Here is a 50,922-nt window from a genome sequence, read left to right on the forward strand (position 1 = left end):
TAGACTGAGCTATCAAAACGAAAAAGATTATCGTGTTGGTTTTAGAAATAATATCATTGGTATCATTGACTGGTGTTATTCTAAAAACATTCAACCATTCCTTATTACAACTCAAGCAACAGTTGAACCAGGAGTACAAACTAATTATGTAGGGACTTATCCATTAAGAACAAGCGAGCATATTAACTCTATAGCAAATGAAGTGAAACGAGAACTCGCGAAGGAATATAAACTCGAGATAATCGATTTAAACAAATTCACTGAAATGTTTTTAATCTATTCATCAGTCCCTACAAAAACAATTATCTCAGATAGATTACATTTTGGTAATGTTGGTCACAGATACGAAGCGGATGTCTTATTCTCACAACTGTCACCAAGAGTAATCTATGCTGATAGTTATACAAAAATTGATTATTCCAGTCAGAGGGTTAAGGACAGCGTCCCTGAAGATTGGTTAACTTTCCCTACATCACCATCTGATAACTTCAAGGTATATGTTAATTATACAAAATCTGATTCTGCTGATATGAAGATTATGACTGTGTGGGTATTTAATAACACGAAGAAAAAGTTAACATTAAAGGCTTACCGTAATGATTCGTCATCCACATACGTAAAAGTAAATGGAGTAACTACAGTTTTATCTACTCCGGAAGTGGTAATAGGCGATTTAGATTTAGGTTTATATAAATTAGAAGTATTTACTGGTGAATCAACTAATGTAGACTTTAAAGGGTTTATATTAAGTTAGTAAGATATCAAAAGAGAACTCAATAAAATACGGCTTTTACAACAAAACAAAGCGTGCTTATAGCATGCTTTTTTATTTTTAGAAAAGGAGTGAAAAAATGGCTGAATTAAAACATGATGATATGAAAGAACTACTTGTTGGGCTAACAAGGGTAGAAACCAAACTCGATACTTTAGGAAATGTAAAAGAAGTTGCCATTGAAGCCCAGCAATCAGCAAAAAGCGCACATATGCGTGTAGATCGATTAGATAAATTGGTGTTTTGGATTGGTACTACAGTAGTAGGGGCTATTATCACAGGCGGGATAATGGCTCTTTTTAAATTCGCAGGAAAGTAGGGAAAAGAATGAATAAAGAAAATATCAAAAAACGATTCCGCAACTGGCGTACCTGGGTTGCGGTTTTTTCTTTGCTTGGATTTTTGTTTACGAAATTCGGAGTTCCAGAGGCTAAAAGCTTCTTAGATGAATTGGCACCTTATTTATTATCCGTGGGTATCGCTCTAGGAATTTGGTCAGATCATGACGATAATCAAAAAGGGGATGTTGAGTAATGGAGATTAGAAAAAACTTAGTTGATCCAAGCAAATACGGTACAAAGTGTCCTTATACAATGAATCCAGAATTCATCACAGTTCACAATACTTATAATGATGCTACAGCAGAAAATGAAGTGGCTTATATGATACGAAATAATAATGAAGTTTCGTTCCATGTTGCGATAGATGATAAAGAAGCTGTACAAGGTCTTCCTTTAGAACGCAATGCATGGGCTTGTGGTGATGGTAACGGAAATGGTAATCGCAAATCCATTAGTGTAGAAATATGTTATTCCCTAAGTGGTGGGGATAGATATTATAAAGCTGAAAACAATGCAGCTATCGTTGTAGCTCAATTAATGAAACAATATAACATTCCAATCAGCAAGGTTCGCACGCACCAATCCTGGAATGGAAAATACTGTCCTCATCGTATGTTAGCCGAAGGACGCTGGAATAATTTTATTGAAAGAGTACAAAGTGCATATAATGGTGGTGTAAGTAACGTGAGTGTCGATAACGGAGTTCGCGTTAAAACAGGAGGTTTCAGCGACCAAGAAGCAGCTAAGGAAATCCTCGAATATGCATTAGCTCGCAAATGGTGGGTTGAGCCATTCGTTAATAATGGCGAGTTTTACTACATTACTGGAGGATTATATGAGCCACAGCTTTCTGAATTCGAAAAATGGATGAAAGATAACGGCTGGTGGTGTACTAGAGTATAGAATAAGAGCCGTCCTGTTGGGCGGCTTTTTTTAGTGTATATTAATTAATTCATCGAATTTGAATTCTGTATTCAATCCAAATGCGTCTGTACAATACACGATTTTCAGCATTGGTTCAATGTGCAATACATTTATGTACATCTCATGTACCATTCCATCACGATAGTATGAAATTAATATTTCTTCTTTATTTTGCAGTGATTGTATAAGTCCAATTTGCAGCTGTTCTTTCATATCTTCCGTTACAATTGGTTTAGGTACTTTATTCAAATCCTCAAGTATTCCGCGAATTCCTTCATACTGCTCTGGCATACTGGCGAAAGGCTGCCATTTAACCATACCTCTCCCGCGTAATTTCGGTGTTCCCCAGTTCTGATGTTCCATGATGATCCCCCGATTCGTGTAATTTATGTTTATTATACACGAACAAACGTTCTTTTATAAAGGGTTATTTTATGCAAAATTTAAAAGGTAACTACATAAAGTTAGATACATTTTAAATAGTTATTTTATGTACATGCAACAAAAGTATATCCCTGGCATATAGCTAATAGCGTACAGCGCGCTTATAGCTAACAAACAAGTCCACTGCAAAAGTAGGGCTATTTTTTATGCCTATTTTGGTAATATCGGTATTATCGTTTTACATTGTCCAGAAGTCATCAAAGTCGATATTTTTACCTGTTAGTTTTTTCAAGGATCTAATAATTTTTTGACCGTTCTTCATAGAAGGAGAAAAAGCATCTCCTTGGCATATTCTGCTGACTGTCCCTCTATTCACACCACTTTCTCTTACTAAATCTTGTTGTGAAATCCCGTTCTTATCCAAGAATTTTCCGAATTTAGATCGTCGTTTACCCAAACCGAACATTGGAGAGCGCTCCTTTTATTTTTTTGTAACCATCCTGTCCAAAAATCAAACTTTCTAAACTTCAAAAAAGATTGAATATTGTTCAAGCAGCATGAAATACCTTTTAATAAAGCGATATTACCGCTACTACCAAAAGGGAGTGTTGCAGATGGCTAAATTCAGCAAACCGGTGGCTTTTAATGAGAAGAACGAGAAAGACAGATTAATGTTAAAACACGTTAAACGCCGTAATTTTAGCGGATACGTGAAGAAATTAATTTGGGAAGCTATGAGTCTCGAAATAGTAGAAAAAGAGCATACAAAGCAATCTGAACAGCCAAAAGTGGAAGGATTTGAAATTAAAACAGAAAAAGTAATAACACCTGCTCCATCTTCAAAACCAAAACCGCAACCAACTGCATCCGAACGCATTCAACAACTTAAATCACAAACAAAGAAGCAGCAGACCTCACCGAGTCCACTGCCATTTATGCCCACTAGCCCACAAAGATATTAACAAGTGATCCAATGATTGCTCCTATTACTACACCGATAGCTACATGCATTCGTAACCCCTCCGTTTTTAAGGATTTATCCGTTAGTATGTCCAGTTAAAAAAATAACATGTGAGAGGTGTACATCATGGCGAAAACACAAGTGATTCCGTTTCGTGATTTTATGGATGGAAGCTACAAAAACAAGAAGAAAAGCGATATTACCGCTGTAAAAAAGGTTATTACCGGTACTACCGGTTCACTTATCATGATCCTACCTAAAGCAGCACTTGCGGCTGGTGTTAATAGCACCTTCGGAAATGTTCATGGAGCAATCATGAATGCGTTCGATGCAGGAGTAGTACTTGTAATCATATTCAGTGGTGCTAGTTGGGCTTTAGGTCATCGTACGAAGGCGTTAGAAATTCTAATAGGTGTGTCATGTGGATATATACTCGCTCGTCATGCTGTTGATATCAGAGATTTTCTACATGGAATATAAGGGGGATAACACCATGAAATTCATCTTAGAAGGCGGTCAAATGATTTTAGCTAATGCAGGTGGTTATATTGGCGAAAAAGCAAAAGAAGGCTCATTTATGGATGCTTTAAACAGTTTTAGCGATAGCATTGTTCATACGGAAGTTGAGTTCATTTTAAAGCCAATCGGTTATTTCATTAAAGAATGCGGCGCATCACTATGGGATTGGTTTATTGTGAGTCTTCCCGACATCATGGGGTACACGACAATTGCAGCAGGAGCATTCATCATTATTTCATCCATGTTAGGTAAAGGAAGTATGATGAAAACGATAAGTTGGTACACAGCACTGTTAATTCTTGCTCTTACTATCCTTGGAGGTGTGTGAAGTGGATGAGAAGAAAGAAGAAAATTTACCGGATCAGGAGCAGAAGTTTTACTATCCTGCGCTTTATCTTGGTGGTGTGCCGGCCGTAATACCTAAGAAGAAAAAGAAGTGGTGGAAGCGAACGGAAACAATATCATGGTCCGATTTCTTTCAAACAGAGCAAAACAAAATGGTCGTGTATCGTATTATTCCTCACAGTAATGTTACAAATAACACGCGCCGGTTATGGAAAGCTATTTATAAGATGTATGAAATGTATGAGTCACCAGGTACACGCTTAGAACGTGATGGACTGCGCTTTATGTATCGTGAAAAGGATTTGTTTTGGTTTGATGTAATATTTAAACAAGAGAACGGCCAGAAGAAAATTGAGTTTTATGTTTCTACATCAGAGTACCAAGCAATTAAGTTAAAACGAAAATTAGAAAATAAGATGAGTGTCACAATTAAAGAAGCTTCTCTTGAGCAAATACAAGTCCCGGAAGAAAATACGATTATCCAGGAGTTAAAGTATCTAAAACACGATATATTTAGCTTGAACACAAATGCAAACGAGCAAAAGACACCTATCGCAGCAGTCATGAACACAATAGACGAATTGCAATTTGATGGTGATTTTGCAAGATTGAGCGTATGCAATGAAGCAGAGAATCGTCAGAAGTGGATAAAGAATGCATCTTGGGCTTATGAAAAGCTTTCTAAAGGAAAAGTACCTCAAAGAGCCACAATAAACTCCAAGATGGTACTAGGGGCTTCAAAACAGGCGCTTGGCGGTTTCGTGAATGAAGTGAATTTCTTAATCACGGATTTGTTTAATGCGTTGGCCAATACATTTTTTAAAAGCAATAAGTCGTATGAGAAAGGTAAAGTGATTGATAAACCGTTTAGTTTGGAAGACGAAATAAACTCACGTCATGTTAGTACCGCTAGTCGTGAAAAGTTAAATAACCCTGTCTTCAAAAGTCACATACGTATTGCAGCACACTCACAAGACCGCCTAACCCGTGAAACGATTAGTGAAACCTTATCCCTCTCATTCAGTGAAATCGCTGATAATAACGAATTACATGGCGTTAAAATTAACATAAAGAGCAGGAAAAAAGAAGTTCTCCAAGAGTTAAATACATTACACCTATCCAAACGCACGAAAATGAATGGTAACGTGAATTTAATCTCAACTGATGAAATGGCTAAGTTAGCAATGCAAATGCCTACAGCTGAATTGCAAAGGCGGTATGAGGAAGCGTTAAGCGTAAAAAAGAGAACGGAAACAGATATTCCGAGTGTGTTATGTGATTCGAATGGGATTCATTTGGGTGAGAGTGAATTGAAAGATAAGAGAATACCAATCTATTTTCCTGTAAACAATCCGGATGAATTGTATAGAGGGTACACATTCATTGGAGGACAGGGAAATGGGAAAGATACTGCCATTAAAAACTGGGTGGTAGATGGCTGTCTAAATCATGGTATTAGCGCAATTATCCCGGAGGTCATTGTTGAAGAAGGAGAGCGCGGCATGGCAGACGGCATAAGGGATGCGCTTCCTCCGGATAAAATAATTGATATTGATTTGAGCGATGAAAACTATATTGTTCCGATGGATTTGACTGAAGTTATTACAAAGCTAGGACGTAAAGGTGCGAGTCGTTTTGCGGATGAAGTGACGGATTTCTTTGGTGATATGGAGAAAATGGCTCGTTCTAAACGATACCTAAAAGCAGCAGCAAAGGCAGCAGGGGGATCTTTATTTAATATCAAGAGAATTATAGAGGACGAAGGATTTCGTATAAGCGTAATTGAACAGCTGCTCCAGGAAGGAAATAAAAGATTAGCAGAAGAGTTGCTTTCATGGGGAACTAATGAAGAGTTAGGAAGCAAAGCAGATGCAGTATTGAATCGTTTAGATGATTTCTTTGGTAACGATACCTTATTTGACATCTTTTCGCAGAATCCAAAGCAAGAGGTGGATTTTGCAAAGTGGATGCAGGAGGGGAAAGTTGTTATTATTCGCATTCCGAACCGCAAATTAGGAGAATTAGCATCTAAAACGTTAGTGCATTGGATTACATTAAAAACATTTATGACACGAATGCTTATGAGCAAAGAAGAACAGAAGAATGGCTGCTTCATGGTATTTAACGAGCCGGAGCAGTACGCAACTGAAGGATTAACTAAACTAATGGGGCGTATCGGTACAGAGGGACGCAAGGAGCGCTTTGGAGCTTTATATGCATTCCATCATTGGAATAAGTTACCGACTTCCCTACAAGAGAATTTGCAAGGCGGTGGAGTGCAACAAATCCTTTTCTCGAATGATCATATTAAAACATTTGAGTTGTCCCAACATCGACTAGAGCCAACTATTTCAATCGATGATGCAGCGAGATTACCACGATTCCATGCAATTATTTCTGTTAGAGCCGGTGGTGATTTGCAACATGCATTTATTTGTAAAATGAAACCTCCAGTTGAACAAAAATATAGTAACTCTTCCCTAACTAAACGGCACACCCAATTGTACGGTCGAAGCTGGGAAGAGTTACAAGGATAACAGGCAATATATATGTTATGAACAGAAGGCGCATTATAGAATAACAAGCCCTAATTGGGGCTTTTTTATTTGCAGGAATTTATTAAACATCATGGAATACTGTCACTAGGAGGTGTTGTGACGCTATGACGGACGAAATTGTTTATTCTGCTAGTGAAGTATACAAACGACTAGAGATAAGTGATAGCACCCTTAGAAAGTACATGGAAGTATTGCAGCGCGAAAACTACGTTGTGAAGAAGGATAACCGTGGCAGACGCCAATACACGGAGCATGACGTTATGGTGATTGAAAAACTGATTGAACTCAGCAAGCATGACGGTATGACGCTAGAGAAGGCAGCGAAGATGATTGCGCAGCGCTTAGAAATCGCCAATCCAAATGCGGAGACAGAGGAATCCCAAGACACCGATCTAATCCCATTCCATATTCAACAGCAACTCCAACAACAGTACAGCGTTATGGCGCAAGAAATGAATCAAAGTATGTTAGCGATGGAGAAGCGATTAAGCGAGCGGGCTAAGCAAAACAACGAGGAAATCAAAGTGAGTATAGATCAACATAATGAACGAGTAGAAAAACGATTGGAAGCACGAGATGAGACGTTGATGAAGACACTCCGTGAGATGCAGGAAACGAAGAGATTAATGCAGGAATACCGTGAAGAGGTTGCCGCTGCAAAAGAGAAGAAAAAGCCGTGGTGGAAGTTTTGGTGAGGGGTTGTACCAAGAGGGAAAAGCGGGAGTATAAGTTTTTCCTGCTTAGGATAAAAAGATACATTTATCTTAAGATACAAAGATAAAAGGATAAAAAGATACAAAGATACATAAAGAAAAGCTATAAGGACGGGATTTCCTCATAGCTACTGTATATTAGACGTTATGTTTTTTAGTATACGTTGCTCACGTTCTGTCAAATTGTTTGCAATGTAAAACTCTAAAATTTCATCAATAAATTCGTAATTTTTCAAGCTCTTCATTGTACAAATTGTTTTGATTTTACTAAATGATTCAGGTGTTACTTTTATATTTTTTCTATCTTGAGACGTTAAAGCTTTCTTTTTTTGAGTGTTATTATTAGTGCTTGGAACATTTCTTTCTGTATTAGCAGATTGTGCTATCTTCGGTTCTTGCGGTGTTTCCCTTTTGATTAAAGCCACTTATATCAATCCCCTTTCCTAACTTCGTCAGTTTATTATCTACTAAATACTGTGGAGTATATCTATATCCAGATTCTATATCTCCCTCAGTTTCGAAAAGGTGGATTCTGTCTTCTAATTCACAGAAAATGTCACAGAATAAAGCTAGCATTCTCTTATCATGATGATCTTCAAATTGCAGTCCGATTCGTGGATACCATTCTAAACGAGCATGATTATTTATTATCGTATTAAATACGTTTTCTTCACCAAAAGTAGCAATTGTACTTTTAACGATTTCTTTGTGTAAAGCGCGTTTTTGTTGAAGTAATACTGGGAGCACTCCAGCAACTTGCATTTTCACAAGTGATCCAAAATCATCAACTAACGTTTGAATGTATTCAAAGATTAAGCGCTGACTTCCTTCATATGAAAATTGCTGTGTTTCTTGAACTACAATAATATAGTCACTTGCTACCATCGCATTATCCACTTTTAAATCTGTTGAAGGTGGAATATCGATGAATATGTAGTCGTAGTTGTATTTGATTTTTTCTAGCAATCTAGAAAGGTAAAAAGTTCTGTCCTCAATCGTATTGAAATTTTCGATTAAGAAGTCAGTATATTTCCTCATATCATATCCGCATGGAATCATATCTAGATTTGCATGTAGCTGCACAATACCTTCTGATAAGTCTCCATCCTCAAGACACTTCATTAATGTTTTTTGCATTTCGGTAATATTAAATGATTTTGCTAAGAATGTTGTACCGTTCCCTTGAAGGTCAGTATCAATAAATAAAACTTTCTTATTAAAGATTAAAGAAGCCACAAGAGATTCCATACACGAATCAGTTGTTTTTCCAACTCCACCTTTTTGTTGGGCGTTGATTATTACGTATCCTTTTTTCACAGGAATCGCTCCTTTTAAATTTGTAATATAATTGTAACAAAGGATAAATGTATCTTTTTATCTTTTTATTCTTGAACCGATAATAACATGAGCTTGTACAAAAAGTAAAAGGATAAATGTATCTTTTTTTGTGTTTAATAATTTAAGAGGATATTACTTGTACATTAAATAGTATAAAAACCTTATAAAATCAACGTTAATTAATGTATCTTTTTATCTTTGTATCTTTTTATCTTTGTATCTAAAGATACACAACTCCCGAAAATGTATCTTTGTATCTAAAGATAAATGTATCTTTTTATCTTTGTATCTTTTTATCCTGCGTTTAAGTTTAGTAGATGACATAAACCCGCTTATATAGGCATTTACAAAGAAAAAAACTTGTTGTAACGTAATAAACAACAAGCGTCATTCTACAAAACAAAACATATTTTGATAAATCAAATCTACATAAATAGATCGAGAAAAACAATTGAATATGAACAGAAAACAAAAAAGCCACTCCCATATGCTATTGGCGCCAACCATTAGCGGGAATGACTTTCCTCTAGCTAGTGTACCATCACTTGGCTAGATATAATCTGTACCCATACAGAATTTCGGTTTAAGTAGTGTACCACCACTATCTTAAACAATTATGCCTTTTCACGAGGCTTCTTTGATATACCCATTTTATCTATGATTTGGATAAATATCAACTAGTAAATACTAGTTTTGATTATTTTGTAGTCAAAAGATATATAACGGGCATCTCTAAACCTAGAAGTCTTGTAATGTACAGGTCATATAGGAATTGGAGATGCCTTTTTTGTTTTTTGTTCGCGTGGAATTGCCTGAAACCACGTTAATAAAAACTGATAAGCCGTAATTACGTGCTTCTATTATAGAGGGAACGTGTTGCGGCGTGGCTAGCTGTTGGTCGTGCAGGGGGTACAGAGTATACGCCTACAAAAACAGCACCCCTCATTGGAATCCTGTTCTTTTGGTGAGGGTGGGCGAGAACTTGCCCAGGGACGATTCTCTAAAAGGTTCGGGTGGTTATCGTTAGCATTACGGTGCTAGGGAGTACATTCAGTTTGTCGTGTAGGGACGATAATACAAGGACAAGCCATAGAAAAAGGATGTATGCGGTGAAGATCGCTGAGTGAGCAGGGTCTATACATACGGATACCTTATAAGTGACCGCATGGCGAAAACAAAGACACTTATCCATCTATTTTGACTGATTACTTCTTTGTGATCGTTCAAAGTAGGGGATAAATCTGCCTTCCAGCCGTGTTCCATAATTGTTCCCACATGATAAAAACCCTCAAAACCTTCAGTCAAGCTTAATTGCGAAGAAAAGATGAAAAAATCGAGATTGTTAAAGACCTGGGGGAACTACTGGCTAAGATAGAGGAATAAATAAGGGAATTACTATTTACTTGGTTAGAGGAAAAGGGAACAGGCAGTTAGAATATACTTTGTTGTGAAATTTGGTTTTGTCAATTAGATATAGTACGTGAAATTTTATGAAAAGGAGTGGATTATTAATGGATGCTTTCAAATCTGTTGTTCATCGATATGGTGTATATTTAGCTGTTTTATTTTTGGGTGGTCCTTTGCTATTATTATTATTATTTGTTTATGCTGCTGATATTTTTGTTTCTTATATGAGTTACGGATTGGATAAACTTCATATAGAAGGCTTTATGATAATTGTTTATTTAATGTTTCCTTTAATCTTTTTTGGGGGATCGTTAATTGTGGTTTGTAAAACTATAGAATATCTTTTAAGTAAAAATAAGAAAAAAGAAAAGACACCATTATGAGTGTCTTTTTATTATTAGAGTGCTATTACAAAAAGAACATTGCATCTCTTTTTGTTTAAACGCAAGGTGTTGCCTATTACAAGTTGGACAAATAATACCAATAGGTGTCCAACTTAATCGATAGCTTATAAACCCGATTATCGCGAATGCTATTGCAGTTAAAATTTGCAAGAATGCCACGGAAGTAATAAATGCGATTAACATAATAATAGATAGTGGTTTTGCTACTTTTCGTGTATTAATAGTAGCTTGACTGTCTCTTATTGTTATAGCATCTACCTCCACTGTTTGAGGAGTGTATATTGGTTTTTGATACTCTAACGCTTCTATATTAGTTGATTTATTGCTGATCTGTTTTTGATAAGAAATACCTGTTCCTGGAATAGAAGTTGTAACTCTTGTTCCAGATGGACCGAAACTAACACGAGCACCTTTTACACCAATACTAATTCCTATGCCCTTTTTACTTGCGTTTAACCTAATACCAGGAGCTATTTTTTTACTCTTATGAAATCTAAATCCCATATTAATAAGTCCTTTCTGTTTATAAGTGCACTATTTAAAATATCATAACAAAATGTTAGAGCTGATATTGTTGTATTTTGTAAATCGCATAAAGAAAAGACACCCTAAGGTGCCTTCCTCCGACTTGAACCACTTTAATTTTAATAATATGTATTGGACTCCCATCCAAATATTATTTTACCATGTTAAAAAGTTTCTTCAATGAGTTTACGGACGTTCAGGCGTTTATTGGGTTTACCGTCACGTTTAAAATTTATAGCAACGCTTCCCTTTTTATTGTCTGATAGGTTAAGCATTTTACCTTCACGAATACAATTTGCTGCGTCAATAAATGCAAGACGGTAGACACGCCCCCATGATGAAATTTCCAAAGGTAAACTTGGATGTTTACGCCAAAGTTCTGGTTCTTGAGTAGATATAAAATATTGCTTCTGTGATTCATCAATTTCACGTTCATTTTCTGGAATATTAAGAAATGGAATTAATAAGTTTATGACTTTATAAGCTTCATCTTTTGTAAGGTGTTGCATATGTTTTCTCCTTTAACGGTCATATTACTTCACTACCTTATCCATAACCTCTTTATACTTATTAAACTCTTCATCCTTCATATCGCCATTCATTTGTAAAAGGAAATTCCCTTTTGCATATGTATGCGAGAATAACATCGGTGCCGAGTTTCCTAACTCATCATAGTACTTCTTAGCTTTCTCTAAATCTTCTTTCTTACTAAATTCAAACACACGGCCGCCTTTATCCTCACCTAACTTTGGTGTCAGGATGCGCTTTCCATCTTTACGCATGTTACCGAATTCTTTTTGTGGTAGATCCGTAGCATTTTCAGCTTCTATGCCAGCCTTCTTGAATTCGTTAATTAATGATGTTGTAGTAACCGGTTCTGGCTTTTTAGCTTCTTGCTTAGGCTTAGATTCAGTTGCAGTTTTCTCGTTTGAACCACAAGCAGCCAATCCCATAAGCAATGCGCTGCACGTTAATGCTGTAAGTAGTTTTCTTTTCATGATGAATTCCTCCAGTATGTATTACTTATTTCAATTTATTTCGAATCGCTTTTAACACTCCATCAACATTGTAGTCAGGAATATTGCGGATTGTACGTTTCTTTGTTCCGAACATTTTCTTCATTTCAAGATAAATAATCCCTGTATTCATAAGAGAAATCCCAAATGGGCCCTGTATTATATCGAAATCAACCGTTTTAATATCTTTATACTTCACTACTTCAGCTTCAGCGCCACCAAATAAGCCGCCTTTCATCATTACCATGTATAAATTGTGTTCTCCAACAACAATGAAACCAGTTTTTGTTAGTTTAGGATCAGCGACCTCAAAGTAGTGGATAGCTTCTTTTGTTTTCATAACCTTCTTTAAAGCATCAAAAGCATATTGATAATATTTGCGTTCTGTTTTAGGTAGTTCTTTTGATATTTCAACCATTTCTTCTAGTGTAACCGGGTATTCAATGATGCCAAAGCGCTCATCGATTTTAGTATATTTTTGATTAGCCATTGTTTGTCCCCTTTTAAAATGTAAGATTTCCATCCAAGCATAACAAATTCAGTTACAACTATTTTGTCGCATTTTGTCGAATGAAAATAAAAAAAGAGAGCCTAAGCTCTCTTTGGGTAAATTGGTCAAATTATGTCAAATTTTACCACTAGATATTGGAAATGTTTTCTTCTACAATCAAATCAAATACAACATTCCAAATTCGGAATACAAAGCACTGCAATGCCACGTATTCTGTTTCTGATTCATTTAAGTAGTTTCAGATTACAATCTAATTTAAAACGCTTGTACGTCAAAATAAGGAGCGTGACGTCTACATGAAATACTTTTTAATCAAGTAAGTGTATTCTACTAAAAGATTCAATGCCTTCTTTTGTGGTTCCGTGTCTAAATCGGATATCTGATCTAAAATCACTTCAAATTGTGGTGGCATACGATATGTCCTGCCAACTAAATTATCGATTGATATATTGTACAGATCGCTAATTTTTATTAGCATAGAGATATCAGGTTCAGAACGTCCAGCTTCCCAGTTTGTATATGTAGACCGAACTACATTCAAATGGTAAGCAACGTCATTTTGAGTTAATTTGTTTTTCTTCCGAAAGTATACTAATCGTTCCCCAAGCAATGATTATCCACCGCCTTTTCAATCTTTGACAATTATAATCGAATAAGGGAAACAAATGGTATATATTCGGATGAAACGATTAATTATGTAACTTTTTAAGATAATAATGATTTATTTTAAATCACGATAAAAATAATAAGAACAAAAGTTCGTTTTTATGGTAATATATGTACATGAGTTCTAAATGCACAATTGCATATTTAATTCCGTAAAACCTGATAAACGTTGATATATAGCGTTTATCAAACTTTCTCAATAAAAATCAGATAACTCCATGACTGAATGTTGGGAAATTTGTGGTATTATGAAAATAACTAAAAACGGACGTAAAAAAGACTCACAGCGCGTACTAAGGTGCAGCGAACACCATAGTACCGCTTTCCCTAATCCGTCTAGGGAAAACACTTACTGCAAGTCTTACATAAATTATAACACATCTTTTGAATGTAGTGACGCGTTTTCCTTAAATGTAACAAATTGGGTATAACGTGTCTTTTGTTCCGGCAAGGAGGAGCAAAACAGTGCAGAAACTATTAATTAAAATGAAAGATGATTTATTTGCAGCTGGTATTACTAATAAGGAACTAGCAGGACGTCTTGGAATTAACGAAAAAAAGGTTTCTTACTATCTCAATGGTAATACACAATTTAGCTTTCAATGTTTTTCAGACACATTGATTCATCTGTACAAACATAATCCGGAATTAAGAAGAACTTGTTTATTTGAGTATTGCGAGAAAATAAAAGGTAATAAAAATTTAAAAATAGGTATGGAATTTGCCCATGCTAGAGGTGAATTCGACTTACTGGAAACATTAATTAAAAAAGCTGAGTTATCAAAGAATGAAGTTACAAAAGAATGGGCTGAAGTTTATCGTATTTTATACAGCAGAAGTAAAGAGGGTCTTGTTGGAAAGTCGTTATTGACAGAGGTTGAAAAAAAGAGAAAAACCATAAAAAGCACTGAAATGAATTTGCTTCTAGATATTATTTATTGTTATGGGGTATACGATTTAAGTGATTATCGTTTTCTATACAGATATGCTTGTGATGTTAAGGAAAAGATTGAAAACGAAATATCTCAAAAGGAAAAATTTTTAACACAAAGTTTCACTATTAAAATTAATGAGAGTATACATGCTACCAGCCTTACTCTTTGTAAAATAAAAGAAGCAAGGGAATACGCTCATTACTTAATGGATTACCTTGGGGAGCCTGGTAAATATCCTATTCCACAAGCGAGCGCGTTATATGTTCTCGGAGAATCTTATATTTTTGAAGATTATAATAAGGCTAAAGTTCATCTGGAACAAGCGTTATACGCTCTTGGGGATACCTTTAATGACAAGATGAAAAATAAAAAGAAATGCATTATGAACACACTTAATTTCCTCAAAGTATATCACAGTAAAGATTTAGACGATTTGTATCTTACTGATCCTGCAGAAATAGCTTTTCTAGAAATCAAAAAAGGTAATAAGGAGAAGGCTATTGAAATATTAAATGGATTAGAAAAACAGAATGGTAAGCTATCTGCTTTTCAACTATGCTACATGGGAATCGCTAAAGAGGATAGAAAATTGATAGAAAAGTCGCTAAAGAAATTCGAAGAAATCGGCAACATATTTTATGCGCAATTGCCTAAATTATACTTGGGTATCCTTTGAAAAAATGGTATAATTGTCTTATAGGTAGGTGAGAGCATATTGAAAAAAATACTATCAATTTTATCGGTATTAGCAGTTCTTGGAGTGTTTGTATTAAACTCTTCTAATGTTGTTAAAGAACAACCAAAGCAATCGGGTGTTACTGAAACAACTCAATACAAAATGATGGTTGATCCAGGCGGCGGCGGAGCTGGCTGATTTTAATAATATATATTTAAATGGCATTACCTCAATAAGGGGTAATGCCATTTGTGCTTTTTGGGGGAATCCTATTTTTGAAGAAAATATACAAAAAGGTAATCATTGTGAAAAATTCACAAACTACTATAAAGATATCGGAGGATGTTGGGGATGACAAAAGAGCAATTAGTGAGAATGGCAGCAAAGTTAGGGTTAAAACAGGGGAATATAAAGGCGGAGGATATTTTAAAAATCGTTCTTGATGAATCGTACAAAGAGAAACCAAATACATAAAAAAGAAGACTGCCGCATATGGTAGTCTTCTTTTTTTAGTCATTCTTTTTATTTTGCATATAAGTCACATACATCTCTAATTGCTCCCAAGCTTTCTTTCTCTCATCCTCTGGAAGACTTTCGATTAATGCCATTATATTTTTACCTTCTTCAGTAACGGTCTTATTTTCTTCCTCATTAAGCTCTGGATCTTCTGATCTTCCTAATAAGTAATCAGTAGTTACATTGAAATGGTCAGCTATCTTTTCTAATGATTCTCGCCCAGGTGACTTTTTACCCTTTTCAAAATAAGAAATAGCCATTTTAGATACTCCAATAGCATTACCCAGTTGCTCTTGTGTTATCTTACTATTTTTCCTGAGTTCTTTAATTTTTTCCCCGATCAATATTAACGTCCCCTTTTACTAAAGTGTTTATGATACATAAAGTATAAAGTAAACATAGTGTTTACCACAAGTTAAAATTTATTTGAGTTTTTTTAAAAAAAGTACTTGTAATAAACTTCAGGTTTACTTATAATGAAATCACAGGCAACGAAGGGAGGAAATAACTTGAAGCAGTTAAAACAAAAACGACTAGAAAAAGGGATGTCTTGCCAAGACGTTGCCGATAAAGTCGGAATCACTAAAATGCACTACTGGTACATTGAAAATGAAAAAAGAACCTTGAAAATAGACTTAGCAGAAAAAATTGCAATTGCTCTTGAGGAAAATCCGAAAGACCTTTTTTTTAACAATTAAAGTAAACCTTAGATTTACAAGATGAAAGGAGTAAACCAAATGAATGAAATGAAAATTATTCAACATCCAGTAAGTAAATTGGTGTTTATGAAGGAAAAAGAGGTTATAACTGACAGTTTGACACTGGCAGTTGTCTTAGGTAAACGCCATTCAGATGTTTTAAGAGATATCAGAAAACATGTAGAAAAACTTAATGAAGCTGGTGAAGTTGAATTTAACCAACGCAACATTGCGCCGGTTGGATACTACGACGCTAAGAAAGAATGGAGATCGAAATACGATTTAACAGAAGACGGATTTGTAATGGTAATGATGGCTTACACAACAATCGAAGCAATGAAAATGAAAGTAAAGTTCATCGAAGAATTCAAACGCATGAAAGAATACATTCAAAAACAGCAGCAACCTACAGTTGAAGATTCAATCATCTACAGTATGACTGAATTGAAACGAGTTAAGGAACGCCAACAACAAGTTGAAGAAGACATGAACAAAATGAAGTTCCTTGTCGATAATGAAGTTTGGCTCACTGAACAAAACAAAGAAGCTGTACAACGAAAAGTAAAACGTCGTGTATTTGAACTTAAAGAAGAAGGATACGACAACGCATCATACCAAGCAGTATACGGAGCGCTGAAGAAACACTTCGGAGTCGCTAAATACGATAAGATTCCACGTAAATATTATCAGAACGCTATGAAGTTTGTGTCTGGATGGTATCCGCCAGAAAGACCGATGGAAGGAGCGATGTAAACGATGGAAGAAAGCACATTATCACATCTAATGGTACTAGTTTCAGTCATCGGATTTGCAGGATTCATATATCTGATGGAACGCATAAACAAACGGATTATGAAGGATGAACAGTGATGGATAAACAGCAGCGCGATGAATACGAGCAAAAGAAAATCTTGTGGATCATAAAGGATTTAAGAGCTAGAGAGGTACATAACAGCGCAGATAAGGTTGAGGAAACATACAAGTATATAACTCTAGCTAAATAGAGAGGGGAAATAAGAGTTGAATGAAAAAGATAGATTCGAAAATGCAGTTAGATTTGAAGAAGCGATGTATGGAGCTGTAGGAACTTCAGAGTGTCATCAAATAGGAATTTCAGGAGGATGCGGTTTAGAGTGTTCGGTTTATTTAGATGGTCGTTGTGAAGAACATGAAGAGATGTTATCCCGTATAGAAATGGAAGAAGATAAACGAGAATACAAGGAATTGTATGGAAATGATAAATCGAAATAGGACAAGCCTTCGCTTGTCGGAATATTCAGGAATCTAATGGTATCCCCCACCTAAAACGGGTTCCTGGATATTCCGATGCGTGAAAGCATCAAAACAAAATAAAAAACCGCCTTACGCCTAAGACGGTTTTGAGAAACTCAGAAAAACATGTACCTATATTATATCAAAGAGTTTCTCCACATAACAAGGAGGAAAAATAATGAAAATCAACTTTAAAAAACTAAGTATCGTGAATTTCAAGAATCACGAAAATCTTAAAGTAACATTCGGTGAAGTAACAACAATTAGTGGCCCGAATGGAGCAGGTAAATCATCTATAGGTGAAGCAATTACATGGGTTTTATACGGTATTGATCCATACGGAACGAAAAACGAACCGAAACCTATTGGTAATGAAGAAGCAGAAACGAAAGTTGAACTTCTTATCCAAGTAGATGATAAAGACATTTTAATTGGTAAAGCTCAAAAGAAAACAGCGAAGTACTTCATTAATGAAGTTCCTAAGAAAGCAAAGGAATTCGAATCATTTGTAGATGAGTTGTTTGATAAGCAAGCGTTTCTATCATTATTCAATCCTGGATACTTTAGTTCACAACACTGGCAGACGCAGCGTGAACAACTTCTATCATATGTAGGCGAGCCATTAAAGAAAGAAGTATTCGCAGAGTTATCAAAAATACAAGTTGAGTTATTAGAAGAAAACTTAAAGAAACTTTCAATAGAAGACTTACAGAAAGTTCATATAGAGCGTAAGAAAACACATGAGAAATCATACGAGCGTGCAAGCGAACGCGTTATTACATTAAAAGAACAGTACGAGAAGCAAAAAGCAGAAAGTACAGAGGTTAATAAAGAAGAAATCGAATCGCAACTATCCGAATTACAAACAAAACGTTCAGAAATTGATAAAACAATCAAAGATTCACAGAAAAAACAGCAACAATATAACCAAGTACAATACCAAATTGAAGGCGTGAAGCAACAAGTTTTAAAACAAAAAGAAGTTGTTCTTGGTATACGTGATGAGGAATTACAAGATACTTGCCATACATGCGGACAAGCCTTGCAAGATGAAGCAGTTGAACAGGTTAAACAAAACAAAATTAACCGCTTTGAAGAAGCGAAACAGCTTGGTTCAAACATGGTTAAGAAGCTAAAAGAACTAGAAGCATCTATAAAAGAAATGTCTGTTGCAGAAGTAGAACCAACTCAAACAAGAGACATCGATGAAAAGATTTACGAGTTAAACGGATTACTTCGACAATCACAACAATTAGAGCTATTACAGAAAGAAATTGATGATGCAGCCGACTCACAAGCGAAGATCCGCAAAGAAAAGAACGAATCAATCGCAATCATCGATGCAATTAAAGACTTCCGTACAAAGCGTTCTGAACTGATGGTAAGCAAGATTCAAAGTTTATTTACCAACATTGATGTACAGCTCTATGAAACTCTTAAAAACGGTGAAGAAAGAGCGACATTTGAAATCTTAATGGATGGTAAACCATACAGCAGACTTTCAACAGCAGAGAAGATTAAAGCAGGATTAGAACTTATTGAAGTATTAAGCAAACAATCACAATTAGTTGTTCCGACGTTCGTTGATAACGCTGAGAGCATCCTATATTTCACAAAGCCAGCAGGACAGTTAATTATTGCAAAGGTTGAAGATACAGAGTTCACGATTAAAGCAGAAGGAATCCAAAAGGAGGAAGTAACTAATGCATAAATACGTTGTAACACTTTGGACAGATATTATCACCGATAATGAGCAACTTTCTTACACGAAAGAAATTGAAGTGGCGGACAAACGAAATCTAAGATCTAGTATCAGAACAATGTTACAACAAGATTTTATTGAAATCGAAAGCAAAACACACGAATTAATCTTGCTTGCATCTAAAAACATTACAGAAGTTACGGTGAAGAACAAGGAGGTAGTAAACAATGGCTAATCAAGTAGCAGCAACACCAAATACAGAAAAGGTAATCGGTAACTTTACGAAAATGGAGCTAGACACAATCAAAAGTACTATTGCAACTGGAACAAGCAACGAGCAATTCGCTTTATTCGTACAAACTTGCGTTAACTCAGAGCTTAATCCTTTCCTAAATCACATTTATTGCATCGTATACGGTGGGAAAATGAGCATTCAAGTATCAGTAGAAGGCGTGTTACACCTTGCAAGACAAAAGAACGGATATAAAGGTATCGATGTTCAAACGGTTCATGAAAATGATGAGTTCGAAGCTGATCGTTCTCAAGAAGGTGAATGGATTATCAGGAAGCACCAAGTTAAATTCCCTCGTGGAAAAGTAATTGGTTGCTATGCAGTGGCCCAACGTGAAGGGTTCAAAGATGTTGTGGTCATGATGGAAACAGACGAAGTAATTCACATGAAGAACGGCACAAATAAGCATATGTGGAACAACTGGTTCAACGATATGTTCAAGAAACACGCAATGAAACGTGCGGCTAAATTGCAGTACGGCATTGAAATTAACGAAGATGAAGCAGTTTCATCTAGTCCGATAGATAGCGTTCCGTCCTATGATCCTGAAAAACGTGTAGATATCACACCGGATAAACCAAAACAGATTCAGGTTGAAGATGGTGAAACGGTTGATCCAGAAGCTGAGTTAAAGAAAAAGCAAAGCGAAGTAATGGCGAAACTAAGCGAGTACAACATGACAAATGATGATTTGCATGAAATTGCAGTTAAACATTTCAAAGTACCAGCAGCAGAGTTAAATCTCCAACAACTTACAGGACTTGTTAAGTTCTTAGGTTTAGAACATAAGAAGCGTCTAAAAGAGCAGGAAAAAGTGCAAGAAGAACCAGCACAAGAAGAAATCGACTTTGAAAACATGGAAATGGATATAGCATGATCAATAAACAAAGTAAGGTACTCCTGCCGCAATGGGTGTGGCAGGAGGCAAATTCAACAGACGAAGTTAAGAAAAACGTACTGAAATATATAAATCCAAAACGCTACCCAGGTTATAGGGTCCTGAAAGTATCGCAAGGATTTGCTATATGTGAACGGGAGTGAAAGAAATGAGTAATAACATATTTCAACTAGAGACTTTTGCAAGAAGCGGCTATATGGTGCGACTCGCTTATGTAGATATCACTGGAGATTTAATTGCAGGCATCTTATTAGGACAAATCGTTTATTGGTACATGCCTAACGAACAAGGTAAAAGCAAGTTGCGGGTTAAAAAGGACGGAGAATTTTGGTTAGCTAAAAGCCGTGAAGATTGGAAAGACGAGATTCGAATTACACCTAAACAGTACGATCGAGCTATCAAAATACTCATCGAAAAAGGATTTGTGGAAGTGAAGAAGTTCAAATTTAACGGAGCTCCTACAAATCACATTAAGTTAATCATTTCCGAAGTTACCGAAAGGGTGAAATGGATTTTAACCTTTGGGGAAATTCCAAATTCCCCTTTGGGTGAAATGGAACTTACCGAAAGGGTAAATTCTTTAACAGAGATTACTACAGAGACTACAACAGAGATTACTACATTAAAAGATAATATGCCTTCTGACCAAAAAGAGCGGTCAAAAGACTGCATACCTTACGAGGATATTATTTCTTATCTTAATGAAAAAGCTGGTAAATCCTTTAAACACAAAACAGCCAAAACAAGAACCTTAATCAAGGCTAGGTTTAAGGACGGCTTTACTATAGAAGATTTTAAACAAGTTATTGATATCAAAACAGCACAATGGCTTACTGATTCGAATATGAACCAGTACTTACGACCAGAAACGCTATTCGGTACTAAATTCGAAGGTTACTTAAATGAAAAAGGAGCGAAAAACCATGACAGCAACAGCAATGCAAAGGGTAGCCAAATCCCTGGATTTAAAGGTAAACTTCCATTCTGATAAATGCATGAACCATTCTTACGAAATAGGTGGCCAAAAATTTGTTAAGCCTGTTCAGATGATCGAATTTAAAGGACAAGTTGTCTGCCCACGATGTGTTGTTGAAGAAAACGACAAAGTATTAAAAGAACAGGCGAACAATCATTACAAGAAAATCAAAAGAACTAAGAAGTTCAACATGCTTACAAAGCGCAGCGTCATTAGTAACGAGGAAATACTCGAAGCTACGCTATCTAATTATAGAACCGAATGTAATGAGACTAGAACGAACAAAAAGCTCGTAGAGGGCATTATAGAGAGCCTAAAAGCAGAAGAGGTTAAAAACGTATTTATTGTAGGCGTACAGGGTGCAGGTAAGAGTCATTTAGCTTATTCAATCCTAAGAGAATTAAGAAGCCATTTCTATGAAATTTCAGATGGCGAGAAGGATAATGACGAACTAACCTATTCGAAAATGAAAAGCTGCTTGTATGTAGAGATTGAGCAACTTATGAGACTTATCAAGGATTCCTTTAATAACAAAGATTCTAAGTATACGGAAGAATATTGTGTGGAGCTATTAACAAGCGTTGACTTCCTGGTACTGGATGATTTAGGAGCAGAAAGCGGATCTATGAACAGAATGGACGAAGCAAGCAATTTCATTCAACGTGTCTTATATGCAGTAACGAACGGAAGACAAGGGAAGGTCACTATTACAACAACTAATCTATCAAGTGGAGACATATTTAAAAAATATGATAAGAAGCTTGGAAGTCGGATTTTAAATAAAGCTGAAGCGATTGTATTTAAGGAAACGTCAGATAAACGTATTGAACATTTAGGATTCTAAGGGGGAATTAAGATGTGTGCATGTGGAGGAACGGGAGTAATTAGAAACGATATTGGAATGGGTATGTATCAAATCGGGCCATGTATTTGCGCGGCAGGGAATCGCAGTAGCGAAGAATTGGATAGAAGACGTGATGAAATTATTGAGAGATTGAAAGAAATGTATCGCCTACAACAGTTAGAGAAAGCTGGAGAAGTAGCATGAAGCAATTAACACTGGAAGATGTTGTTGGGAGTTTTGATTATTCAGCAAAGAGCACGTCAGAGAAGTTTTTACAGCGTGCTACAAGCGTCATAACGTACTCAGTAGAGTTTTATGACAAAGATGATAAATGGAAGCTTAGGTGGTTTGAAGCGAAGTCAGAGAGCGAAGCAGAAGGAATGGCTAAGGATAAATATGGACGGATTCAAATTATAGATACTTATATATCTGATAGGACGTTAGCGGAAATTATGGCATTGGATTAAGAAAGGGGAATGAAAATGGCAACTGCTTATGATGAGGTAATCATGTATGAACATTATGAAATCGCTGAAAAGAACGGAATTAGTAAAGAAAATGTATATCAACGTGTGAAATGCTACGGATGGTCAATAGAACGTGCTGTAACAACGCCAATAGGTTCTCGATGGTTAGGTAAGTATAAGGGATTCCACAAAATCGCATTGAAGAATGGAATTAGTTTGAATTCGTTTTATTCAAGAGTACGTCTTGGTTGGAAGTTAGAGGATGCAGCAACTAAACCAATTGGAACTAAACGTAAGTAGGAGGGCGTGGATATGTACTTCATTATTTTGGACGAACATTATAAAACAGCCGAATCAAACGGTATTAATAGAAGAAGGTTGCAGGAACGAGTATACCGCTATGATTGGGAGATCGAAAGAGCAATAACACAACCACTTGGCACAAAGAGTATGGACTTTGATAGAAAACATGGACAATGGATGCACATAGCAGAACAAAATGGCATCCAACGATACACATTCTATAGCCGATTAAAACGAGGTTGGTCGTATCATTTAGCAGCGACGAAGCCGCCAGGGAAGCAAGGGAATCGCTACGATGAAAATGGTGAATTAAAAGAGATTAGCTAAGGAGGGGGGAAGGGAATGGCTTTAGATCGTTGGTTAACTGATGAGGAACGAGCGAGAGCAAAAGCTAACGGAATAAGCACAAGAACACTATACTATCGTGTTTATAGATCGGATAAATGGGAGTTAGAAGAAGCGTTAACCGCTCCACCTGGAACAGTTAGGCATAACTATGAAGGTAAATATGAGGAGTGGATTAAAAGAGCTAAAAAAAATGGAATAAATGCTAATACCTTTTACAGCAGAATAAGAATTCTTGGTTGGAATTGCGAAGATGCAGCTACAAAACCAGTTAATGAAACGAAAATCGAGAAAAGATATTGGATAGATATTGCGAAACAGAATGGGATTTGTCATTCGACATTTAAGTCGAGAGTAAATATCCATGGTTGGGATGTAGAAAAGGCAGCAACAACGCCAATCAACAGAGGGAAACGTTGCTCAGTAAAGGTTAAGGAGGGGTAAAAATGGCGGATCACTTTCCAGCACCAACAAAGGAAGACTATGAAATTGCAGCGAAAAACGGCATTAGAAAAAGCACAGTGTATCAACGGATTCATTACGGGATGACATTAGAAGAAGCGATAACTAAACCATTGAAAAATAGAAGCTTTTCAAGAAAATATCAGAAATACATTGAACTAGCGAAGCAAAATGGGATTAATTATCCTACATTTCATGCGAGATTAACAAAAAAATCATCACGTAAATGGACGCCGGAAGAAGCAGCAACTGTTCCGCCGTTAAAAAGCGGGAGACCAAGAATAGTAAAAATGAATTATCAATTTCCTACTGATGAAGAGGTTAAACAAGCTGAGGCGATTGGGATAAGGAAATCATTACTTAACCAAAGGTTACGCCAAGGGTGGACGGTGGAACGCGCGATTAGCTATCCGGTAGGGACAAGCTATGAAGGGCTTGAGAAACATACAAAGTTACTAAAATTAGCTAAGAGAACAGGGATAAGTGAATCAACTTTCTACAGACGTATAAAAGAAGGTATGACACCGTATCAGGCAGCGAGTACACCAAAAGAAGAGAAATATGTTGAGTACGTAACATTGGCAGAGCGAAACGGTATTGCACGTAAAACGTTCTATAAAAGGGTAGAAAGAAATATGGAACCGTTAGAAGCGGCCACAAAGCCAGTAGTGAGTCGTAGGAAAGTACAGCAAATCAGCTAGGAGGACGCGCCATGACAACAAAGGGACGGGCACAATTAAGAGGTTTCTGGACTCATAAACAGACAGGTGAGCATATCGCTATAACGCGTGTAACAATGTCTGGTGAGGTATACGGAAACAGGGTGGATTCGCTAGGGCATGAAGTGGGACCGCAAGAAATTATGTTGATTCGTGATCTGAAGGAAGAATATGTGAAGGGCATGAGATAGGTAAATGGACAGGAAACAAATCTACATCGACGTCTTGATACATAAGGGTATTTACAAAGAGGAAAAAACAGGACGTCAGCTTTATGAAATGAGTGAGCAGGAGTTATTCGAATTGATAAAAGGAGATGGGGAGAATGAGACACACACGAATTAAACAATTAGAAAAAGTTAACAAATGCAAGTACAGCAAAAATATAGGTAATTTAAAAATTTCCGATGTTCGTGAAAGTCTTTATGGATGGCGATTAGATAAAACTTTCAAATGGTATCGGGAGTCGGACTATGGAGAAAACTGGATAGAACTCGGAGGAGATGGGTACAGATACGGAGTTCTTCTCCAAGCTAAAGCTTGTTATAAGACATTGAAAGGATTAACTAAATAGGAGGCGTTTTAGCCATGAGGAAAGCGATTGAAGAGTATATAGAACAATTACAGTTATCAGCGGTAGAAAACCGAAAGGAAGCTGACAAGGCTTATGATGACGAGGACTTAGGTCTTGCTGGCTTCTACAGAGGGAAATGGATTTCAAATGAAGGAACAGCAATTGCATTAATGACTATCTTATCTAAATACAAGGAGGAAGAACAATGAAATATACAGAGCATGGAACTTATGAGGTAACTCAACTATTAGCAGCAACAAAGGAGACTGAAGAGAATGGCAACTAAGATCATTATGTATACAGGCAATACATGTTCAAAATGCATGAGAGCAAAGGCGATGCTTAATAATACGCCGCCAGGAGTTGAATTTGAGTTAATTGAAAGAAATGTGGATGAAAATGAAAGTGATATGGAATTTCTTACGAAAAAATTGAAATCTAATTCATTACCTACTTTTCTTATAAACCCGGAAGAGGGTTCGACGGATTATAAACCGTTGATTGGTTTTGATGAGAACATCGGAAAGATCATGGAAGCATTAGGGCTTTAGGAGGGATTGCATGAAAAAAGAAACCAAAATACAGCTGGAATCGGAATTAGAAAAAGTTCAAAGTGATATCAGCAACATGAAACTACATTTAAATATGTTAGGGCTTGAGAAAAAGAAAACAGAAGGTAATTTAGATGATCTACTTATACGTAAGAAACAAATTGAAAGTTCATTAAAAGGAGCGTAACGGAATGAATTTACGAGTGAAGATTAAGAGATTGAAAGATGTGGAGTTGCCAAGATATGCGAAGCCAGGAGATTCGGGTTTTGATCTAGTAGCAGCAGAGGACATGATTATTAAACCAGGGCAAACGAAAGTGATTCTTACAGGATTGGCATTTGAAATACTACCAGGATTTGAACTTCAAGTGAGACCTAGAAGCGGAATTTCACGTAAAACACATTTAAAAGCGATTCTAGGAACTGTTGATAGTGGGTTTAGAGGGGAAGTTGGAGTGATAGTTCAAAACACATCCCATTTAGGTAATTCGATAACACAAGGCATTAATGAAGAGTACGGAATTTATGCAAGCGTGACATATGAAGTTAAAAAAGGAGATCGCATTGCTCAAGGTGTCATAGCGCCAGTGGAAACAGCTCATTTTGTTGAGGTAGACGAGTTATCGGATAGTGAAAGAGGCGTCGGAGGGTTCGGATCTACAGGGACAAAGTAATACCAAATTTGAATTTTATTAAGAAATGGAGAGCTGAAAAATGAACGCAATGGATTTTTTGAGAATATCACCACTTATTAACGACTGTCCGAATTGTGGTAATCAATTTGTTGGTAACGGTCAAGGTACATTAGAAGTTGATGACGATATTATCAAACGTACTTGTAAGTGTGGGTTTAATTTCGAATACGATGTTAACAACGGAACTAGTAAGTCGAAAATTAAGAAGGCTGTTGAGGAAGCTTTAAATAAATTGCAATAAAAGCGTTATTTGAATAGAAAAGGAGAATGAACAGTGAAGGTAAAGAAGTACGCCGTTTATAAAGGTGAATCATTCGTATGTGTCGGGACCATATTGCAATGCGCTCAACATATGGGCGTACGTCTTGAAACTGTTAAATTCTATAAGACACCAGCATACAAGAGACGAGTAGTGGAACGGAAGAATGCTAGAAATTATATAACTGTTACGGAACTTGAAGAAGATTAATATAAAAATTTCATTTTGTAGAAAAGGGGAATGGATATGAAATATGGAGTTTATTTAGATGGCGAAGTAATGACAACTAATGAGGACTATTTTAAGGCACTTCAAGAGGCAGAGTATTTAACAAAGGATATTGGTGTAGTTCATTGGGTAATGCCGATTAAAGTAGAAACTAAGTGGGATGAGCAAAGAATCAAAGCGTATATGCGATATGTAGAAAATAATGAAAAACAAATCATGAAACTAGAAAGCGATTATATAAACGCGCAGAAAGAACTTAGAGGAATTTTAGAGCGTATTGAAAGTGAAAAGCGAAGCAAAGAGAACTCACAAAAAGAATTGTACGTTCATGGCGGTTGGATGTTATATGACGGTGAATGGGTTGAAGTGGACAAGCAATAAAAGAGCAGCTAGCAAAAGCTAACTGCTCAGGTAAGAAATGGGTTGTCTACAGTATTGACGGAATATTGAGTTTTATTCAGGGGAGGAAGAAGAAATGAAAGTAAAAGTAACGTTTGAATATGAGTTAGACGAAAAGCAAAAAGAACAATTTGAGAGTATAAAAGCAGATGAAGGGGAGTATGAAGCGTTTTACTTCTTAGAGGATTTAGTGAAACAAGAAATAAGAGTTGCTGAGGTTGTAGCAACGGAATATAAGGAGTGAAAGAAAATGATCAAAGGTGAATTAGTTTTACATCAAAAAGAAGACGGAAGTATTCAGTATCGTGATGATTTAAGTTTTATGTGGTGCGCTTGTGGTAAACCAGCAAATAACCACTTTCCAGAGGAAGAAGGTCATTGGAAGTTTCAGTGCGAGAAATGTGCTCATGGGAAAAGGGAAGTGAATGAGGGAAGTTACTACAAACATTACAAAGGCGGTATTTATCAAGTATTAATGATTGCTACAGCTGAGTGGGATTTAAGTGAAGTTGTAATCTACAAAGATAAGCAAGGGAAAGTATGGGCAAGAGACTTAAAAGTGTTTGCTGGGCATACAACGCTTGAGAATGGTGAATGTGCGAAACGATTTAATAGAGTAATTGAAAACGAAGAAATCTCAACAAAATAATCCTTTGAATAGAAAGCGAGGTTAAAAGAATGGAAGGTAACGTAAAGTTATTGGGTGCAGACGGAATGTGTGGAATGGAGTTTACGGGGAATAAGGTTAATGTTTATAACGATGAAGGATACGTGATGGAACGTATGACAACAAGGGAGCATGTTCAGGAAGTTATTGATTTTCTTGAAGAGTGCAAAGGACAAATGGAATAGAAAGTGAGGTTAGGAGAATGAAAACAGTATTTAAGTGTGACAACGTCAAAGAAGACTACATGGAAGTAGTACAAAAACCAGGGCAAATCAAATTGGAAGTAGTTAATGGAAACACTGAGAATTGGATATGGCTGTCAGAAAAGAATGCTAAGAAACTAGCTAAAACGATAAATAAGATGTTAGGAAGAAATGACAATTGATTAAAAAGAGAAAAACAAAAGCACGTAAAAAGAAAGCTCCGAAGATTAAGAGCAATCCAATCATGATTGATGGTATACAGTTTGATTCTAAAACTGAGTCGGAGTATTACATGCATTTAAAAGGCAGGGGTGACGTCACTCGTATAGAGTGCCACCCTAGCTATATATTAATCCCTTCTTTTGAGATTAAGAGCAGCATAACGAAGTCAGGGAAGTCGAAAAAGGCTGCTATGAGGTTTACACCAGACTTTAAAGTAACGTACTCAGATGGTCGTGTAGAGGTCTGCGATGTTAAAGGCCACAAAAGGGCTGTTAATGAGGGTTTCCCGTTACGTAAGAAGTTATGGGAGTACTTAAACAAACAGGAGTTAATCGTCGTGATATGGGACAAGAAGTTAGGTGAATGGACAAGATCATAAAGGGGTGAGTGTCATTAGAAGATACGGAGGTACACGAGAATACACGTTATTCCGAAAAGAACCAGGGTTTGGAGATAATCAGTACGTTACGATATTCGATGTATTTAAGTATCAGGAGCTAATAGACCATTTTAATGATGGCTGGAGAATTCATGATGAGGATAAGAAGGTAGCAGCTATAAAGAAAAGGGTTTCAGCTTAATGGATAACGGAACCATGCAGAGTAGATTGGTGGGGGCTACTTTACTAAGCATCGTTCCCTTATTCAACAATGAGATAGTAAAATTTCACGTACCTTATGTGATGTTAAAAAGACAAATTCGAAATAGGGGGATTCCTTCATGGAACAATTAACTTTATTACCAGCAATCGATAGAGAGACAGAAAAACAGGTTCAGAGAGAAGTAGTGAAAATTCTAAAGGAATACCGCGCATTGAAAACTCGTTTTGAGAATGAAGTGGAGTTGAAACACGAAGGAATCAGTTTGTTCCCTGAGATTAGAGACACGAGACATATTAGTAATATCAAATTCAAACAGATCGATAAGGCCTTACAGTACGTTTTAGATTATGACGAGGCAGAGATTATCAAGAAGAAGTACTTAAATGCGGATAAGCCGAAAGACAGCTTTATTTACACTGAATTATCGATGAAGAAAGATCACTTCTATTATAAAAAGAAAAATGCAATTCGATTGATTGCTACATCTTTAGGGATGATTTAAAAAACTTGAATTTTATTAAGAAATGGAGAGATGAAAAATGAACGCAATGGATTTTTTGAGAATATCACCACTTATTAACGACTGTCCGAATTGTGGTAATCAATTTGTTGGTAATGGTCAAGGTACATTAGAAGTTGATGACGATATAATCAAACGTACTTGTAAGTGTGGGTTTAATTTTGAATACGATGTTAACAACGGAGTAAGTAAAAAGAAAATAAAACAAGTGATTGATGAAGTATTAAATAAATTGCAACAAAAGCGTGAGTGATAATAACCTCACGCGATAGTAATAGGCTTATGAAGCTCTTCATTTAATAAATATTGCTGTTTTTCCTTATCTGTCAATATTCGTTTATAAGCATTTGCGTAATCTAATTTGGTTTTACCATTTTGTTTATAAACTTTAATACGTAAATATTCATATCTGCCATCTGGTAAAAACATCATCATTTCTCTTTCATCCATATAATTACCTCCTTGTTTGAAGAGAGTGTAAGTTTATAGATTGTCTTTGTCAATACAGTAGAGAGAAAACGGCGGTTAATTTTATAGAAAAACTAAACTAAAGCGTTATTGTAATCTGAAAACGTCGACAAAATCCCGATAAAAAAGGGGACTAAATAGGGGGAATTTTGATAATGAAATCAACGGTATTCTTAATGTACAAGCTCTTTGAAAACCGCATAACGAAGAGGATTAGTACTCCTTAACGTATACCGCGGAAGGGCGGGCATGGGCGGTAAGAATCTCGCCGTAAGGGTGGTAAGATTCCCTTAAATGATTAAAACAAATCAAGACATATTCCAGTGTGGCGGGTGTGGGATAAACTCGCATTCGTCATGCTGTTTTACTTCTCATTGAGTGTATAAGCGTACCGCCTTTCGTTTGTAGGCTCATAGGCAGTAAAACCACACCTGTCATGTGGATTCTTGATTTCTATGTTAATACTAGATCGTTTTACCGATGGGATATGATGGTTCGTTCGATTGAATGAACTGCATGTTACAAAGAAGTAAAGTCTTATCTATTACATTAGTAATTACTCACGATTTTTATTAATGTAACGTAAGCTAGGTTCTTCTTAAACGATTAAACGAGCAGAGAGCTTCCGCTCTTTGTTTGAGCCAATACAGCTGAACATTCCCCTCAGTCTTATGTGTTGGTTCAAACAAGGCGTAGGAAGAAACATATGCGTCTGGATATAATCACATTGTGCAAACGTAAATGGTGAAAATGACATTAAGTAGCCGACTCCACGGAGTATAAACGAGAAGATTCTTATTCTTCTCCTAGTCACCGAACGTAAAGCGCGTAGCTAATAAGAGCTAAAAAATTACATGATGCGGTGGCTTGGAGAAGGTTGAGAGTGCTCAGCCTTAATCTAAGAGATACTTATTGCCATTTGTTATCTCTCTTCCCCCTTTAGGAGCTGTCACTTAGGTGGCGGCTTTTTGTTTTGTAGGGTATTCTTCTTTTTTTGTCGAATAAGGCTGTATGACAAAGGAGGATGGCGCCATGAGTTTTGAGGATAAAAAAGAAGTTATTTCGTTCACTTCAAGATTAGAAAACTACTACTTGAGAATTAGCGCTGAAGTACCGGAGTTTCGAGCTCACTTCAAACCCACCATATGGAATTGGGAAGTGAAAATAGCTATAGATTCCAATGATATTTATTATGGGTCTGCAGTTGAAATGAAACGTGGTGTAACAATTCCGTGGAGAAAACTAAAAGAACATGAATATACAGAAGAGATGAAACAATTATGTTTAAAGCATTCAAAGAGCGGTCGTCTAAATTAATACAATGAAAGCATCCATAACGGGTGCTTTTTTCTTTGTTATATAGAAATTACATAATAATCGCAGAGGGGGCAGTTATATTATGTTGTGGTTAGGATGTCTTATAGGTTACTTAATAGGGACACTATTTACCTTTGCTCTGATTTGTTTTACATACAAGGTAGGAGAGATGAACAAAGCAGAGAAGCAGTGGTATGAGATTAATTCTATTGAGGAATCAGTAAAGAAGGAAATGGAACAGTTAAAAGCTATAAAAAACGATGAATTGAATTGCAGATAAGGTGATTATTGTTAGGACTTCCTATCACACTGTGTGCTGCTTTTTATATTTTTGGTTAACAAAACAAACGAACTCAATGAGATAAAATAGAAATAGTTAAATGTCCTGTTTAGGTCTACCCTACGCGGACATAAAAGAGTAAACGAATTTATCGTATTTCTTAACGTCCTGTTTACATGTACGGAAAATAAATGGTATTATGTACTTAGATTTAATTTCCGAACACGTTAACGGACAAAGGGGAAGATATTATGATAATTGGTTATGCTCGTGTTTCTACACAAGAACAAAATTTAGCTAGACAATTGAAACAGCTAAATGATTATGGATGTGATCATGTGTATGAAGAGAAAACAAGTGGAGCAACAACAAACAGAGAAGAACTACAATTGATGCTCGATAGTTTAAAAGAAGGTGACACGATTGTTGTTACTGATTTAACTCGTATTAGCCGTAGTACAAAAGATTTATTTGAGCTAATCGAAGTGATTAAAAGTAAAGGTGCTTCGATTAAATCAATAAAAGATACATGGCTTGATACTACGAGTGATAATCCATACAGTACTTTCCTGCTCACTGTAATGGCTGGTGTTAACCAGTTGGAAAGGGACTTACTCAAGATGCGCCAAAGAGAAGGAATAGACCTCGCTAAACAACGTGGCGTATATAAAGGAAGACCCAAGAAATACGGTGATAAAAACCCTAAAATGGAGCATGCTTTAGAACTGCTTACTAATCGTGAAGACAATGGATACACAGTAAAGAAGATATGTGAAGTTACTGGTGTAAGTCGTACTGTTCTTTATGAAAGAGCAAAAGAAAAAGGGATTATGTAGGAGGGGAAAAGGTATGGGAGAATTAAATTTCATGAGTTTAGATGAGTTTAATATTGATATACACAAAAGTGACAGTGGTGTATATTTAATAACTGATCATGACAATAAAATTGTTTATGTAGGAAAAGGTTTAAGTATAAAACATAGAGTTAACGCTCATTTTAAGGGGTATTCTAACATAAAGGAACATTCTTATTTGTTTAATAAGGTGGCATACATTCTTGAAAAAAGCCTTTTGAAACGTTCTTTGTTAGAAATAACCTATATGATCGAATACAAAACAGTGCTAAATAAAGAAGTTCAAGACGAATTTCCGGATTTATATACTACTTATATTAGAGAGAAAAGTAGAACCTATCATAATATTCCTTTTGTTAAAAATGAAGCTGAAGAGAAAAGGAAAAGGGAAGAAGTGAAAAAGAAAGAAGCTCTTAAAAATAAAGTGGTATCTATAATAGGAGATAAATCGTTATTTTATGATATTGTGTCATTTTTAGATAACGGATATAACCCGCATATTCTATCTAGTGGTTTAAACATTGAATTAGAAATAATAAAATATATCCAAGAACACCGAGGTGATTACCGAATACCGAAATCACACAAAAGAACAATAAAAGCTAACGATTTAATATACGGTGTTACAGGGAAAAGAAAAGTGAATAGTAGGTTAGATCATTTACTTTAAAGTAGCGAATCCGCTGCTTTTTTATTTTATATGAAGAGGAGTGATGAGAATGAGTGCTGCTGTTTGTCATGTGAAATTTAAAGATAATACAGTTCTATATGCTTTATACAGTGGTAATTCAGATATTGTCCGACCTCAATTGCACCAAGGCAGAAATGACGTGTCTTACGACTCTGCATGGATTAAATGTGAATGCGGAAATGATGAGTCTGTTAGATTGTATACTGAATACGGTTCTGGATTCAGTTGGGATGGCAGAGCATGTAAAAAGTGTATGACCATTTCTGACGGTGTAGATCCGTACGGACAGGATGATGATTTTAAATCTGCTTCAGAACGTATTAACAGGAATATAAGGTATGGAGAATGGTAGCCTAACAGCTGCTTTTTTATTTTATAAAGGGATTACCATGAGGAGGAGTTAGACAAATTACTTCCTATTATATAGAAGGTGGTGGGTGATGTGACGTGAAACAAAAACACGAGTTAGCTCAAGAAGATTACATGCAAGGTATGAAGTATAAGGAACTGGCTGAGAAATACGAGGTCAGTGTGAATACAATTAAGTCCTGGAGAAAAAGGCATGGTTGGAATCGAAAAGGGGTGCACCCAAACGATGAAAAAGGATGCACCCAAACCAAGAAAACAGGTGCACCCATTGGTAATAAGAATGCGGTTGGTAATCCGGGTAATAAGAATCCTAAGTATGGTAATAAGCATGCTGTTGGTCATGGTCCACCGAAAGGAAATGACAATGCAACTACTCATGGGTTATTCAAAAAGATAATTCCTAATGATGATCCACATGCAATGGAGTTGCTTGATGAAATACAAAATCATACTGAAGTAGATATGTTGTTTAATTCTATTCAGTTGCAGTACTTCAATATCCTTAACTCACAACGCATCATGCATGTTCGAGATAAGGATGATATGTCTAAAGAGGTTATCAGTGAGTCTGAAGCTGGAGAAGCGTATATGGTTCAGTTTGCATGGGATAAACAAGCTAATTTGCTTACTGCTTATTCACGAGCGATGACATCGTTATCCGCTATGATTGAGCGCTTTGATAAATTGGCTAATAAAGACGATGAGAGACGATTGAAGTTAGATCAGATGCAAGCTAACATTGAAAAAACTAAGGCCGACACAGCTCGTATTAAGGGCGAAGATGGTGAAGAATACGAGGATGATGGTTTCAAAGAAGCGTTAGAAGGTAAGGTAGAGGAAGCGTGGGATGATTATGACGACGATTCTGAAGCGTAAAAAGAAACCCGCTCCATTCAAATTTAAACCATTCTCCAAGAAGCAACGTAAGGTATTAACTTGGTGGAAGCCTAACAGTCCCGTTAAAGATTATGACGGGATTATTTGTGATGGTTCCATTCGTGCAGGTAAGACAGTATCAATGGCTCTTTCCTACGTTATGTGGGCAATGGAATCATTCGAGGGCGAGAACTTCGGTATGTGTGGTAAGACAATTGGTTCCCACCGCCGTAACGTTATAACGCCACTCAAGAAGATGCTGAAGTCTCGTGGTTATAAGGTTAAGGACCATCGAAGCGAGAATATGCTTTCTATTACTAAAGATGGAGTAACGAATTTCTTCTATATATTTGGTGGTAAGGATGAAAGTTCTCAGGATTTGATTCAGGGTATTACTCTTGCCGGCTGTTTCTTTGATGAAGTAGCGCTGATGGTTCGTAGTTTCGTAGATCAGGCGACAGGTCGTTGTTCTGTAGAAGGGTCAAAAATATGGTTTAACTGTAACCCAGCAGGACCTTATCATTGGTTCAAATTAGAATGGCTGGATAAGCGCAAGGAAAAGAATTTATTGCATGTCCGCTTTACTATGGACGATAACTTGTCCCTTTCTGTGAAGACAAAGAAACGGTATTACAAACTATATAGCGGTGTCTTCTTCAAACGGTACATTTTAGGATTGTGGGCAGCTGCTTCTGGTCTCGTGTTCGATATGTTCAAAGAAGAAGTACACAAGGTAGATTCTATTGAACGTAATTACATCGAGTATTATGTGTCCTGTGACTACGGTACACAGAACGCTATGGCGTATGGACTATGGGGCAAATGTATCGAAGGAGACAAGGACGTTTGGTACAAAATCAAGGAGTACCATTATAGCGGCCGTGATACAGAGAAGCAGAAAACAGATCAGGAATACTATGAAGACTATGAGGAATTCGTTGGTGATTTGCCAATTAAGGGAACTGTAATTGATCCCTCTGCTGCTTCATTTATTGCTGTATTGATGCGTAATAAGAGGAAAGTATATAAGGCTCGTAACAACGTGAAAGAGGGAATCGGAAACGTCGGTATAGCGCTTAATACAGGTAGAGCATTCTTTAATGATTGCTGTGTTGAAACATTTAAGGAGTTCGCTTCTTATATATGGGATAAAAAAGCGATTCAACGTGGTGAAGATAAACCTCTAAAAGAGAATGACCATCACATGGATGAGACGAGATACTTCATTAACACGATTATATTTGGATTACGTAAAAAGAAGAAAAGGAAAAGAGGTGAAGCAGCTTGAGTAGAAAAGTAACGGCACGTGTAATTAAATCGAATGCGCCCAGCGGACAAGTTATCTCACGGCAAAAAGAGGTTGAAGATGAACAATTCAATGTTAATGGAATAATAGAACCACCTTATGACATTTCTGCATTACTGGTATTAAGTAAGGAAGAAAGCACGATTGTCCCTCAATGTATTGATGCATATAAACGTAATATTGCTGGATTCGGTCACGAATTACAGTATAAGCAACCAGACGTTGAAGAAACACCAGATATGAAAATAGAGTGGGGAATTGTTGATAAGGAAATTATTCCTACATTGTCAATAGAAAAGCCATTTAAAGAAGTCTGGGAGCAGTTAATTGAGGACAGAGAATCTACTGGTAATGGATATATCGAAATCATTAGGAATGGCGAAGGAAAACCTTGTGAAATCGTAAATATGTTACCGCAGTATATGCGATTGACTAAACGTGATGAGAATTTGCAAGAAGTGAAATACATCATTAACGGAAAAGAAATTAAAAGGAAAAAGAGATTCCGCAGATTTGTTCAAAAAGTAGGAGTAGAAGTTACTTATTTCAAGGAATTCAATGATCCTAGATTTCTTAACAAAAATACGGGAGAGTTTTCTACTAATAGTTGGGGACCTAACTTAGACGCCACAGAAGTTCACCATGTAAAAATAGGTAATGGTCCTTATGGAACCCCTCGTTGGCTACCACACTGTATACATGTGGTAGGTTCTAGAAAAGCAGAAGAGTTAAACCTACGTTATTTTAAGCAAGGAAAGCATATGCCAATGGCTATCTTGATAAAGAACGGTATTCTTTCTGAAGACAGTGAAGCTCAACTTACAGAATACGTTTCGAATGTAGAGGGTGAGGGCAATCAACATAAATATCTATTGTTACAAGTGGAAAGTGCAGAAGAAGGACTTGTAGGAGATACACCACCACAAGTCGATATTGAGCTTAAATCTTTAGCAGAAACACTTCAAAACGATGCTCTATTCCTTGAATACGATGAGAAATCACGCCAAAAGGTGCAATCAGCATTCCGTTTGCCTGATGTATATGTAGGTTATATCCGTGACTTTAACAGAGCCACTGCTGAGTCTGTACGTGAGATTACAGAGGAGCAGGTATTTGAGCCGGAACGTAATGGTATAGAATTCATTATTAATAATGTTTTGCTGCTCCCATATGATTTAAAACATGTTCGAGTAAATCTACGTAAATCCGAGATCAGTAACACTGAGGATTTGGTTAAAACCATTGAGGTACTTGCTGATAAGGGCGGATTAACATTCCAAGATGTTCGAAATATCGCTGGGAATATGCTTAACAAAGAGTTTACTGAATATAACATTCCAGAAGCAGATCAACCAATTGCTTTAGTTTTAGAAAAACAACGTAAAGTGAGTGGTTGGGATAAAGGTTTGAGTGAGCAGTTACAGAAGTCTGCCGGTGCTAATTCAAATGAGGACTTAGTCAATGTAATGAAAGACCTACGTGACTTACTGGAGTCGATGCAAGATGCAGAAGATTGATAAGCTGCTAACTTCATTAAATGAGTGGATTGAAAAGGCTGATACTGAAGATTTCACTACCTCATTACCTGCTGATTTAGAAGTGTTGGATATGCTACCAGGATACATTGAAGATTTCGAGAAGGAAATTGCTAAATTACTTAGGAAGCAGCGCAAGTACTTTGTGGATGGGATTAAGAACTATACGAAAAAGGATGCAGTAGAAAAGGGTATCAAGATAAAGGATATCATCGATTTCGTTACTGGCAGCCTATTCGGAGCAGATACCTTTGCGAAAAGCTTAAGTAAAGCAGCAAGGAAGTTTCTTGATTACACAATGAAGGACATGACGAAAGCTTTCATGGATGCAATTGACCCGGATATCCAGTTTAATATCTTCTCAAAACGCACTACAAAGTGGATTGATAGTTGGTCTGATGAATTAGGTAAGATCATGAAAATTAACTCTCACAAAGCAGTAGAGCGTATTTTAAACGAGGGATTGGAGAAAGGGAAAGGCATTAAGGAGATTGCGAGAGAACTTGCGAAACTTCCGGAATTCGACCGTAAAAGAGCGAGGACTACAGCACAGACAGAAGTACTCGCAGCATGCTCTGCTTCCCAATTTGAATCATACAGACAATCTCCTGCTGTTACAGGTAAGAAGTGGCGTCACAGTGGAGCAAAGAACAACCAACCTCGTGATAATCATGTTGAGTATAGTGGTACAACAATTCCTGTAGAAGAGGAATTTGAATTACCTGGATCCGGTGAACGTTGCATGTTTCCTCGTGATAGTTCGTTATCTGCTAAGGAAAGAGTACGTTGCAAATGTGTCATGTCTCCTGCTGTAGATAACAACATATTAGGAATTTCTGAAGAAGAGAAGCAGAAGATTAGGGAAGAAACTTTGAAGGAGTTGAGTAAGTGATGAAAGTTACTCAAAATAAATCAGAACTTTATTGAAAGGAGGTGAATAAATGCCAAGGAAACTGAAAAACGTTGATGTAAGCTTTGTTTCTATTGTAGATAAAGCAGCTAATAAAAAGAAATTCTTCTTAACAAAAAGTGAGCAAGAGCCTACATTCGAAAAAGAAGTTAAAATCATCAAAGGTGAAGATGAAGACCAAAAGCTTGTTTATGGGATTGTATACTCTCCTGGTAGCGCGGAAGATTCAAGTACACATGATGCGCACGGCGACTTCATGACTGCTGAGGATATTGAAAAATCCGCTCATAACTTCATTGCTAAGTATCGTAACATCGATGCTCAACATGATTTTAACGCAGGAGCAGGTGAAGTTGTAGAAAGCTATGTAGCTCCTGTTGATATGGACATTAACGGTGAAACGATCACTAAAGGTACATGGGTGTTAGTGACAAAGGCCACCGATGAGATATGGAAAGACATTCAAGACGGCAAGATGACAGGATATTCCCTTGCGGGAGTCGCCGAAACAGAAGTGATTGAGGAAGAAGTAACTAAAACTGAAGAGAAACAAATGAAGTCCTTCTTCCAATTGGTAAAGGGCTTTTTTGGTGGAGAAAACATTCAAAAAGGCGAGGTTAGAGATAAATTTAACCAGAATAAACATCGTCGTGATGTAAATGCTTCATTCTCTGCTTTAGAAGATACTTTCTATCAATCTCTTTGGAATGCCCCTACTGCTGATACTATCGATTTAGATCGTATTGAAGCAGCTGCACTTGAATTCGTCGAGATTATCAATGAGTTGAAGGGTACAGAAGCAGTTGTGAAGGCATGGGAGAACAAACCTGTTTTATCCCTTGCTGAAGAAGTAGAAAAGGCAGGTAAGAAAATCAGTGCTCCAAACATGGCAGACATTGATTCTGCTATTGAGTCATTAACAAATCTAAAAACACGCGTCACACCATCACTGGAAGGCGCAGGAAGTGAGGAAGATAATATGAACCAAGAACAATTAGAAAAAGCGTTAGAAAAGGTTGTAGCACCAATCCAACAAGAAATGGAGACAATCAAGAAACATCTAAACATCGCTCCAGAAAAAACAGCAGAAGAATTAATGGTAGAAAAGGCTTTGGCTCCTGTTTTAAAAGAGCTTGATGAACTTAAAAAATCCCAAGGTATCAGCAACCAACAAGATACTGATGTAACTACAAACGTACAAAAATCTGCTGGCGGTTACGCTGGATACTTTGGAAACTAAGGAGGAAACACATATATGAATAACGGACAAATTATTGCAGGTGGTTCTACTGAACTAGTATTAAAAGATGTGAACGTACCATTACCAGCGAGTGCAGCGCAAGCGTTCCTTGTTGATACAATTAATAATGCTTCAACTCTACCGAAACTAGGGCCTGTTTATACATCAGCTCCAGCAGGAAACTTAGATGCGTTATCAGTAGGGAAACGCAAATTACGTTTAGCTGGAAAGAATGATACACCAACAGGAACAGATGCTATTACACCACGCCAAATTCCTTACAATGTGAAAAAGGTGAAGTGGGACGAATGGTTGCAAAATGATGATGTTTATTATGCAATGGCTTCTCGTGGCCAGAATGTAGAAAGTGTAATCGTAGGGATGATTCAAAGTCAGTTCGGTGTTGATTTACAAGACTTAATCTTCAATGGTGATACAGCTTCAGCAGATCCATTCTTAAAAATCACTGATGGATTTGTTAAGAAAGCTAAAACATCAACTAATAAAACTGATTTAACTACAAACGATCCTACGATTATGGATTTCGTTAACCACATTCAAGTGCTACCAGAGAAATATAAAACTCGTTCTGATATTGCTTGGTTCCTTAACCAAAAGGTTCATGACAAACTTGTAGCTTTAATCTCAGCACGTACTACTGGATTTGGTGATGCAGTACTTGTTGATGGTAAAGTGACACGTCTTGCTGGATATCCTGTTGAAGTCGTAGCAGAAATGCAAAGTGGTTTCGTAGCACTTACGCCAATGGCTAACTTCACACCTGTATTCACTCGTGACGTTCGTTATAACCGTACTGCTCAAGGCGCAACTGCTGCTGCTAAAGATGCAACATACCACATCCTATTTGCTTACTTAGATGCAATCGTTCGTGAAGTTGATGCAGTAGCATGGATGACAGGAACTAAATTATAAGAATAGGGGGTTCATAATATGGCATTAGTACAATTAAAGCATGAAAGGGGCGTTCTTCATATTGGTGGAGGGCGCTTTTTCTATGCGGGAGAACCTCAAGAAGTAACTGCAAAAGAGCGCGATGAACTTTTAGAAACTTATGGTGATCTAGAAGAATTCAAGCAACCTAAAAATAAGAAAGAAGGAGAATAAGCATGGCTAAAGTTCCAAAGGATATTGGTCAAGGTGGCTCTTATGTTAGTTCTGATTTAGCAGCTATTCTCTTAGGCGTTGCAGATGACTTCGCTTCCTTAAAAAACCAAGTGGCTGATTTGCAATCAAAATACAATCAGCACATTAACGATGGTAAACATCGTGTAGCTACTGTTGCGGATGCAGCTGCTCCTAACTCGACTGTGTTATCTACAATTACAACAACTAAATAAAGGAGTGATAAGTATGGCACTTATTACTGCTCAAGAATTGCTTGATTACACTGTATTACCAGAAGTTAAAAAACGTCCTGTTCCTCTATTGGAGCAGGACATACTTGAAGCAGATACAGAGATTTATAATCTCTCTAACATAGATTTTACTGATAAGACGAAGTATCCTGAAGTCCCGGCAGAGGTAAAGCTTGCGTGTAAGAAGTTAGCACAGTATTACACTTATACAAACGTCGATACAACTGCGATGAAGGGTATTAAGTCTGAAAGTATTGGTAGTGGAGACTATTCTTATACAAAGGATAGTTCTAGTATCACAAAACCTTCTGTGTTGTATTTACTAAAGAAATTCATGGTGAATGCAGGAAAGAAGAAAGTCACATTCAAAATGAGGGCCATCTAATGTCTCTAGAATCCATGTTGGTCCATGAATGTGATATTTACCATTTGCATAAGGAAACAAAGCCCGGTAAGTTTGGGCAACCAGGAGAAGAGGTTTATTCCTACAAAGATACTCCTGATATAGCAGAACAAAACTGCTACTTTGCAGAGAATGTAGCAGTTGCTAGACCTACTGCAATACAATCTGCACCAAACCAATTAAACGAACAGCATACACGCGTTTTGTTTATGCCTGGTACAGATATAAAACACAATGACAAGGTAATCAAGAAGAATACCAATGTCGTTTACTATATACGCAATCCTTTTCCAGTAGTACATCCACTTACTGGTGAGGTTACACATATAAAGGCCACCGCAGAAAGGAAGAGTGAGCCATGGCTAGCCAAATAACGACTAGGGGATTCCGTGAGTTCAGCGCTAAGTTGAATCGTATGGCAAATGGGTTAGATCAGAACGTTGCCTTATGGCTTGAAGCTAGCGGATTTCAGTTTCTAGAAGAGGTTCAAAATCAAATTATTTCGTTAGGCGTTGTCGATACTCGGCTCCTTTTGAATTCATTCACAAAGGGAGATGGAGAAAACGTTTGGCGCTCTTCTGATGGTGGGTTAACGCTTGATGTGGGAACTTCAGTTTCTTACGCTAAGGTTGTTAACGACGGCCACCAACAAATAAGACGATTCGTCCCAGGAAGATGGGAAGGTCATAGTTTCGAATATGATCCGCATGCACCTACTGGAATGATGCTGACTGCTAAATTCATAGAAGGTCGTCCTTATTGGGATAATGCTATTGCTATCTATGAGCGCATGTTCCAAACTGCATTCGACCGCCAGTTCCAACAATGGGTACATGGAGGTTAGAGTATGTACGCACAGATACACGGTTCTATGAAGGCTTTTGTCTTCGATAACTTGCCACCAGGTACATTTGCTTATCATGAGCAGGTCCCAGAAGAAATACGGATACCGTCAGTGTACTTTCCGCACTTATCAACGAATGATTTGAAAAATACAAAAGACCATTTCACCTTACTGTACACAATGACAGTGAGGTTTTTTAATGCAACGACAGAGGAATCTATAAGTCTATCTGATGAGATTGCAAACTTAATTAGACGCAGCGGTTACACAGTGAATCTTCGTAATGAAGATGGAAGTGAATCGACTGATACCGTCTATTTTAGAAGAGTGACTACCGCCCCAGTTGAGGTTGGTTCTGCTCAATTAACAATGATTTTTGAATACCAACAGACTTATATAAATTAAGGAGTGTGAATATATGGCTGAAGTTACAGAAACACCTACAGTAAAAAATAAAATGTATCGCGGTGATGAGTATATTATCGCTGCAATGATAACAGACCCAGCAGATCCATTAAAGAAAAAGCTAGTTCGTCCATTTGACCAAAACGAAGATTCTCACAGTATTGAAGCAGATGAAATTGAAGCGGAATCAAAAGATAGAACCATTAACGACTACGGTAAAGTATCTGAAACTCGTTCATTCTCTTGTACATTATCAGAGGGTGATGCATTCTACCCAGCTGCAAAAGCTGCTATTCGAAACAAAGAGTACATTGAGATTTATGAGATTAATAAGCGTACTAAAGAAGCAGAAATCGGAAATTACATGATGACTTCTTTTGAGAGATCATCTTCTACTGGTGAATTCGTTTCTTATTCAGTAGAGACAAAACTTTCTGGCACAACACGTACAGAAACATTAACTGAAATTCCTAAAGGTGCAGGAGAATAAAGGGCGGTTTTTACCGCTCTTTTTAAATTTGAAAATAACATCCAATTAAAAGGAGATTGATATATATGCGTTTTGAAATTAAAGGAAAAGAACACGAATTAAAACTTACTTACAAAACAATTGCCGAGCTAAATAAGAAGTATAAAGGCGGAGCGCAAGAAGTTATTGGATCTTGTTTGCAAGGTGATTTAGAGATGTTTGAAGATGCTATTTACTTTGGCTTAATGCATACAGGCGAAGGAATCACTAGAGAGCAAGTTGTTGCTGAAATCGTAAAACAATTCGAAGCAGAGAAAATTTCACAAGAGTTCATTGATGAAGTTCTTAACGAAGTAGTAGCAGATAATTTTTTCTACAAAGCGACAACGAAGAAGTTAAAAGCACGAATGAAGAAACAATTAGTAGCGAAGAATCCAGAACTGAAAGAGATGGCGGACGAGATGTACGGGACAGACGAAGAGCAACCGATTTTACTAGAGAAGAACTAGATAAGGTACAGCAAGATGGATTCAGATACTTAGGTTTATTACCAAGTGAAGTAATGAACCTTTCTCCACGTGAATTTCAAAACATGATGACGGGGAGAAATGAACAATACCTGGATGAATTGCAAACCTATAGCATATTTGCTCTTATGATGCGATCTGTTTATCACAGTAACCCAAAGAAAACGATGAAACCTAAGGATTTATTCGACAGAACGAAAATGGTTACTGATGAAAAAAAGAAAAAATCTATAGAGGACCTTGCGAAGAAAGCGGAAGAAAACATGCAATTCTTACAAAATCTCAACTTCGGTTGATTGAAAGGTAGGTGAGATTTTGGCAACACAAGAAGAATTAGTAGTTCAATTTAGAGCTGAAACAGATCAGATGCGAAGAGAAATGGCTGCTATGCAAAGTCAGTTGAACGATTTTGTTAGAACAACAAACCGTACATCTCGTGAGTATCGAAGAAGTATCGAAAATATGGGTGACGCGAATAGTGAATACAGTCAACGGTTAAGGCAATTAAAAGCTGAGCAACGGGAAGCTATGAGACCTCATATTGAAGAATTAAAACGGACGAAATTAGCATATCTAGATGCTGCCATGGGAATGGCTACGTATTCCGGCAGTGCTCAGGATTTAATTTCTCAGATCAATGCAATCGGGGCCGCTGAAAAAGCTGCTAATGATGCGATGATGGCTAACGATGTGGCAGCGCAAGCGTCTTTACTCCAAACTATCGGTATGATGAACAACATGTCTACTACTTCGAGCAAACTACAAGCTAACTTACAACGTATGGGAAATCCATTGTATAACTTCTCGCGCGGTGCATTAATGGCCACTAACGCAATGGAGCGATTAGCGAATAGAAGTAGCGCTGCTCAATTAGCATTAGAATTTCTTGGTCCTAATGCTAATATGAAGCAGTTAAACGATCAGATTCGAATTATAAATCAGTCTGTAATGGGTATGGGACAGGCTTTTTTAATCGTGGGAGCAAGTGCGGTGTTATTCTACGGAAAATTGCACAGTGCGAACATGGAAATGAATCCTAAATATGCAGAAGCGTACAAAAATATGATGGAGTCGTTAACAGAAGCTCTACAGCCAATGCGTGATGCTTTTGCATCCTTAATGATTCCGATATTCAACTTCGTTAATGCGATGGCTAAAATGGTTATAGAATTTAACAAAGCACATCCAGCTTTAGCGAAATTCATTCAAGGGACAATGATGCTTGTTCCAGCCTTAACTCTCCTATTGCTGCCATTAGGTGCAGGAATGGGATTATTAATGGGTTACAGAGCTGCCTTTGCTGCGTTATGGGTGGTTATTAAACCTGTCGTTATGGTCTTAGCTATGGCTACCCCAGTTGCTTGGGCTGTTGCAGCTGCTCTAGCAGGTATGGCTGTAGGGTTTTCATACGCTTATAAAAATATAGAACCATTTAGGAACGCTATTAATAACACGTTAAATACAATAAAAGCTTTTTGGCAAATAATTAGTGATAATGCGGATGCTGGCAATAAATTATTGAAATCTCTTGGTTTCAGTAACGAAACAATACAAGCGATTAATGATTTTGTTAACAAAATCAAAGAAGCACTAAACACAATGAAAAACGCTATTGTACAGGCATTTCATGGGGACTTTTCTGGATTAACTGAAGTATTCAAAATGATATTCCCGTCAATATTAGCTATTTTGATTGGTGGAATACCAGGTTTAGTTATTGGGATTGGTACTATGTTCGCTAGAATGACAGAAGCGACTGGTGTTGGTGGCGCTCAAATGGTTAGTAAGTTTGGAGAAATTCTAAACAACCTAGTTTTAGGATTAACCAACTTTGTAACAAATCAATTACCAGTTTTTCTAGAACAAGGAATTAAAATAATCACTGGAATAGTGCAAGGGATCACACAAGCGCTACCTCAGATTGTAGCTGCTGTTTTACAAATTGTCACAACGTTTATAACTGGCCTTACTACGCTTTTGCCACAGATTATAACAATTGGTATTTCCTTAATACAAACACTTGTTACTGCAATCGTAACAGCTTTACCAGTGATTATTGAAGCAGCAGTGCAAATTATAAATGCACTTGTTCAAGGGATTACACAAATGTTGCCAATGATTATACAGTCAGCAATACAAGTTATAACAATGTTCATTCAAACAATAATCCCTATGATTCCTATGTTGATAGATGCAGGTATTCAGATTTTAATGGCTTTAGTGAATGGTATTATTCAAATTTTACCTCAGTTAATTGATGCTGCCATTCAAATAATGACGACATTACTTAATGCAATAGTTGAAAATTTACCATTAATCATTGATGCAGGAATACAAGTTTTAAATTCGTTAATTGAAGGAATTATGCAAGTATTACCTCAAATTATAGATGCTGTGATGCAGATTATCACTAAATTCACTGAGGTTGTTATTCAAAATTTACCGCAAATTATTGAATCAGGAATGCAAATTTTAATAAAACTGGTAGACGGGATTATTCAAATGCTCCCTCAGATTGTAGATGCGGTTATTAAAATAATTACGAAGTTCACTGAGGTTATAGTGCAAAATCTACCGCAAATCATTGATGCGGGAGTCCAAATTTTGACTAAATTAATTGATGGTATTATTCAGGTCCTACCGCAATTAGTTGAGGCAGGAATTAGATTAATGGTTGAGCTAATTAAAGCGATTATTGACCATTTACCACAAATACTCGAAGCTGGTGTAGAACTAATAGGCGCTCTAATTGATGGCATTTTGAGTTTACTTGGTGAAGTCTTTAGTTCTGGGGTTGAAATAGGTGGTCAACTTTTAGAGTCTTTAGGTGATGTGGATCTCTTTGAAATAGGGATCAATATTGTTCAAGGATTAATTAACGGTATTGGTTCAATGGTTGGTGAAGCTGTATCGGCAGCAAAGGAACTTGGCGGCAGTATAGTGGATGGTGTGAAAGGATTTCTGGATATACATTCTCCATCTCGAGTTATGAGAGATTTGGGAATATACACAGGGCAAGGATTGGTTAAAGGTATTGGTTCTATGGAAAATCCTGTTTATCAGGCGGCTAAAACCATGGCTACAACTGTAAAAGATGCATTCGATTCATTATCAGAAGGAATATCACTTGGTGATGTTTCAATGGGTTCTGTATCAGGTCCTGCAATCCCGATGGTTTCCGCAGGTTATAAAACACCTTCTAGTATTTCAAATGTATCTTCTACTTCAGGATTTGGTGGGCAAACTTTAAACAACTCAACAAACGAGTCTAAAGCTCCAAATAACGTTCAAAATGCCACTCCTGCTGTCATTGAGAATGTAATAGTAATTGATAGCACTGAGGTAGCTAGAGCTATCGGAGATAAGATTGACGTAGATCAAGGTAAGCGAATTGTAAATCAATCATTCGTTATGGGACAAAAGGGAGGATGGTGATGACATGGCTGAAGTAATCACATTAGGAACAACAGTGCAAACATTAAGTGGGAAAAAGTATGTATTAGAAGAACTAGGCATCATGACAAGAGACTTTAATCCTCAGTCACCATCGCCTGTTCATAACTTTGAAACTATGGAGAATAGAAACGGAACTATCGATAGAGGAACATTTTATGGTCAACGTACTATAAAGTGTTCTTTTTATTTTAAAGCAGTTGATATGTGGGATTATGCACTGCTTCGAGATGAAGTATTTCGCCTATTTGATAGTAGGCAGCCGTTTTATATCATAGACCAACGTAATCCGGGGAAGAGGTGGCTTGTAAAGTGCAACTCCTCCTACAACATCGAGCAGAATTGGAAATATGGGTTCTTTGAAATTGATTTCGTTACAGTAAAGCTACCATTTGCAGAATCAATTGGAACTACTTTAGATCCAATGACATTTGATTCGAATTTATGGCAGATTGGACAAGGATTGATTGCGGAAGACATAATGTACACGCATAATACTACTTCGTTCCGAATTTATAACGCTGGTGATGTCACGGTAGACCCAAAGGAAATGCTGGTAAAAATCACCTATAAAGGTATGTCTAATAATTTATCTATAAAAAACGTTACTACAGGTGACCTTTGGAACTACACAGGTATTACTACAACGGGGCTCGATGTAATTACTCTAGATGGTGTCAGAGCATATCGAAATGTAGTAGGTAGTATTTTCGGAAAAACAAATTGGAGATTGATTACATTAAAACCAGGATGGAATGACTTTGTATTAACTGGTGCGACAGGCGATTTTGAAATCAAATTTGACTTTAGATTTTATTATTTGTAGGTGAATTCATGTTATTAGTCACAGGAATAAACGGACAAACAGAGATGCTTTGCGATTTTAAGGAAGTTAGAAGAAAAAGGAGAGTTAATGGAGAACACTCTCTTAATTTTTATCAACTAAATACCAAAGAAGCTGCACATTCTTATAAATTGCTAGATAAACGATCTAAAATAACAATTCCAGAGACTGGTGATGAGTATATTGTCCTTGGAATATCCAAGGTAGGGCATTACGGAAAACGAATCAATGCTATGCATGTGTTTCTTGATGATTTCATTAATCAGCATAAATACGAATTACTGAACGGTACCATTAATTTTAAACAGTTCTGCGATTTCTTATTTACCGGTAGTGGATGGACATATGTTAATAATGGGGCATTCGCTCCACAACGATTTGAAAACTTTGGACGAGATTCAAAACTATCGCTGCTGCAGAAAGGGTTAGATAGATACAAAGCAGAGTTTTCTATTGATACTAAAAACAAAGTAATCACATTTAAAAATGAGATTGGTAAAGTGACAGATTCTCAATTTCGGAACGGTCATAACCTAAAGACTTTTAATGAAGAAACGGATATGTCTAACTTTTGTACTGTTATCCGGGGATTTGGCAAAAAAGATGACGGTACCGAGTTCTCTGTTGAATATAAATCACCACTAGTAAGTGTATATGGTGAAATACATCAAAAATCAATTGATGATGATCGTTATAATTATGAAAATTCATTGTTAGAAGCGTGTAAAAACAATTTGAATGATACACCTCAAACGAAGTTTAATGTATCTGTTGTGGATTTATACGAAAATGGTTTGCAAATGCATCCGTATAATTACGGAGACTATGTTTACATGCTATATGAGGAGGCAGATGTCACCGTTCAAATAAGAATCATAGAGGTTATTGATGATCCGGTGAACAACAGTATTTCACCAACATTTGAATTATCGACCTTCAAGACATTGCGAACTGCAAGTGCAATTCAAGCGCAATTCCAACAGACGCAGCGTAACATTCAACAGTTGATTGATGACGAAGGTAATTTAAACCTTGCTTTAAAACGGCTCTATATGAACACAGAGACATTTGCTGATAATACTGGTGTTTGGTATATAGATCCAGAAGATAAAAACAGATACGTCCATATTGGTGCGGGAGGCCTCGATGTTCATCGTGGTCTTATTCGCGTGGAGCGTGCAGATGGGTATGCAGTTATTATAGGTGGCGTTCTTCAGCATGGATTCGATATGAGTGGAGCGGAGCCATCCTTCACAGAAGTGGGACAAGAGTTGTACTGGTGGATGACCGCTCAAACGCAGTTCAGGAGTTGTCAATATTACACGTTTGAACACAAATCGAGATATTTAAAAGTCTTAATTGGTCAGTATGTAGAAGAAGGAACAACTGGCGAAGTAGGGATATTTGATGGAGATGGGCAAACATTACTATCGAAGTTAGTATCCACCAATACAAACCCCGGTTCCGACGAGGCGAAGTATGGGCGTTTAATGACAATAGATTTAGGGGTACCAACAGGACAAGAAAAGAGCGTTTATATTAGGATGCGCTCTACAGTCCAGGATAAGAAAACATTTTGCCGGAAACTACGAATGTGGTTAGAAGGTTAATAGAAACTATTAAAAAACGAATTTTATATAAATTAGGAGGAATTATTTATGAATAACGAGCAAATTTACTTAGGAAAACCACAAACTAATCCGATCGAAGTGTGCACCGTACAAAAAGGCCAAAAGGTTACTGTAACACAAATCATTCTAAATAACTCAGCAGCGACAGAACAAGAAGTAACATTAACTATCAACACTATTGATGTGATGACTCTTGTAGCGAAAGGTAAAGCTGATTTTTATAATATGTCTATCGTTCTGAAACAAGGAGACAGATTACTATTAAAACAACAAACAGAAGGCGCAGTAAATGTGATGATTAACGGTACAGCGGAACCTACACCTTATTAATAACATGCAATTGTAAAAGAGTACATTATCGTACTCTTTTATTTTTTTGAATTTTAGACAACAAGGAAGGTGAGTTTAATGCCTATATCACTAAGCAAAATCGGCAACAACGGCTTTGGATTGCAATATAAAACGGAACAGAATCAAAATTTAACCACACTTGAGTCAGCTTTTAATAATCTTGAACAAAAAAATGGTCAAGTGGTATCTGACGCGGCTTCAGCACAGAAACAATTAGATCAGATTACAATCAAAAGTAAAAATATTTTTGATAAGAATGATGTATCTATTGGGTATTATATAGATGGAAATACAGGTAACATCTTCCTTGCTGATGGTTACTTTGCAAGCAATTTTATAAAAATCTCACCGAATATACAGTATGCCATTGCGAAGATTGCAGGAGATACAAGGATCGCTTTCTATGACGTTAATAAAATATATCTTTCAAGAGCTACAGATGGTAGTACTACATTTACCACTCCTGGTAATAGCGTTTATATTAGAATAGGCTCTAGAAGCGGACTACGGGATGTTACACAAATTGAATCAGGGTCAATCCCTACTGGATATGAACCATTCGGAAGCAAAGTTAATACCTCATCGATACCATCAAAAACAATGGAAGGTGAAGTTTTAAAAGATAAATCTATCGCTCCAGAAAAAATAAAAGGTGTGAAATTCGGAAAGAACATTTTCAATAAAAATACTGTTATTAAAGGTAAGTTTGTTATATTTAGCACAGGGTTATTAGCCGATAATAGTTCTTACTTCTCATCTGATTATATATCGGTTGATCCGAACGTAGAATATGTCAGAAGTGTGATAGATCAAATGGCTTTCTACACGTCTGAAAAAGTATATATTAGCGGCAAAACGTACACGGACCCAGCTAATTTCACAACGCCAGATAATTGTGCCTACGTAAGAGTATGCGCTCCTTTAACTAAGTTAAATACGTATCAAGTCGAAAAAGGAAGCGTCTCAACATCCTATGAAGATTATGGTTTTGAAATCGATTCATTAAAAGCGCCTATAGCTGGAGTGAAGAATAAAATATACACACTCAATGATGCGTGGGTTGAATGGTTGAAAGGCAATAAGTTTCCCATCGCCTTTTATGGTGATAGTACCGTTGACGGAGCGAATACTTCAGGTTTTACACTAAATACCCTTGGGGTAGATAGTACAAACATAAATGCCTTCCCAAAAAAGTTAGAAGAATTATTACGTGATGCTACAAAAAATACAATCCTAAGGGTTTATAATGCTGGTTATAGCGGTCAAAAGTCTGATTGGGGATTAACAAATATAAATACCGCTTTCGGAGGAGCTTCCGCTTACAATGATGTGAAAATGATTGGGATTGGATTCGGGATAAACGA

82 protein-coding genes are annotated in these 50,922 nt (G+C 36.8%); 71 read left to right on the top strand and 11 right to left on the bottom strand.

Annotated elements, in window-relative coordinates:
• The 4 genes from QCI75_RS30085 to QCI75_RS30100 form a co-directional block, all read left to right on the top strand.
• Positions 1-754 (top strand): SGNH/GDSL hydrolase family protein (locus QCI75_RS30085; protein WP_353762186.1); only part of this gene is annotated, 754 nt, incomplete at its 5' end.
• Positions 755-851: 97 nt separating this feature from the next.
• Positions 852-1,091, top strand: coding sequence for a hemolysin XhlA family protein (locus tag QCI75_RS30090; protein ID WP_064056995.1), 240 nt, complete (start codon positions 852-854; stop codon positions 1,089-1,091).
• An 8-nt stretch (positions 1,092-1,099) separates the two neighbouring features.
• Positions 1,100-1,306 carry a hypothetical protein gene (locus tag QCI75_RS30095; RefSeq protein ID WP_353762187.1) on the top strand — a complete coding sequence of 69 codons (207 nt, stop codon included), beginning with the start codon at positions 1,100-1,102 and terminating at the stop codon, positions 1,304-1,306.
• Positions 1,306-2,016, top strand: a complete 711-nt coding sequence (locus QCI75_RS30100) for a peptidoglycan recognition protein family protein (RefSeq protein ID WP_353762188.1) — start codon at positions 1,306-1,308, stop codon at positions 2,014-2,016. The genes QCI75_RS30095 and QCI75_RS30100 overlap by 1 nt, the downstream gene beginning before the upstream one ends.
• Positions 2,017-2,046: 30 nt before the next feature.
• On the opposite strand, the gene QCI75_RS30105 is transcribed toward QCI75_RS30100, so the two are convergent.
• On the bottom strand, positions 2,047-2,400 hold the full coding sequence (locus tag QCI75_RS30105; protein WP_353762189.1) for a YolD-like family protein: 354 nt from the start codon (positions 2,398-2,400) through the stop codon (positions 2,047-2,049).
• Between the two features lie 259 nt (positions 2,401-2,659).
• On the bottom strand, positions 2,660-2,887 hold the full coding sequence (locus QCI75_RS30110) for a helix-turn-helix transcriptional regulator (protein WP_353762191.1): 228 nt from the start codon (positions 2,885-2,887) through the stop codon (positions 2,660-2,662).
• A 148-nt stretch (positions 2,888-3,035) separates the two neighbouring features.
• Here QCI75_RS30110 and QCI75_RS30115 point away from each other — a divergent pair, with 148 nt between their 5' ends.
• From QCI75_RS30115 to QCI75_RS30135, 5 genes are all read left to right on the top strand, one after another.
• Complete coding sequence (locus QCI75_RS30115; RefSeq protein WP_483299495.1) at positions 3,036-3,383, top strand: hypothetical protein; 348 nt, start codon at positions 3,036-3,038, stop codon at positions 3,381-3,383.
• A gap of 125 nt (positions 3,384-3,508) precedes the next feature.
• A complete protein-coding gene (locus tag QCI75_RS30120) occupies positions 3,509-3,862 on the top strand; it encodes a glycosyltransferase (RefSeq protein WP_353762279.1) in 354 nt (117 codons plus the stop codon).
• A gap of 13 nt (positions 3,863-3,875) precedes the next feature.
• Entirely contained in the window at positions 3,876-4,229 is a 354-nt protein-coding gene (locus QCI75_RS30125) for a hypothetical protein (RefSeq protein WP_353762193.1), read from the top strand.
• 1 nt (position 4,230) lies between these two features.
• Complete coding sequence (locus tag QCI75_RS30130) at positions 4,231-6,783, top strand: ATP-binding protein (RefSeq protein WP_353762194.1); 2,553 nt, start codon at positions 4,231-4,233, stop codon at positions 6,781-6,783.
• 125 nt (positions 6,784-6,908) lie between these two features.
• Positions 6,909-7,499 (top strand): DUF3967 domain-containing protein, encoded by a 591-nt coding sequence (locus QCI75_RS30135; protein ID WP_353762195.1) that lies wholly within the window; start codon positions 6,909-6,911, stop codon positions 7,497-7,499.
• 146 nt (positions 7,500-7,645) lie between these two features.
• Here the strand turns inward: QCI75_RS30135 and QCI75_RS30140 are convergent, their stop codons facing one another.
• Positions 7,646-7,942: a hypothetical protein gene (locus QCI75_RS30140; RefSeq protein ID WP_353762196.1), complete on the bottom strand. Its 297-nt coding sequence runs from the start codon at positions 7,940-7,942 to the stop codon at positions 7,646-7,648.
• Positions 7,887-8,834, bottom strand: coding sequence for a ParA superfamily DNA segregation protein PrgP (prgP, locus tag QCI75_RS30145; protein WP_353762197.1), 948 nt, complete (start codon positions 8,832-8,834; stop codon positions 7,887-7,889). The genes QCI75_RS30140 and prgP overlap by 56 nt, the downstream gene beginning before the upstream one ends.
• Positions 8,835-10,366: 1,532 nt before the next feature.
• Between prgP and QCI75_RS30150 the strand changes: the two genes are divergently transcribed.
• Positions 10,367-10,645: a hypothetical protein gene (locus QCI75_RS30150; RefSeq protein ID WP_353762198.1), complete on the top strand. Its 279-nt coding sequence runs from the start codon at positions 10,367-10,369 to the stop codon at positions 10,643-10,645.
• Here the strand turns inward: QCI75_RS30150 and QCI75_RS30155 are convergent.
• The 5 genes from QCI75_RS30155 to QCI75_RS30175 form a co-directional block, all read right to left on the bottom strand.
• The gene (locus QCI75_RS30155) at positions 10,640-11,170 is read right to left on the bottom strand and encodes a DUF4236 domain-containing protein (protein ID WP_353762199.1); all 531 of its coding nucleotides are present in this window, start codon (positions 11,168-11,170) and stop codon (positions 10,640-10,642) included. The genes QCI75_RS30150 and QCI75_RS30155 overlap by 6 nt on opposite strands.
• 185 nt (positions 11,171-11,355) lie before the next feature.
• Complete coding sequence (locus tag QCI75_RS30160; protein WP_353762201.1) at positions 11,356-11,700, bottom strand: hypothetical protein; 345 nt, start codon at positions 11,698-11,700, stop codon at positions 11,356-11,358.
• A gap of 24 nt (positions 11,701-11,724) precedes the next feature.
• The gene (locus tag QCI75_RS30165; RefSeq protein WP_353762203.1) at positions 11,725-12,189 is read right to left on the bottom strand and encodes a stress protein; all 465 of its coding nucleotides are present in this window, start codon (positions 12,187-12,189) and stop codon (positions 11,725-11,727) included.
• A gap of 25 nt (positions 12,190-12,214) precedes the next feature.
• Complete coding sequence (locus QCI75_RS30170) at positions 12,215-12,697, bottom strand: PH domain-containing protein (protein ID WP_353762205.1); 483 nt, start codon at positions 12,695-12,697, stop codon at positions 12,215-12,217.
• Between the two features lie 313 nt (positions 12,698-13,010).
• Positions 13,011-13,328, bottom strand: coding sequence for a helix-turn-helix domain-containing protein (locus tag QCI75_RS30175; protein WP_353762206.1), 318 nt, complete (start codon positions 13,326-13,328; stop codon positions 13,011-13,013).
• Positions 13,329-13,849: 521 nt separating this feature from the next.
• Here QCI75_RS30175 and QCI75_RS30180 point away from each other — a divergent pair.
• The 3 genes from QCI75_RS30180 (at position 13,850) to QCI75_RS30190 (ending at position 15,469) form a co-directional block, all read left to right on the top strand.
• Positions 13,850-14,995 carry an AimR family lysis-lysogeny pheromone receptor gene (locus QCI75_RS30180; RefSeq protein ID WP_353762207.1) on the top strand — a complete coding sequence of 382 codons (1,146 nt, stop codon included), beginning with the start codon at positions 13,850-13,852 and terminating at the stop codon, positions 14,993-14,995.
• A 39-nt stretch (positions 14,996-15,034) separates the two neighbouring features.
• Positions 15,035-15,193 (top strand): hypothetical protein, encoded by a 159-nt coding sequence (locus QCI75_RS30185; RefSeq protein ID WP_353762208.1) that lies wholly within the window; start codon positions 15,035-15,037, stop codon positions 15,191-15,193.
• Between the two features lie 153 nt (positions 15,194-15,346).
• Entirely contained in the window at positions 15,347-15,469 is a 123-nt protein-coding gene (locus QCI75_RS30190) for a hypothetical protein (RefSeq protein WP_353762209.1), read from the top strand.
• Between the two features lie 35 nt (positions 15,470-15,504).
• Here QCI75_RS30190 and QCI75_RS30195 read toward each other — a convergent pair whose 3' ends face one another.
• Positions 15,505-15,855: a helix-turn-helix domain-containing protein gene (locus QCI75_RS30195; protein ID WP_353762210.1), complete on the bottom strand. Its 351-nt coding sequence runs from the start codon at positions 15,853-15,855 to the stop codon at positions 15,505-15,507.
• Between the two features lie 132 nt (positions 15,856-15,987).
• Here QCI75_RS30195 and QCI75_RS30200 point away from each other — a divergent pair, with 132 nt between their 5' ends.
• From QCI75_RS30200 to QCI75_RS30360, 33 genes are all read left to right on the top strand, one after another.
• Positions 15,988-16,209 carry a helix-turn-helix transcriptional regulator gene (locus QCI75_RS30200; RefSeq protein WP_002170419.1) on the top strand — a complete coding sequence of 74 codons (222 nt, stop codon included), beginning with the start codon at positions 15,988-15,990 and terminating at the stop codon, positions 16,207-16,209.
• Positions 16,210-16,248: 39 nt separating this feature from the next.
• Entirely contained in the window at positions 16,249-16,962 is a 714-nt protein-coding gene (locus QCI75_RS30205; RefSeq protein WP_353762211.1) for a Rha family transcriptional regulator, read from the top strand.
• Positions 16,963-17,078: 116 nt separating this feature from the next.
• Positions 17,079-17,213: a hypothetical protein gene (locus tag QCI75_RS30210; RefSeq protein WP_265325030.1), complete on the top strand. Its 135-nt coding sequence runs from the start codon at positions 17,079-17,081 to the stop codon at positions 17,211-17,213.
• A gap of 16 nt (positions 17,214-17,229) precedes the next feature.
• Entirely contained in the window at positions 17,230-17,460 is a 231-nt protein-coding gene (locus QCI75_RS30215; protein ID WP_353762212.1) for a hypothetical protein, read from the top strand.
• A 199-nt stretch (positions 17,461-17,659) separates the two neighbouring features.
• The gene (locus QCI75_RS30220; protein WP_353762213.1) at positions 17,660-19,192 is read left to right on the top strand and encodes an AAA family ATPase; all 1,533 of its coding nucleotides are present in this window, start codon (positions 17,660-17,662) and stop codon (positions 19,190-19,192) included.
• The gene (locus QCI75_RS30225; protein ID WP_353762214.1) at positions 19,185-19,418 is read left to right on the top strand and encodes a hypothetical protein; all 234 of its coding nucleotides are present in this window, start codon (positions 19,185-19,187) and stop codon (positions 19,416-19,418) included. Before QCI75_RS30220 ends, QCI75_RS30225 begins: the two co-directional genes overlap by 8 nt.
• Positions 19,411-20,352, top strand: a complete 942-nt coding sequence (locus QCI75_RS30230; RefSeq protein ID WP_353762215.1) for a RecT family recombinase — start codon at positions 19,411-19,413, stop codon at positions 20,350-20,352. The genes QCI75_RS30225 and QCI75_RS30230 overlap by 8 nt, the downstream gene beginning before the upstream one ends.
• A gap of 169 nt (positions 20,353-20,521) precedes the next feature.
• Positions 20,522-21,361 (top strand): conserved phage C-terminal domain-containing protein, encoded by an 840-nt coding sequence (locus QCI75_RS30235; protein ID WP_353762217.1) that lies wholly within the window; start codon positions 20,522-20,524, stop codon positions 21,359-21,361.
• Complete coding sequence (locus tag QCI75_RS30240) at positions 21,312-22,193, top strand: AAA family ATPase (RefSeq protein ID WP_353762281.1); 882 nt, start codon at positions 21,312-21,314, stop codon at positions 22,191-22,193. Before QCI75_RS30235 ends, QCI75_RS30240 begins: the two co-directional genes overlap by 50 nt.
• 12 nt (positions 22,194-22,205) lie before the next feature.
• Positions 22,206-22,397: a hypothetical protein gene (locus QCI75_RS30245; RefSeq protein ID WP_353762218.1), complete on the top strand. Its 192-nt coding sequence runs from the start codon at positions 22,206-22,208 to the stop codon at positions 22,395-22,397.
• The gene (locus tag QCI75_RS30250) at positions 22,394-22,660 is read left to right on the top strand and encodes a hypothetical protein (RefSeq protein ID WP_353762219.1); all 267 of its coding nucleotides are present in this window, start codon (positions 22,394-22,396) and stop codon (positions 22,658-22,660) included. The genes QCI75_RS30245 and QCI75_RS30250 overlap by 4 nt, the downstream gene beginning before the upstream one ends.
• Before the next feature lie 15 nt (positions 22,661-22,675).
• Positions 22,676-22,960 (top strand): hypothetical protein, encoded by a 285-nt coding sequence (locus tag QCI75_RS30255; protein ID WP_353762220.1) that lies wholly within the window; start codon positions 22,676-22,678, stop codon positions 22,958-22,960.
• A 12-nt stretch (positions 22,961-22,972) separates the two neighbouring features.
• Positions 22,973-23,290: a hypothetical protein gene (locus QCI75_RS30260; RefSeq protein WP_353762222.1), complete on the top strand. Its 318-nt coding sequence runs from the start codon at positions 22,973-22,975 to the stop codon at positions 23,288-23,290.
• Positions 23,291-23,305: 15 nt separating this feature from the next.
• Positions 23,306-23,752: a nucleoside permease gene (locus tag QCI75_RS30265; protein WP_353762224.1), complete on the top strand. Its 447-nt coding sequence runs from the start codon at positions 23,306-23,308 to the stop codon at positions 23,750-23,752.
• Positions 23,753-23,754: 2 nt separating this feature from the next.
• Positions 23,755-24,471 (top strand): hypothetical protein, encoded by a 717-nt coding sequence (locus tag QCI75_RS30270; RefSeq protein ID WP_353762225.1) that lies wholly within the window; start codon positions 23,755-23,757, stop codon positions 24,469-24,471.
• A gap of 11 nt (positions 24,472-24,482) precedes the next feature.
• Positions 24,483-24,680 carry a hypothetical protein gene (locus tag QCI75_RS30275; RefSeq protein WP_353762226.1) on the top strand — a complete coding sequence of 66 codons (198 nt, stop codon included), beginning with the start codon at positions 24,483-24,485 and terminating at the stop codon, positions 24,678-24,680.
• Positions 24,681-24,684: 4 nt separating this feature from the next.
• Positions 24,685-24,834, top strand: coding sequence for a Fur-regulated basic protein FbpA (locus QCI75_RS30280; RefSeq protein WP_353762227.1), 150 nt, complete (start codon positions 24,685-24,687; stop codon positions 24,832-24,834).
• Complete coding sequence (locus QCI75_RS30285) at positions 24,815-25,063, top strand: hypothetical protein (protein WP_353762229.1); 249 nt, start codon at positions 24,815-24,817, stop codon at positions 25,061-25,063. Before QCI75_RS30280 ends, QCI75_RS30285 begins: the two co-directional genes overlap by 20 nt.
• Positions 25,064-25,077: 14 nt before the next feature.
• Positions 25,078-25,272: a hypothetical protein gene (locus QCI75_RS30290; protein ID WP_353762230.1), complete on the top strand. Its 195-nt coding sequence runs from the start codon at positions 25,078-25,080 to the stop codon at positions 25,270-25,272.
• A 66-nt stretch (positions 25,273-25,338) separates the two neighbouring features.
• Positions 25,339-25,614, top strand: coding sequence for a glutaredoxin family protein (locus QCI75_RS30295; protein ID WP_353762231.1), 276 nt, complete (start codon positions 25,339-25,341; stop codon positions 25,612-25,614).
• 10 nt (positions 25,615-25,624) lie between these two features.
• Positions 25,625-25,801, top strand: coding sequence for a hypothetical protein (locus tag QCI75_RS30300; protein ID WP_353762232.1), 177 nt, complete (start codon positions 25,625-25,627; stop codon positions 25,799-25,801).
• 4 nt (positions 25,802-25,805) lie between these two features.
• The gene (locus tag QCI75_RS30305) at positions 25,806-26,288 is read left to right on the top strand and encodes a dUTP diphosphatase (RefSeq protein ID WP_353762233.1); all 483 of its coding nucleotides are present in this window, start codon (positions 25,806-25,808) and stop codon (positions 26,286-26,288) included.
• A 40-nt stretch (positions 26,289-26,328) separates the two neighbouring features.
• On the top strand, positions 26,329-26,550 hold the full coding sequence (locus QCI75_RS30310; protein WP_353762234.1) for a DUF3797 domain-containing protein: 222 nt from the start codon (positions 26,329-26,331) through the stop codon (positions 26,548-26,550).
• 33 nt (positions 26,551-26,583) lie between these two features.
• A complete protein-coding gene (locus QCI75_RS30315; protein WP_076867856.1) occupies positions 26,584-26,778 on the top strand; it encodes a hypothetical protein in 195 nt (64 codons plus the stop codon).
• A 36-nt stretch (positions 26,779-26,814) separates the two neighbouring features.
• Entirely contained in the window at positions 26,815-27,177 is a 363-nt protein-coding gene (locus QCI75_RS30320; protein ID WP_353762236.1) for a hypothetical protein, read from the top strand.
• Between the two features lie 94 nt (positions 27,178-27,271).
• Entirely contained in the window at positions 27,272-27,439 is a 168-nt protein-coding gene (locus QCI75_RS30325; protein ID WP_353762238.1) for a hypothetical protein, read from the top strand.
• A gap of 6 nt (positions 27,440-27,445) precedes the next feature.
• Positions 27,446-27,844, top strand: coding sequence for a DUF1653 domain-containing protein (locus QCI75_RS30330; RefSeq protein WP_353762240.1), 399 nt, complete (start codon positions 27,446-27,448; stop codon positions 27,842-27,844).
• A 29-nt stretch (positions 27,845-27,873) separates the two neighbouring features.
• Positions 27,874-28,047, top strand: coding sequence for a hypothetical protein (locus QCI75_RS30335; RefSeq protein ID WP_353762241.1), 174 nt, complete (start codon positions 27,874-27,876; stop codon positions 28,045-28,047).
• Between the two features lie 17 nt (positions 28,048-28,064).
• A complete protein-coding gene (locus QCI75_RS30340) occupies positions 28,065-28,247 on the top strand; it encodes a hypothetical protein (protein WP_341039013.1) in 183 nt (60 codons plus the stop codon).
• Positions 28,244-28,666 carry a DUF1064 domain-containing protein gene (locus QCI75_RS30345; protein WP_353762243.1) on the top strand — a complete coding sequence of 141 codons (423 nt, stop codon included), beginning with the start codon at positions 28,244-28,246 and terminating at the stop codon, positions 28,664-28,666. The genes QCI75_RS30340 and QCI75_RS30345 overlap by 4 nt, the downstream gene beginning before the upstream one ends.
• Positions 28,647-28,868, top strand: a complete 222-nt coding sequence (locus tag QCI75_RS30350; RefSeq protein WP_353762245.1) for a hypothetical protein — start codon at positions 28,647-28,649, stop codon at positions 28,866-28,868. Before QCI75_RS30345 ends, QCI75_RS30350 begins: the two co-directional genes overlap by 20 nt.
• 139 nt (positions 28,869-29,007) lie before the next feature.
• Entirely contained in the window at positions 29,008-29,391 is a 384-nt protein-coding gene (locus QCI75_RS30355) for an ArpU family phage packaging/lysis transcriptional regulator (protein ID WP_353762247.1), read from the top strand.
• 37 nt (positions 29,392-29,428) lie between these two features.
• Entirely contained in the window at positions 29,429-29,662 is a 234-nt protein-coding gene (locus QCI75_RS30360) for a DUF3797 domain-containing protein (RefSeq protein ID WP_353762249.1), read from the top strand.
• Between the two features lie 8 nt (positions 29,663-29,670).
• Here QCI75_RS30360 and QCI75_RS30365 read toward each other — a convergent pair whose 3' ends face one another.
• A complete protein-coding gene (locus QCI75_RS30365; protein WP_353762250.1) occupies positions 29,671-29,859 on the bottom strand; it encodes a hypothetical protein in 189 nt (62 codons plus the stop codon).
• 1,050 nt (positions 29,860-30,909) lie between these two features.
• Between QCI75_RS30365 and QCI75_RS30370 the strand changes: the two genes are divergently transcribed.
• The 25 genes from QCI75_RS30370 to QCI75_RS30490 all read left to right on the top strand — a co-directional run.
• Positions 30,910-31,194: a hypothetical protein gene (locus tag QCI75_RS30370; protein WP_353762251.1), complete on the top strand. Its 285-nt coding sequence runs from the start codon at positions 30,910-30,912 to the stop codon at positions 31,192-31,194.
• A gap of 82 nt (positions 31,195-31,276) precedes the next feature.
• Positions 31,277-31,474, top strand: coding sequence for a hypothetical protein (locus QCI75_RS30375; protein WP_353762253.1), 198 nt, complete (start codon positions 31,277-31,279; stop codon positions 31,472-31,474).
• A gap of 251 nt (positions 31,475-31,725) precedes the next feature.
• Complete coding sequence (locus QCI75_RS30380) at positions 31,726-32,310, top strand: recombinase family protein (protein WP_353762254.1); 585 nt, start codon at positions 31,726-31,728, stop codon at positions 32,308-32,310.
• A 13-nt stretch (positions 32,311-32,323) separates the two neighbouring features.
• Positions 32,324-32,998 carry a GIY-YIG nuclease family protein gene (locus QCI75_RS30385; RefSeq protein ID WP_353762256.1) on the top strand — a complete coding sequence of 225 codons (675 nt, stop codon included), beginning with the start codon at positions 32,324-32,326 and terminating at the stop codon, positions 32,996-32,998.
• A gap of 49 nt (positions 32,999-33,047) precedes the next feature.
• Entirely contained in the window at positions 33,048-33,371 is a 324-nt protein-coding gene (locus QCI75_RS30390; protein ID WP_353762257.1) for a hypothetical protein, read from the top strand.
• Positions 33,372-33,466: 95 nt separating this feature from the next.
• Entirely contained in the window at positions 33,467-34,264 is a 798-nt protein-coding gene (terS, locus tag QCI75_RS30395) for a phage terminase small subunit (protein ID WP_353762258.1), read from the top strand.
• Positions 34,236-35,552 (top strand): PBSX family phage terminase large subunit, encoded by a 1,317-nt coding sequence (locus QCI75_RS30400; protein ID WP_353762260.1) that lies wholly within the window; start codon positions 34,236-34,238, stop codon positions 35,550-35,552. The genes terS and QCI75_RS30400 overlap by 29 nt, the downstream gene beginning before the upstream one ends.
• The gene (locus QCI75_RS30405; RefSeq protein WP_353762261.1) at positions 35,549-37,087 is read left to right on the top strand and encodes a phage portal protein; all 1,539 of its coding nucleotides are present in this window, start codon (positions 35,549-35,551) and stop codon (positions 37,085-37,087) included. Before QCI75_RS30400 ends, QCI75_RS30405 begins: the two co-directional genes overlap by 4 nt.
• Entirely contained in the window at positions 37,074-37,997 is a 924-nt protein-coding gene (locus QCI75_RS30410; protein ID WP_353762262.1) for a phage minor head protein, read from the top strand. Before QCI75_RS30405 ends, QCI75_RS30410 begins: the two co-directional genes overlap by 14 nt.
• Positions 37,998-38,046: 49 nt before the next feature.
• Entirely contained in the window at positions 38,047-39,255 is a 1,209-nt protein-coding gene (locus QCI75_RS30415; protein ID WP_353762263.1) for an XkdF-like putative serine protease domain-containing protein, read from the top strand.
• 15 nt (positions 39,256-39,270) lie between these two features.
• Entirely contained in the window at positions 39,271-40,188 is a 918-nt protein-coding gene (locus QCI75_RS30420; RefSeq protein WP_353762264.1) for a phage major capsid family protein, read from the top strand.
• A gap of 18 nt (positions 40,189-40,206) precedes the next feature.
• Positions 40,207-40,380 carry a hypothetical protein gene (locus QCI75_RS30425; RefSeq protein ID WP_353762265.1) on the top strand — a complete coding sequence of 58 codons (174 nt, stop codon included), beginning with the start codon at positions 40,207-40,209 and terminating at the stop codon, positions 40,378-40,380.
• A 2-nt stretch (positions 40,381-40,382) separates the two neighbouring features.
• A complete protein-coding gene (locus QCI75_RS30430; protein ID WP_353762266.1) occupies positions 40,383-40,613 on the top strand; it encodes a hypothetical protein in 231 nt (76 codons plus the stop codon).
• A gap of 13 nt (positions 40,614-40,626) precedes the next feature.
• Positions 40,627-41,016, top strand: coding sequence for a protein YqbG (gene yqbG / locus QCI75_RS30435; protein WP_353762267.1), 390 nt, complete (start codon positions 40,627-40,629; stop codon positions 41,014-41,016).
• Positions 41,016-41,408: a DUF3599 family protein gene (locus QCI75_RS30440; protein ID WP_353762268.1), complete on the top strand. Its 393-nt coding sequence runs from the start codon at positions 41,016-41,018 to the stop codon at positions 41,406-41,408. Before yqbG ends, QCI75_RS30440 begins: the two co-directional genes overlap by 1 nt.
• Positions 41,393-41,878 (top strand): HK97 gp10 family phage protein, encoded by a 486-nt coding sequence (locus QCI75_RS30445; protein WP_353762269.1) that lies wholly within the window; start codon positions 41,393-41,395, stop codon positions 41,876-41,878. Before QCI75_RS30440 ends, QCI75_RS30445 begins: the two co-directional genes overlap by 16 nt.
• A gap of 3 nt (positions 41,879-41,881) precedes the next feature.
• Positions 41,882-42,283, top strand: coding sequence for a hypothetical protein (locus QCI75_RS30450; RefSeq protein WP_353762270.1), 402 nt, complete (start codon positions 41,882-41,884; stop codon positions 42,281-42,283).
• 13 nt (positions 42,284-42,296) lie between these two features.
• A complete protein-coding gene (locus tag QCI75_RS30455) occupies positions 42,297-42,773 on the top strand; it encodes a phage major tail protein, TP901-1 family (protein WP_353762271.1) in 477 nt (158 codons plus the stop codon).
• A gap of 65 nt (positions 42,774-42,838) precedes the next feature.
• Complete coding sequence (locus QCI75_RS30460; protein WP_353762272.1) at positions 42,839-43,261, top strand: tail assembly chaperone; 423 nt, start codon at positions 42,839-42,841, stop codon at positions 43,259-43,261.
• Between the two features lie 53 nt (positions 43,262-43,314).
• Complete coding sequence (locus tag QCI75_RS30465) at positions 43,315-43,575, top strand: hypothetical protein (RefSeq protein WP_353762273.1); 261 nt, start codon at positions 43,315-43,317, stop codon at positions 43,573-43,575.
• 19 nt (positions 43,576-43,594) lie between these two features.
• Positions 43,595-46,714: a phage tail protein gene (locus QCI75_RS30470; RefSeq protein WP_353762274.1), complete on the top strand. Its 3,120-nt coding sequence runs from the start codon at positions 43,595-43,597 to the stop codon at positions 46,712-46,714.
• Between the two features lie 4 nt (positions 46,715-46,718).
• The gene (locus QCI75_RS30475) at positions 46,719-47,558 is read left to right on the top strand and encodes a phage tail family protein (RefSeq protein ID WP_353762275.1); all 840 of its coding nucleotides are present in this window, start codon (positions 46,719-46,721) and stop codon (positions 47,556-47,558) included.
• Positions 47,559-47,566: 8 nt separating this feature from the next.
• Entirely contained in the window at positions 47,567-49,186 is a 1,620-nt protein-coding gene (locus tag QCI75_RS30480; protein ID WP_353762276.1) for a phage tail protein, read from the top strand.
• Positions 49,187-49,234: 48 nt separating this feature from the next.
• A complete protein-coding gene (locus QCI75_RS30485; RefSeq protein WP_353762277.1) occupies positions 49,235-49,537 on the top strand; it encodes a hypothetical protein in 303 nt (100 codons plus the stop codon).
• 78 nt (positions 49,538-49,615) lie between these two features.
• Positions 49,616-50,922, top strand: a 1,307-nt coding sequence (locus QCI75_RS30490; protein WP_353762278.1) for an SGNH/GDSL hydrolase family protein, incomplete at its 3' end; no start/stop codon positions are given.

This window comes from Bacillus cereus group sp. RP43 (genome assembly GCF_040459645.1).
GTDB lineage: Bacteria > Bacillota > Bacilli > Bacillales > Bacillaceae_G > Bacillus_A > Bacillus_A mycoides_C.

Excerpts from the sequence above, each read along its gene's own strand:
- QCI75_RS30090 (WP_064056995.1), top strand. The coding sequence starts at position 852 with ATGGCTGAATTAAAACATGATGATATGAAAGAACTACTTGTTGGGCTA.
- QCI75_RS30095 (WP_353762187.1), top strand. The coding sequence starts at position 1,100 with ATGAATAAAGAAAATATCAAAAAACGATTCCGCAACTGGCGTACCTGG.
- QCI75_RS30100 (WP_353762188.1), top strand. The coding sequence starts at position 1,306 with ATGGAGATTAGAAAAAACTTAGTTGATCCAAGCAAATACGGTACAAAG.
- QCI75_RS30105 (WP_353762189.1), bottom strand. The coding sequence starts at position 2,400 with ATGGAACATCAGAACTGGGGAACACCGAAATTACGCGGGAGAGGTATG.
- QCI75_RS30110 (WP_353762191.1), bottom strand. The coding sequence starts at position 2,887 with ATGTTCGGTTTGGGTAAACGACGATCTAAATTCGGAAAATTCTTGGAT.
- QCI75_RS30115 (WP_483299495.1), top strand. The coding sequence starts at position 3,036 with ATGGCTAAATTCAGCAAACCGGTGGCTTTTAATGAGAAGAACGAGAAA.
- QCI75_RS30120 (WP_353762279.1), top strand. The coding sequence starts at position 3,509 with ATGGCGAAAACACAAGTGATTCCGTTTCGTGATTTTATGGATGGAAGC.
- QCI75_RS30125 (WP_353762193.1), top strand. The coding sequence starts at position 3,876 with ATGAAATTCATCTTAGAAGGCGGTCAAATGATTTTAGCTAATGCAGGT.
- QCI75_RS30135 (WP_353762195.1), top strand. The coding sequence starts at position 6,909 with ATGACGGACGAAATTGTTTATTCTGCTAGTGAAGTATACAAACGACTA.
- QCI75_RS30150 (WP_353762198.1), top strand. The coding sequence starts at position 10,367 with ATGGATGCTTTCAAATCTGTTGTTCATCGATATGGTGTATATTTAGCT.
- QCI75_RS30155 (WP_353762199.1), bottom strand. The coding sequence starts at position 11,170 with ATGGGATTTAGATTTCATAAGAGTAAAAAAATAGCTCCTGGTATTAGG.
- QCI75_RS30160 (WP_353762201.1), bottom strand. The coding sequence starts at position 11,700 with ATGCAACACCTTACAAAAGATGAAGCTTATAAAGTCATAAACTTATTA.
- QCI75_RS30165 (WP_353762203.1), bottom strand. The coding sequence starts at position 12,189 with ATGAAAAGAAAACTACTTACAGCATTAACGTGCAGCGCATTGCTTATG.
- QCI75_RS30170 (WP_353762205.1), bottom strand. The coding sequence starts at position 12,697 with ATGGCTAATCAAAAATATACTAAAATCGATGAGCGCTTTGGCATCATT.
- QCI75_RS30190 (WP_353762209.1), top strand. The coding sequence starts at position 15,347 with ATGACAAAAGAGCAATTAGTGAGAATGGCAGCAAAGTTAGGGTTAAAA.
- QCI75_RS30200 (WP_002170419.1), top strand. The coding sequence starts at position 15,988 with ATGAAATCACAGGCAACGAAGGGAGGAAATAACTTGAAGCAGTTAAAA.
- QCI75_RS30205 (WP_353762211.1), top strand. The coding sequence starts at position 16,249 with ATGAATGAAATGAAAATTATTCAACATCCAGTAAGTAAATTGGTGTTT.
- QCI75_RS30210 (WP_265325030.1), top strand. The coding sequence starts at position 17,079 with ATGGATAAACAGCAGCGCGATGAATACGAGCAAAAGAAAATCTTGTGG.
- QCI75_RS30220 (WP_353762213.1), top strand. The coding sequence starts at position 17,660 with ATGAAAATCAACTTTAAAAAACTAAGTATCGTGAATTTCAAGAATCAC.
- QCI75_RS30225 (WP_353762214.1), top strand. The coding sequence starts at position 19,185 with ATGCATAAATACGTTGTAACACTTTGGACAGATATTATCACCGATAAT.
- QCI75_RS30230 (WP_353762215.1), top strand. The coding sequence starts at position 19,411 with ATGGCTAATCAAGTAGCAGCAACACCAAATACAGAAAAGGTAATCGGT.
- QCI75_RS30235 (WP_353762217.1), top strand. The coding sequence starts at position 20,522 with ATGAGTAATAACATATTTCAACTAGAGACTTTTGCAAGAAGCGGCTAT.
- QCI75_RS30240 (WP_353762281.1), top strand. The coding sequence starts at position 21,312 with ATGCAAAGGGTAGCCAAATCCCTGGATTTAAAGGTAAACTTCCATTCT.
- QCI75_RS30245 (WP_353762218.1), top strand. The coding sequence starts at position 22,206 with ATGTGTGCATGTGGAGGAACGGGAGTAATTAGAAACGATATTGGAATG.
- QCI75_RS30250 (WP_353762219.1), top strand. The coding sequence starts at position 22,394 with ATGAAGCAATTAACACTGGAAGATGTTGTTGGGAGTTTTGATTATTCA.
- QCI75_RS30255 (WP_353762220.1), top strand. The coding sequence starts at position 22,676 with ATGGCAACTGCTTATGATGAGGTAATCATGTATGAACATTATGAAATC.
- QCI75_RS30260 (WP_353762222.1), top strand. The coding sequence starts at position 22,973 with ATGTACTTCATTATTTTGGACGAACATTATAAAACAGCCGAATCAAAC.
- QCI75_RS30265 (WP_353762224.1), top strand. The coding sequence starts at position 23,306 with ATGGCTTTAGATCGTTGGTTAACTGATGAGGAACGAGCGAGAGCAAAA.
- QCI75_RS30270 (WP_353762225.1), top strand. The coding sequence starts at position 23,755 with ATGGCGGATCACTTTCCAGCACCAACAAAGGAAGACTATGAAATTGCA.
- QCI75_RS30275 (WP_353762226.1), top strand. The coding sequence starts at position 24,483 with ATGACAACAAAGGGACGGGCACAATTAAGAGGTTTCTGGACTCATAAA.
- QCI75_RS30280 (WP_353762227.1), top strand. The coding sequence starts at position 24,685 with ATGGACAGGAAACAAATCTACATCGACGTCTTGATACATAAGGGTATT.
- QCI75_RS30285 (WP_353762229.1), top strand. The coding sequence starts at position 24,815 with ATGAGACACACACGAATTAAACAATTAGAAAAAGTTAACAAATGCAAG.
- QCI75_RS30290 (WP_353762230.1), top strand. The coding sequence starts at position 25,078 with ATGAGGAAAGCGATTGAAGAGTATATAGAACAATTACAGTTATCAGCG.
- QCI75_RS30295 (WP_353762231.1), top strand. The coding sequence starts at position 25,339 with ATGGCAACTAAGATCATTATGTATACAGGCAATACATGTTCAAAATGC.
- QCI75_RS30300 (WP_353762232.1), top strand. The coding sequence starts at position 25,625 with ATGAAAAAAGAAACCAAAATACAGCTGGAATCGGAATTAGAAAAAGTT.
- QCI75_RS30305 (WP_353762233.1), top strand. The coding sequence starts at position 25,806 with ATGAATTTACGAGTGAAGATTAAGAGATTGAAAGATGTGGAGTTGCCA.
- QCI75_RS30310 (WP_353762234.1), top strand. The coding sequence starts at position 26,329 with ATGAACGCAATGGATTTTTTGAGAATATCACCACTTATTAACGACTGT.
- QCI75_RS30320 (WP_353762236.1), top strand. The coding sequence starts at position 26,815 with ATGAAATATGGAGTTTATTTAGATGGCGAAGTAATGACAACTAATGAG.
- QCI75_RS30325 (WP_353762238.1), top strand. The coding sequence starts at position 27,272 with ATGAAAGTAAAAGTAACGTTTGAATATGAGTTAGACGAAAAGCAAAAA.
- QCI75_RS30330 (WP_353762240.1), top strand. The coding sequence starts at position 27,446 with ATGATCAAAGGTGAATTAGTTTTACATCAAAAAGAAGACGGAAGTATT.
- QCI75_RS30335 (WP_353762241.1), top strand. The coding sequence starts at position 27,874 with ATGGAAGGTAACGTAAAGTTATTGGGTGCAGACGGAATGTGTGGAATG.
- QCI75_RS30340 (WP_341039013.1), top strand. The coding sequence starts at position 28,065 with ATGAAAACAGTATTTAAGTGTGACAACGTCAAAGAAGACTACATGGAA.
- QCI75_RS30355 (WP_353762247.1), top strand. The coding sequence starts at position 29,008 with ATGGAACAATTAACTTTATTACCAGCAATCGATAGAGAGACAGAAAAA.
- QCI75_RS30360 (WP_353762249.1), top strand. The coding sequence starts at position 29,429 with ATGAACGCAATGGATTTTTTGAGAATATCACCACTTATTAACGACTGT.
- QCI75_RS30365 (WP_353762250.1), bottom strand. The coding sequence starts at position 29,859 with ATGGATGAAAGAGAAATGATGATGTTTTTACCAGATGGCAGATATGAA.
- QCI75_RS30370 (WP_353762251.1), top strand. The coding sequence starts at position 30,910 with ATGAGTTTTGAGGATAAAAAAGAAGTTATTTCGTTCACTTCAAGATTA.
- QCI75_RS30375 (WP_353762253.1), top strand. The coding sequence starts at position 31,277 with ATGTTGTGGTTAGGATGTCTTATAGGTTACTTAATAGGGACACTATTT.
- QCI75_RS30380 (WP_353762254.1), top strand. The coding sequence starts at position 31,726 with ATGATAATTGGTTATGCTCGTGTTTCTACACAAGAACAAAATTTAGCT.
- QCI75_RS30385 (WP_353762256.1), top strand. The coding sequence starts at position 32,324 with ATGGGAGAATTAAATTTCATGAGTTTAGATGAGTTTAATATTGATATA.
- QCI75_RS30390 (WP_353762257.1), top strand. The coding sequence starts at position 33,048 with ATGAGTGCTGCTGTTTGTCATGTGAAATTTAAAGATAATACAGTTCTA.
- QCI75_RS30400 (WP_353762260.1), top strand. The coding sequence starts at position 34,236 with ATGATTATGACGACGATTCTGAAGCGTAAAAAGAAACCCGCTCCATTC.
- QCI75_RS30410 (WP_353762262.1), top strand. The coding sequence starts at position 37,074 with ATGCAGAAGATTGATAAGCTGCTAACTTCATTAAATGAGTGGATTGAA.
- QCI75_RS30415 (WP_353762263.1), top strand. The coding sequence starts at position 38,047 with ATGCCAAGGAAACTGAAAAACGTTGATGTAAGCTTTGTTTCTATTGTA.
- QCI75_RS30420 (WP_353762264.1), top strand. The coding sequence starts at position 39,271 with ATGAATAACGGACAAATTATTGCAGGTGGTTCTACTGAACTAGTATTA.
- QCI75_RS30425 (WP_353762265.1), top strand. The coding sequence starts at position 40,207 with ATGGCATTAGTACAATTAAAGCATGAAAGGGGCGTTCTTCATATTGGT.
- QCI75_RS30430 (WP_353762266.1), top strand. The coding sequence starts at position 40,383 with ATGGCTAAAGTTCCAAAGGATATTGGTCAAGGTGGCTCTTATGTTAGT.
- yqbG (WP_353762267.1), top strand. The coding sequence starts at position 40,627 with ATGGCACTTATTACTGCTCAAGAATTGCTTGATTACACTGTATTACCA.
- QCI75_RS30440 (WP_353762268.1), top strand. The coding sequence starts at position 41,016 with ATGTCTCTAGAATCCATGTTGGTCCATGAATGTGATATTTACCATTTG.
- QCI75_RS30445 (WP_353762269.1), top strand. The coding sequence starts at position 41,393 with ATGGCTAGCCAAATAACGACTAGGGGATTCCGTGAGTTCAGCGCTAAG.
- QCI75_RS30450 (WP_353762270.1), top strand. The coding sequence starts at position 41,882 with ATGTACGCACAGATACACGGTTCTATGAAGGCTTTTGTCTTCGATAAC.
- QCI75_RS30455 (WP_353762271.1), top strand. The coding sequence starts at position 42,297 with ATGGCTGAAGTTACAGAAACACCTACAGTAAAAAATAAAATGTATCGC.
- QCI75_RS30460 (WP_353762272.1), top strand. The coding sequence starts at position 42,839 with ATGCGTTTTGAAATTAAAGGAAAAGAACACGAATTAAAACTTACTTAC.
- QCI75_RS30465 (WP_353762273.1), top strand. The coding sequence starts at position 43,315 with ATGAACCTTTCTCCACGTGAATTTCAAAACATGATGACGGGGAGAAAT.
- QCI75_RS30475 (WP_353762275.1), top strand. The coding sequence starts at position 46,719 with ATGGCTGAAGTAATCACATTAGGAACAACAGTGCAAACATTAAGTGGG.
- QCI75_RS30480 (WP_353762276.1), top strand. The coding sequence starts at position 47,567 with ATGTTATTAGTCACAGGAATAAACGGACAAACAGAGATGCTTTGCGAT.
- QCI75_RS30485 (WP_353762277.1), top strand. The coding sequence starts at position 49,235 with ATGAATAACGAGCAAATTTACTTAGGAAAACCACAAACTAATCCGATC.